General features: G+C 38.2%; 66 protein-coding genes (1 of these 66 running past the window's edge). 60 read left to right on the top strand and 6 right to left on the bottom strand.

Annotated elements, in window-relative coordinates:
- The 30 genes from AC00Y6_RS11895 to AC00Y6_RS11750 form a co-directional block, all read left to right on the top strand.
- Positions 1–513, top strand: partial view of a S49 family peptidase gene (locus AC00Y6_RS11895; RefSeq protein ID WP_474490834.1) — the 3' portion only. Its footprint begins 360 nt before the window's first position; the window shows 513 of its 873 coding nt (coding positions 361–873); the start codon falls outside the window, past its left edge; its stop codon occupies positions 511–513.
- 18 nt (positions 514–531) lie between these two features.
- Positions 532–2,697 carry a hypothetical protein gene (locus tag AC00Y6_RS11890; protein WP_474490833.1) on the top strand — a complete coding sequence of 722 codons (2,166 nt, stop codon included), beginning with the start codon at positions 532–534 and terminating at the stop codon, positions 2,695–2,697.
- A gap of 62 nt (positions 2,698–2,759) precedes the next feature.
- The gene (locus tag AC00Y6_RS11885; protein WP_474490832.1) at positions 2,760–3,590 is read left to right on the top strand and encodes a thioredoxin domain-containing protein; all 831 of its coding nucleotides are present in this window, start codon (positions 2,760–2,762) and stop codon (positions 3,588–3,590) included.
- A gap of 76 nt (positions 3,591–3,666) precedes the next feature.
- Entirely contained in the window at positions 3,667–3,906 is a 240-nt protein-coding gene (locus AC00Y6_RS11880) for a hypothetical protein (protein WP_474490831.1), read from the top strand.
- Positions 3,907–3,952: 46 nt separating this feature from the next.
- The gene (locus AC00Y6_RS11875; RefSeq protein WP_474490830.1) at positions 3,953–4,390 is read left to right on the top strand and encodes a hypothetical protein; all 438 of its coding nucleotides are present in this window, start codon (positions 3,953–3,955) and stop codon (positions 4,388–4,390) included.
- A gap of 71 nt (positions 4,391–4,461) precedes the next feature.
- Positions 4,462–4,743, top strand: coding sequence for a hypothetical protein (locus AC00Y6_RS11870; RefSeq protein WP_474490829.1), 282 nt, complete (start codon positions 4,462–4,464; stop codon positions 4,741–4,743).
- Entirely contained in the window at positions 4,740–6,122 is a 1,383-nt protein-coding gene (locus AC00Y6_RS11865; RefSeq protein ID WP_474490828.1) for a hypothetical protein, read from the top strand. Before AC00Y6_RS11870 ends, AC00Y6_RS11865 begins: the two co-directional genes overlap by 4 nt.
- Before the next feature lie 5 nt (positions 6,123–6,127).
- Positions 6,128–7,033: a DNA-methyltransferase gene (locus AC00Y6_RS11860; RefSeq protein ID WP_474490827.1), complete on the top strand. Its 906-nt coding sequence runs from the start codon at positions 6,128–6,130 to the stop codon at positions 7,031–7,033.
- Positions 7,030–8,040, top strand: a complete 1,011-nt coding sequence (locus AC00Y6_RS11855; RefSeq protein WP_474490826.1) for a DUF6712 family protein — start codon at positions 7,030–7,032, stop codon at positions 8,038–8,040. The genes AC00Y6_RS11860 and AC00Y6_RS11855 overlap by 4 nt, the downstream gene beginning before the upstream one ends.
- A gap of 46 nt (positions 8,041–8,086) precedes the next feature.
- Entirely contained in the window at positions 8,087–8,989 is a 903-nt protein-coding gene (locus AC00Y6_RS11850; protein ID WP_474490825.1) for a phosphoadenosine phosphosulfate reductase domain-containing protein, read from the top strand.
- A 4-nt stretch (positions 8,990–8,993) separates the two neighbouring features.
- Positions 8,994–9,896, top strand: coding sequence for a hypothetical protein (locus tag AC00Y6_RS11845; protein WP_474490824.1), 903 nt, complete (start codon positions 8,994–8,996; stop codon positions 9,894–9,896).
- A complete protein-coding gene (locus AC00Y6_RS11840; RefSeq protein ID WP_474490823.1) occupies positions 9,889–10,344 on the top strand; it encodes a hypothetical protein in 456 nt (151 codons plus the stop codon). Before AC00Y6_RS11845 ends, AC00Y6_RS11840 begins: the two co-directional genes overlap by 8 nt.
- A gap of 10 nt (positions 10,345–10,354) precedes the next feature.
- Entirely contained in the window at positions 10,355–10,483 is a 129-nt protein-coding gene (locus tag AC00Y6_RS11835) for a hypothetical protein (protein WP_476589245.1), read from the top strand.
- The gene (locus AC00Y6_RS11830; RefSeq protein ID WP_474490822.1) at positions 10,483–10,872 is read left to right on the top strand and encodes a hypothetical protein; all 390 of its coding nucleotides are present in this window, start codon (positions 10,483–10,485) and stop codon (positions 10,870–10,872) included. Before AC00Y6_RS11835 ends, AC00Y6_RS11830 begins: the two co-directional genes overlap by 1 nt.
- A gap of 74 nt (positions 10,873–10,946) precedes the next feature.
- Positions 10,947–11,159, top strand: a complete 213-nt coding sequence (locus AC00Y6_RS11825) for a hypothetical protein (RefSeq protein WP_474490821.1) — start codon at positions 10,947–10,949, stop codon at positions 11,157–11,159.
- Positions 11,160–11,265: 106 nt separating this feature from the next.
- Positions 11,266–12,126: a hypothetical protein gene (locus AC00Y6_RS11820; protein ID WP_474490820.1), complete on the top strand. Its 861-nt coding sequence runs from the start codon at positions 11,266–11,268 to the stop codon at positions 12,124–12,126.
- A gap of 228 nt (positions 12,127–12,354) precedes the next feature.
- Positions 12,355–12,627, top strand: a complete 273-nt coding sequence (locus AC00Y6_RS11815; RefSeq protein WP_474490819.1) for a hypothetical protein — start codon at positions 12,355–12,357, stop codon at positions 12,625–12,627.
- Positions 12,628–12,631: 4 nt separating this feature from the next.
- Positions 12,632–13,045 (top strand): hypothetical protein, encoded by a 414-nt coding sequence (locus AC00Y6_RS11810; RefSeq protein WP_474490818.1) that lies wholly within the window; start codon positions 12,632–12,634, stop codon positions 13,043–13,045.
- Positions 13,000–13,164, top strand: a complete 165-nt coding sequence (locus tag AC00Y6_RS11805) for a hypothetical protein (RefSeq protein ID WP_474490817.1) — start codon at positions 13,000–13,002, stop codon at positions 13,162–13,164. Before AC00Y6_RS11810 ends, AC00Y6_RS11805 begins: the two co-directional genes overlap by 46 nt.
- Positions 13,165–13,173: 9 nt before the next feature.
- On the top strand, positions 13,174–13,401 hold the full coding sequence (locus AC00Y6_RS11800; RefSeq protein WP_474490816.1) for a hypothetical protein: 228 nt from the start codon (positions 13,174–13,176) through the stop codon (positions 13,399–13,401).
- A gap of 133 nt (positions 13,402–13,534) precedes the next feature.
- Positions 13,535–13,891 (top strand): hypothetical protein, encoded by a 357-nt coding sequence (locus AC00Y6_RS11795; protein ID WP_474490815.1) that lies wholly within the window; start codon positions 13,535–13,537, stop codon positions 13,889–13,891.
- Positions 13,892–13,903: 12 nt separating this feature from the next.
- On the top strand, positions 13,904–14,749 hold the full coding sequence (locus AC00Y6_RS11790; RefSeq protein ID WP_474490814.1) for a hypothetical protein: 846 nt from the start codon (positions 13,904–13,906) through the stop codon (positions 14,747–14,749).
- Complete coding sequence (locus AC00Y6_RS11785; RefSeq protein ID WP_474490813.1) at positions 14,750–15,349, top strand: hypothetical protein; 600 nt, start codon at positions 14,750–14,752, stop codon at positions 15,347–15,349.
- 1 nt (position 15,350) lies between these two features.
- The gene (locus AC00Y6_RS11780) at positions 15,351–15,590 is read left to right on the top strand and encodes a hypothetical protein (protein ID WP_474490812.1); all 240 of its coding nucleotides are present in this window, start codon (positions 15,351–15,353) and stop codon (positions 15,588–15,590) included.
- Positions 15,587–15,928, top strand: coding sequence for a hypothetical protein (locus AC00Y6_RS11775; protein ID WP_474490811.1), 342 nt, complete (start codon positions 15,587–15,589; stop codon positions 15,926–15,928). Before AC00Y6_RS11780 ends, AC00Y6_RS11775 begins: the two co-directional genes overlap by 4 nt.
- On the top strand, positions 15,928–16,545 hold the full coding sequence (locus AC00Y6_RS11770) for a hypothetical protein (protein ID WP_474490810.1): 618 nt from the start codon (positions 15,928–15,930) through the stop codon (positions 16,543–16,545). The genes AC00Y6_RS11775 and AC00Y6_RS11770 overlap by 1 nt, the downstream gene beginning before the upstream one ends.
- Positions 16,545–18,269, top strand: a complete 1,725-nt coding sequence (locus AC00Y6_RS11765; protein WP_474490809.1) for a hypothetical protein — start codon at positions 16,545–16,547, stop codon at positions 18,267–18,269. The genes AC00Y6_RS11770 and AC00Y6_RS11765 overlap by 1 nt, the downstream gene beginning before the upstream one ends.
- Positions 18,270–18,281: 12 nt before the next feature.
- Positions 18,282–18,572: a hypothetical protein gene (locus AC00Y6_RS11760; RefSeq protein ID WP_474490808.1), complete on the top strand. Its 291-nt coding sequence runs from the start codon at positions 18,282–18,284 to the stop codon at positions 18,570–18,572.
- A 45-nt stretch (positions 18,573–18,617) separates the two neighbouring features.
- Complete coding sequence (locus AC00Y6_RS11755; RefSeq protein ID WP_474490807.1) at positions 18,618–18,902, top strand: hypothetical protein; 285 nt, start codon at positions 18,618–18,620, stop codon at positions 18,900–18,902.
- A gap of 5 nt (positions 18,903–18,907) precedes the next feature.
- Entirely contained in the window at positions 18,908–19,132 is a 225-nt protein-coding gene (locus AC00Y6_RS11750) for a hypothetical protein (RefSeq protein ID WP_474490806.1), read from the top strand.
- A gap of 204 nt (positions 19,133–19,336) precedes the next feature.
- On the opposite strand, the gene AC00Y6_RS11745 is transcribed toward AC00Y6_RS11750, so the two are convergent.
- From AC00Y6_RS11745 to AC00Y6_RS11725, 5 genes are all read right to left on the bottom strand, one after another.
- Positions 19,337–19,465 (bottom strand): hypothetical protein, encoded by a 129-nt coding sequence (locus tag AC00Y6_RS11745; RefSeq protein ID WP_474490805.1) that lies wholly within the window; start codon positions 19,463–19,465, stop codon positions 19,337–19,339.
- Between the two features lie 303 nt (positions 19,466–19,768).
- Positions 19,769–20,188 carry a DUF6943 family protein gene (locus AC00Y6_RS11740; protein WP_474490804.1) on the bottom strand — a complete coding sequence of 140 codons (420 nt, stop codon included), beginning with the start codon at positions 20,186–20,188 and terminating at the stop codon, positions 19,769–19,771.
- Positions 20,178–20,342, bottom strand: coding sequence for a SymE family type I addiction module toxin (locus AC00Y6_RS11735; protein WP_474490803.1), 165 nt, complete (start codon positions 20,340–20,342; stop codon positions 20,178–20,180). The genes AC00Y6_RS11740 and AC00Y6_RS11735 overlap by 11 nt, the downstream gene beginning before the upstream one ends.
- Complete coding sequence (locus tag AC00Y6_RS11730; protein WP_474490802.1) at positions 20,332–20,544, bottom strand: hypothetical protein; 213 nt, start codon at positions 20,542–20,544, stop codon at positions 20,332–20,334. Before AC00Y6_RS11730 ends, AC00Y6_RS11735 begins: the two co-directional genes overlap by 11 nt.
- A 57-nt stretch (positions 20,545–20,601) precedes the next feature.
- Complete coding sequence (locus tag AC00Y6_RS11725) at positions 20,602–20,988, bottom strand: hypothetical protein (RefSeq protein WP_474490801.1); 387 nt, start codon at positions 20,986–20,988, stop codon at positions 20,602–20,604.
- 350 nt (positions 20,989–21,338) lie between these two features.
- Here AC00Y6_RS11725 and AC00Y6_RS11720 point away from each other — a divergent pair, with 350 nt between their 5' ends.
- From AC00Y6_RS11720 to AC00Y6_RS11710, 3 genes are read left to right on the top strand one after another with little or no spacing between them, the layout of a single operon-like run.
- Positions 21,339–25,748: a phage tail tape measure protein gene (locus AC00Y6_RS11720; protein WP_474490800.1), complete on the top strand. Its 4,410-nt coding sequence runs from the start codon at positions 21,339–21,341 to the stop codon at positions 25,746–25,748.
- Between the two features lie 3 nt (positions 25,749–25,751).
- The gene (locus AC00Y6_RS11715) at positions 25,752–27,602 is read left to right on the top strand and encodes a hypothetical protein (protein ID WP_474490799.1); all 1,851 of its coding nucleotides are present in this window, start codon (positions 25,752–25,754) and stop codon (positions 27,600–27,602) included.
- The gene (locus AC00Y6_RS11710) at positions 27,602–29,428 is read left to right on the top strand and encodes a hypothetical protein (RefSeq protein WP_474490798.1); all 1,827 of its coding nucleotides are present in this window, start codon (positions 27,602–27,604) and stop codon (positions 29,426–29,428) included. The genes AC00Y6_RS11715 and AC00Y6_RS11710 overlap by 1 nt, the downstream gene beginning before the upstream one ends.
- Here the strand turns inward: AC00Y6_RS11710 and AC00Y6_RS11705 are convergent.
- Positions 29,421–30,599 carry a tyrosine-type recombinase/integrase gene (locus tag AC00Y6_RS11705; protein ID WP_474490797.1) on the bottom strand — a complete coding sequence of 393 codons (1,179 nt, stop codon included), beginning with the start codon at positions 30,597–30,599 and terminating at the stop codon, positions 29,421–29,423. The genes AC00Y6_RS11710 and AC00Y6_RS11705 overlap by 8 nt on opposite strands.
- Positions 30,600–30,911: 312 nt before the next feature.
- Here AC00Y6_RS11705 and AC00Y6_RS11700 point away from each other — a divergent pair, with 312 nt between their 5' ends.
- From AC00Y6_RS11700 to AC00Y6_RS11570, 27 genes are all read left to right on the top strand, one after another.
- Complete coding sequence (locus tag AC00Y6_RS11700; protein WP_474490796.1) at positions 30,912–32,135, top strand: site-specific integrase; 1,224 nt, start codon at positions 30,912–30,914, stop codon at positions 32,133–32,135.
- Between the two features lie 83 nt (positions 32,136–32,218).
- Positions 32,219–32,740, top strand: coding sequence for a hypothetical protein (locus tag AC00Y6_RS11695; RefSeq protein WP_474490795.1), 522 nt, complete (start codon positions 32,219–32,221; stop codon positions 32,738–32,740).
- Positions 32,733–33,419 carry a nucleotidyl transferase AbiEii/AbiGii toxin family protein gene (locus AC00Y6_RS11690; RefSeq protein ID WP_474490794.1) on the top strand — a complete coding sequence of 229 codons (687 nt, stop codon included), beginning with the start codon at positions 32,733–32,735 and terminating at the stop codon, positions 33,417–33,419. Before AC00Y6_RS11695 ends, AC00Y6_RS11690 begins: the two co-directional genes overlap by 8 nt.
- A 292-nt stretch (positions 33,420–33,711) precedes the next feature.
- The gene (locus AC00Y6_RS11685) at positions 33,712–34,752 is read left to right on the top strand and encodes a hypothetical protein (protein ID WP_474490793.1); all 1,041 of its coding nucleotides are present in this window, start codon (positions 33,712–33,714) and stop codon (positions 34,750–34,752) included.
- A 150-nt stretch (positions 34,753–34,902) separates the two neighbouring features.
- A complete protein-coding gene (locus tag AC00Y6_RS11680; RefSeq protein ID WP_474490792.1) occupies positions 34,903–35,181 on the top strand; it encodes a helix-turn-helix domain-containing protein in 279 nt (92 codons plus the stop codon).
- 77 nt (positions 35,182–35,258) lie between these two features.
- Positions 35,259–36,497, top strand: coding sequence for a DUF5906 domain-containing protein (locus AC00Y6_RS11675; protein ID WP_474490791.1), 1,239 nt, complete (start codon positions 35,259–35,261; stop codon positions 36,495–36,497).
- 276 nt (positions 36,498–36,773) lie between these two features.
- Positions 36,774–37,718, top strand: a complete 945-nt coding sequence (locus AC00Y6_RS11670; RefSeq protein WP_474490790.1) for a toprim domain-containing protein — start codon at positions 36,774–36,776, stop codon at positions 37,716–37,718.
- 406 nt (positions 37,719–38,124) lie between these two features.
- Positions 38,125–39,324 (top strand): hypothetical protein, encoded by a 1,200-nt coding sequence (locus AC00Y6_RS11665; protein WP_474490789.1) that lies wholly within the window; start codon positions 38,125–38,127, stop codon positions 39,322–39,324.
- Positions 39,325–39,451: 127 nt separating this feature from the next.
- Positions 39,452–39,580, top strand: a complete 129-nt coding sequence (locus AC00Y6_RS11660; RefSeq protein ID WP_474490788.1) for a DUF5712 family protein — start codon at positions 39,452–39,454, stop codon at positions 39,578–39,580.
- The gene (locus tag AC00Y6_RS11655) at positions 39,581–39,889 is read left to right on the top strand and encodes a hypothetical protein (protein ID WP_474490787.1); all 309 of its coding nucleotides are present in this window, start codon (positions 39,581–39,583) and stop codon (positions 39,887–39,889) included.
- 256 nt (positions 39,890–40,145) lie between these two features.
- Positions 40,146–40,286, top strand: coding sequence for a hypothetical protein (locus AC00Y6_RS11650; protein ID WP_474490786.1), 141 nt, complete (start codon positions 40,146–40,148; stop codon positions 40,284–40,286).
- Between the two features lie 39 nt (positions 40,287–40,325).
- A complete protein-coding gene (locus AC00Y6_RS11645) occupies positions 40,326–40,655 on the top strand; it encodes an ArsR/SmtB family transcription factor (protein WP_474490785.1) in 330 nt (109 codons plus the stop codon).
- A gap of 73 nt (positions 40,656–40,728) precedes the next feature.
- A complete protein-coding gene (locus AC00Y6_RS11640; RefSeq protein WP_312400213.1) occupies positions 40,729–41,193 on the top strand; it encodes a DUF6428 family protein in 465 nt (154 codons plus the stop codon).
- A gap of 19 nt (positions 41,194–41,212) precedes the next feature.
- Complete coding sequence (locus AC00Y6_RS11635; RefSeq protein WP_474490784.1) at positions 41,213–41,827, top strand: protein-tyrosine-phosphatase; 615 nt, start codon at positions 41,213–41,215, stop codon at positions 41,825–41,827.
- Between the two features lie 3 nt (positions 41,828–41,830).
- Positions 41,831–42,862 carry an ACR3 family arsenite efflux transporter gene (gene arsB / locus AC00Y6_RS11630; protein WP_474490783.1) on the top strand — a complete coding sequence of 344 codons (1,032 nt, stop codon included), beginning with the start codon at positions 41,831–41,833 and terminating at the stop codon, positions 42,860–42,862.
- 312 nt (positions 42,863–43,174) lie between these two features.
- On the top strand, positions 43,175–43,573 hold the full coding sequence (locus tag AC00Y6_RS11625) for a hypothetical protein (protein WP_474490782.1): 399 nt from the start codon (positions 43,175–43,177) through the stop codon (positions 43,571–43,573).
- A gap of 152 nt (positions 43,574–43,725) precedes the next feature.
- Positions 43,726–48,066, top strand: a complete 4,341-nt coding sequence (locus tag AC00Y6_RS11620; RefSeq protein WP_474490781.1) for a CusA/CzcA family heavy metal efflux RND transporter — start codon at positions 43,726–43,728, stop codon at positions 48,064–48,066.
- A gap of 66 nt (positions 48,067–48,132) precedes the next feature.
- The gene (locus AC00Y6_RS11615) at positions 48,133–49,290 is read left to right on the top strand and encodes an efflux RND transporter periplasmic adaptor subunit (protein WP_474490780.1); all 1,158 of its coding nucleotides are present in this window, start codon (positions 48,133–48,135) and stop codon (positions 49,288–49,290) included.
- A gap of 85 nt (positions 49,291–49,375) precedes the next feature.
- Positions 49,376–49,759, top strand: a complete 384-nt coding sequence (locus tag AC00Y6_RS11610) for a thioredoxin family protein (RefSeq protein ID WP_474490779.1) — start codon at positions 49,376–49,378, stop codon at positions 49,757–49,759.
- Entirely contained in the window at positions 49,759–50,685 is a 927-nt protein-coding gene (locus tag AC00Y6_RS11605) for an FAD:protein FMN transferase (RefSeq protein WP_474490873.1), read from the top strand. Before AC00Y6_RS11610 ends, AC00Y6_RS11605 begins: the two co-directional genes overlap by 1 nt.
- A complete protein-coding gene (locus AC00Y6_RS11600; protein WP_474490778.1) occupies positions 50,682–50,912 on the top strand; it encodes a DUF4266 domain-containing protein in 231 nt (76 codons plus the stop codon). The genes AC00Y6_RS11605 and AC00Y6_RS11600 overlap by 4 nt, the downstream gene beginning before the upstream one ends.
- Before the next feature lie 27 nt (positions 50,913–50,939).
- Entirely contained in the window at positions 50,940–52,136 is a 1,197-nt protein-coding gene (locus tag AC00Y6_RS11595; RefSeq protein WP_474490777.1) for a DUF3570 domain-containing protein, read from the top strand.
- A 19-nt stretch (positions 52,137–52,155) separates the two neighbouring features.
- On the top strand, positions 52,156–52,632 hold the full coding sequence (locus AC00Y6_RS11590; protein WP_474490776.1) for a heme-binding domain-containing protein: 477 nt from the start codon (positions 52,156–52,158) through the stop codon (positions 52,630–52,632).
- Entirely contained in the window at positions 52,629–53,387 is a 759-nt protein-coding gene (locus AC00Y6_RS11585) for a phosphatase PAP2 family protein (protein WP_474490775.1), read from the top strand. The genes AC00Y6_RS11590 and AC00Y6_RS11585 overlap by 4 nt, the downstream gene beginning before the upstream one ends.
- A 10-nt stretch (positions 53,388–53,397) precedes the next feature.
- Positions 53,398–55,191 carry a heavy metal translocating P-type ATPase gene (locus tag AC00Y6_RS11580; RefSeq protein ID WP_474490774.1) on the top strand — a complete coding sequence of 598 codons (1,794 nt, stop codon included), beginning with the start codon at positions 53,398–53,400 and terminating at the stop codon, positions 55,189–55,191.
- Between the two features lie 759 nt (positions 55,192–55,950).
- Positions 55,951–57,087, top strand: coding sequence for a tyrosine-type recombinase/integrase (locus AC00Y6_RS11575; protein ID WP_474490773.1), 1,137 nt, complete (start codon positions 55,951–55,953; stop codon positions 57,085–57,087).
- 11 nt (positions 57,088–57,098) lie between these two features.
- On the top strand, positions 57,099–57,671 hold a 573-nt coding region (locus AC00Y6_RS11570; protein ID WP_474490772.1), incomplete at its 3' end, for a hypothetical protein.

Raw genomic sequence — 57,671 nt, 5'->3', positions numbered from 1 at the left:
CCGGCAATTAATGCTTTTAAAGAATTCCAGTCCGAGAAACAAAAACCTATTGTAGTTCTCTGCAATGATCTTTGTTCTCTCCACTACTGGACTGCTTGCCTGCTCGCAGACCACATTATGGCAAAAGGCGCAATATCTCCTTGCATTGGTTCTATTGGAGCTACCTGCATCTTGGTAGATCCTCGCGAAGCGATGGCAAAAGAAGGCTACAAGATTATGGTCATCAACGCGCCGGGTTCCGAGCTCAAGAATAAAGCCATGCAGGATTTCTATGCCGGCAAAGATGAAGAATTTGTAAAAAGGCTGGAGTCTGAACTTAAACCTATCCGAGACGCTTTTGCGGCGGATGTCAAAGAGCTACGCCCTAATTTAAAACCTGATGCCAGGATTTTAAGTGCCGATACTTTTTCTGCTCCCGAAGCTTTGGAATTAGGTCTCATAGACAGTATCGGAAACGAGAAAAAAGCCTTCGAAATGGCGCAGGCACTGGCAGAACTAAACGACAATCAATAACTATAAATTCTAATTACCATGTTGAAACAAAAATTTCAGGCAGTAATCGCAGTGGCTCTTTCCGCTCTGGGATTGAAAGATCTTCCGAAAGGGGAAGATGGAAAGTTGGTATTGGATGCAAAACAGACAGAGGATCTGAAAGCAGCCTTTACCGGAAAAAATTATGAGGCATTTGTAAAGGTGGCCAATCAGATTCTTGCGGAAGAAGCGGGGATTATGGCTGCTGAAGATGCGGAAAAACAAGCCGCTAATGAACTTTTGGCATCTGTACTCAAAGGCAATACCGGTGACGAAGAAGGCGAGAAGCCGGACGCTCCTCAGGCGAGTGTTGCTCAGCAAGTTGTAAACAAAGTAAATGAGCAGGCGGCCACTATCCAAACACTCATGGCTGAGCCGGAAGCAAAACCACAGACGGTGGGTGCTGTAAAAGCGGCTTTGTTCGGTGTAGCTTTGGCAGCGTCTATCTCTACGCCTACGCATCTCTTTGGTGCAAACCCGGAAGCTAATAGCAAAATTTTTGCTTTCGAAGGCCGTAACTGGAACGCCAGGGCAGCGGGTAAATCAGCTGCAAAAACCGACTTTACAGATGTCTCCACCATCACCAGGCTAAATAATGACCTTAAAGAATATCAGATTCAGAACCCGACATTCTTGCGAGATCTTTATGTAGACAAATATGATTTGCCTGTCTTCTGGCCAAAAAGATCCGGGATCTTAGATCAGGTTTCTGATGCCGTGATGGATATCAGCAACGTAACCCAAGCCAGAAAACCGGACTGGACGCCCGGCTTCGAGATGTTCCTGGAGGCTGAGAAAAGAAGAATCTATAGAATCCAAATTGATCTGGAGTTTACAGGGTACCAACTTCAGGAATTAGAAAATTCTTGGTTGAATACCATTTTCAACTTTGACGGTTCCAGCCCATACAAGCATTCTTTCATTGCATTTTTGATCGGTAAAATTTCCGATAAAGCAAGACAGGAAGACCGCGAAGGTGCTATCAATGGTATTTATGCAGCAAACATTGCCGGCATCAAAGCTAAAGGGCATTATCTGAACGCTCAGTCTGGTATCAGGCATCAGCTCTTCATGTTCCGCGATGTGTTGAAAACCATCACGCCTTTTGTGTCAAAAATTGGAAAATTCAATGCAGCCAATGCTTACGAGTATGTGAAAGCTTTTATCGAGTCTCTGCCTTTGCAGGTAAGAACAAGGCCTGATTTAGTGCTTTATCTTTCGCCTTCCAATATTGTAAAAATCAAAGATTCTTACAAGGAGATCAACAAGCTGAACAACGATTACAGCGGTAATGATCTGACCTATATCGATGGATATCCTAATATCGTTTTTGAGGGATTAAAGGATTTTGAAGGCTCTAACCTGATGTTCATCACAGATAAGGATAACATTGAGATCATGGAATACCTGGCGGAAGAAAAAACCAAATACAGAATGGAGGAACTGAAAAGAAACTCTTTCATTCATGCGGATTACCGTTTTGGTGCTGGTTTCGTTTTCTCAGGCTTCACGTTGCCATCCAACGACTTCAAAGGTATTGCCCAGTTTATCTGGATCAATGATGAGCCAATCTTCCCGGCTACAACTACAGTTCCGTTGTTTGGTGCGCCAATGAGTGCTACGGTTAAGATTAACTTCAACAGGCTGCACGTGCATCCGGAGTTGGTGGCTGACGTTACCAAGTTGGAAGGGCTGCCTGCCGGAACTATCGTTGAGATTACAGGCGACAAGCTGATGGTGACATCCAATGTCATTAAAAAGAAAACAGCCGGCAACGGTGGTAATCTTGATCTCACAACAGATTTCAACCCAAAAACAACTTATAAGTTGATTTTGGTAATCCTGGCAGATGGCACTTATAAGGAAGTAGCGCGTGTAACTGATTTCCCTAATAATGTAGCTGCCACAGTTAATTTTGATACGCTTGTATTAGATGCTACAGATGGCGCAGTTCAAAAATATGAGGGCGCAACCGGTACACTAACGGGTATTGTAGGCGGTAACGAAAATACCGAAGTGAAAATCTACGGTTCAGAAAACGCCTTAACGGTAGCTTCTGTAAGCGGTAAGATTGTGATGTCTTCATCTGCAGTTCTTGATTCAGATGTCAAGTTTGTAACCTTGAAAAACTTCGGTGGCGTTTGGTACGACATCGCAAGAGGATAAATAATACAGGGCTTCGATTTTTCCCGGAGCCCTATTTTTTAATCAATCAAAAAAACTAAATAATGTCTTATATTTTCAAAAAAGTAGATAGACCTGCAGCTGGAGCCGGTGCTCCTAATACAGGCAGCCGATTTGCTTACTTAGCATGGACGCAGGATTTGGTATCCTTCCCGGATACTGATGATAAAAATGTTCTTTTGCAAGGTCAGCCGGTTTTCAAAGATGGCAAGGGTTTAATCCCTGTATATATCACGACATCTTCCAGAGAGTTTTCTTATGAGACTCAGGGCGATCAGGATGCCAGATCTTTCAAAGTAAAATTTGTTGGTTCTCATCCGGGAACTGAGCTGGAGGCTTTAGAATTTGCTCAGAATATGCTGGACGAAGAATTTATCATCTTCATTCCAGGATGTCAATCTTCCGATGCTGTCAAAGTATTGGGAAGACCTTGTTCTCCGCTGATTTTCAAATCTTCTCACAAAGGCGGAAAAGATGGTAATAAGTTTGAATTTACCTTTGAGCAGGAAGTGGGCGGCAAAAATACCTACATGATCTACGACGGTCCTTTGGTATTGGCAGAGACCAACTATGCAACGGTAGATTTTACAGCGCCACTTACGGATTTGTCTCCGGTGCAGAAAGTTGCTACTACAGCAACGTCTAAACCTTTGAGTGTAACTTCGGTGGTAAACAGTACCTTAAAACAAGCGACATTCATCGGGCAGGAGACAGATCCTGCCAAAGCCGGCACCATCAGTAATGTGGCTACCGGTGCCGTTCAAATCCTGTTAAAAGACGGTCTGCAATGGAAAGCTGTTCAAGGTTCAACCATTACCTTTGAAGTCTTCCAGGCTGGTAGCACGATTATTTTGATCGAACGTTGGAGAACGTAGGTTTTTTTTATAATTTATTTTTCAAAATCCTGATGCATTAAGTATCAGGATTTTTTATCTTTGGGTAAAAAAGATAATGGAATTAGGAAAATTATATAGTTTCAGAGAATTGGAAATTTTCTTGCAAAATTGGGATAATAGGGATAAATGTTTGAAAGTATCTGGTGATAATTATACTGCGTTGATGCACACTTTCCAAGGTAATTTTTGTGGTGACTGGAAAGATGGTGATGGAATTCTTTTTTACTCAGATGGAGAACAACATTCAGCCGAACCTGATACTGAATTTTTTCTTTTGGAAATCATAGAATTTTAAATATAATCCTGATGTTTTTGCATCGGAATTTTTTTATATTTGGTATATGGAAGCAAATGAACTACGAATAGGGAATTTAATTTATAGGATACAAAGAGTAACTGAAATACATACACCTATAGAACTTCCTATGATGATACAGGGGATTTCTCAGCAGGAAGTTGATTTTGTTTTTTATAAAACTAATCCAACAGACCAATTCCATGCTCAGGCAGCGTTACGTGATATTTGTGGCATTCCTCTTACAAAGGGATTACTGGAAAATATAGAATTTCCGTTTTTAAAAGGTAGAAACATTTTTTTGGATTATATCGATAAGGATTGGGTTTGGTTTGACGAAAATCCCGAAATTGAGCAGGGGTATTATTTTGTAGATGATGACAGCCTTATTTTAAGTAAAAGAATTACATACCTGCACGAATTACAAAATTTCTATTTCGGATTGTCTGGGAAAGAACTAAAAATAGAACGTTATAAAGTTTGAAATAATACACATATCTAAATTGGTCTTTTTGCGTCACAACATACCGTTGTGACGCTTTTTATTTTCGCTCTATGGAAAAGACGGTAACACCTCTTAGAGCAATGGAAATTATGCGGGATCTCTCCCGGCAAAACATTCCTTTTTCTATCAAATACATTTCGCTCAACGATTCAGAGAAAAATTCCAAAGGCATTGTAGAAGAAAAAAACATAGTGCTCATGCAAGGTTACCGCCGGAACCAAAGCAAAAAAGCAGATATCCTCGCCAGCTTTATGAGAATGGATACCGAGGAGCGCCGCCAGTTCTACTGGCCACTGCTCTGCGAACTAAACGGACGAAAAATAAAACCATGAGTATAGGCTTCAACACAAGTTCTACAGAAGAATTAACGATAGAGAAAAAGGGCACTGCCGGCATCGTATCCAGGGGCGCGAGTTGCTTTACGTTTTCGGTAGAAGATCCGGGATTTAATCCTCGCGAAGATGGTCCCGTTGAGCACTTCGGCTGGGGACAAGGCATGCAGATTATCAACGGTGTAGAACTGCTGCCGTATGGGGACAGGAATGATCTTCCGCAGCTGCTCCGGGATACTGTCTATAACAATCCCAATATCCCTGGGATTATGGAGAAAAAACAGCAGCTGCTTTGGGGACAAGGTCCGCAATTGTACAGAGATACACTGATAGACGGCAAACCTGGACGAGAATGGGTTTATGATGCCGATGTGCAAGACTGGTTGGATTCTTTTGGTTACAAAAATTACCTTCTTAATATTATCGTGGATCATTGTTTTATGCAGGGCGGTTTCCACGAGATTGTTAATGCCAAATCGGGCAGGGTGGGCAAAAACAGAGTGCATAGCCTTAACCATCTCAATCCTCTTTGGACACGCCTCGGCCGTGTCCAGGATTCTCCGGTGGCTACACACGCTTTTGTTTCCAATTCTCATTTAGCTTACACGCCAACCGGCTATGAGCTTTATCCGTTATATGATCCGCAGGAACCTTTCAGGCATGGGCGTTCCGTATGTTATAGCCGGCAATATTCTTTTGCTACAGATTTCTACGCCATACCGACCATTATGGGCGCCTTGGAGTGGATCCGCAGGTCTACGGCAATCCCAATGATTCTGAAAGCTTTGTCCAAATTCTCCATGAATGCCAAATATCACGTGACCTCTCCGGCTGCGTTTTGGGATAAAAAACGGGAAGAATTACAGGCGGACTGTATAGCTAGGAATGAAGATTATACAGAATCGATGTTGGATGATTATGAGCGTTTGCTTTTCAAAAGCATTATCGAGACGCTTTCCGGCGAAGGCAATGCCGGGAAGATTTGGCATACCAAAGATATTTTTGCTCCCGATGGTCAGAACCTCACAACACTGGGTTGGAAGATTACGCCGATTGAGCAAAATATCAAGGAATTTGTGGACACTCAAATCAGCATTGCTAACAAGTCAGATTCGGCAGTGTCGTCTGCTGTTGGTTTGCATAAGGCTTTGGCGGGCATATCTGCCCAGGGTTCTGCTGACAGTGGCTCAGAACAATTATATGCTTATCTCATGTATAAGTTAACCGGTGTCCGCATTCCGGAGATGCTGGTTACAGATCCTGTTAATTATGGTATCCGGGAGAATTTTCCCGAAAAGAAACTTAAGCTTGGTTTCTTCCACGAGGAGGCGCAAAAGCAGGAAGATCAAACGAGCAAAGACCGAATCAAAAACAACTAATCTTTATGAACATTCAATTATACAACGAAGACAACCTGGAAGTTATGAAAAGACTTCCTGATGAAAGTATAGACGTGATCTGTATCGATCCACCATATTTATATCTCAAAAATCAGAAGCTTGAAAGACCATTTGACGAAAGGTTATTCTTTTCAGAATGCAAACGCTTGTTAACAAAAAACGGCTTTATAGTGATGTTCGGTCGTGGTACTTCATTCTATCGATGGAATACCATTTTGGCAGATATGGGCTTTAAATTCAAAGAAGAAATAATTTGGAACAAGAGAAGAATATCATCGCCAGCATTACCATTAGGACGATGCCATGAAACTGTTTCGATCTTTACTAAAGATAAAGGCATTATTAATAAAGTTATAATTAACTATGGAGAATTAAAAGGATTTGATATAGATAAAGTTTATGCTGATATTAAAAGACTAGGTGGATTATTTAACAAAGGAAAGGCATTCGACAAGGTAGTTGACAATTTGATAAAAGTACAAAACGGAATTGATTATAGAGATGGAAATAAAAAGCAAAAACACAGAATAACTTTTAACTCTGATTTACCTAATAAATGTATCGCTACTTATACTTTGTTAGCTATAGAAAATGGAGTAATAGAGCAAAGTATAATATCTGACAATAGCGCTCATTATGGAAATATTCATCCGACACAAAAGCCCGTCCGCCTTTTAGATCGCTTATTAAAATTGGTTATTCCAATGAAAAGTGAAAAGATCGTTATTGCTGATTTTTTCAGCGGTTCTGCATCGTGCGCCGAGGCCGTTATCAACCTACAATCAGAATTTCCAAATAAAAACTTCGAGTTTATCGGAACCGAAATCGACAGAGAATATTTTGACGCTGGCAAAGCCAGGATTGATAATCTTAAAACAACTAAGCCATGAAAATTTTATTCACTAAAGAAAATATAGGGACCGGTGAGCTGCAAGAAGTTTTAGGTTTTACGGATGCAGATATCAAGGTCGCAAAGCTTTGGCCGTACCTCCGTACCGCAAGCCGGGAAATCTATGAGGTTATCGGTAAAAAAAATTACACTTTTTGTGAAAATGTTTTCAGTGAGATAGACAATCCTGCTACTGATATCCCTGAGGATGAAAGCCTGGAAGATGATAATCCCGCAGATCAGTTACCGGATGAAGGAACCGAAGTTCTGGAGGCAATACCTACAACTGAAGAAAAGCAGGAACTTTATGAACTCGTCCGTTATGCAATTGCGTTGAATGCCTTTAGGAAATATCAGCCACTCAATGATGTATCATATACGGATGACGGCCGGCTGTTCCGCAGGGATGAACATCAGGTCGCGGCATTTGAATGGCAAATTGATAAGTCGGATGATGCTATGGAGCGGTCTTATTATGAAGCGGTTGACGAACTCATCACCTTTATTTTAGATTCCGAAGCTCTGGAGCCTTCCGATTACATGACGGCGTTTTCAGGGCTTTATGTTCCTAATCTTAGGACCTTTCAGAAGTTTGTGAATATCAACAATTCTCATCTGCTTTATTTCAAATTGGCGCCTTCTATCCGGCTTTGTGAGCAAAGGGAGATTATCAACCGCCTGGGCGATAAGTTCGCAGAATACAAACTTCCGGGACAAAAAGACAGTTACATAACCAACCTGATCCAGAACTGCTGCGTTTATTTTGCCATGGCCGATGGGATTCAAAAATTTTCGACACAGCTATTCCCGGAAGGATTAATGAAATCCGAAAAAACAAATAAAAAAACCGGTTCCGGCTACGATAAAGAAAGCACAACTTTATTTTACCGGAAAGAACTGGAAAGCCTTCTTAAAAATCTTGAGATCGAGATCAAAAAACTGAACCCGGTTTATAGTACAAAACCTCAGATTAATTTTTCTGATAAAGATGGTTTTGTAACTTTATAAACTAATTAGTTTAATAAATTTAAACTATTTGGTTTATTTTTGTTGAATGGTTAAAAATCCAAAACAAAATATTTTAGTTTCATTTTCAGGCGGCGAAACATCAGCTTATATGATAAATTGGCTTTTGTTAAATAAACCACAGCACAATTTTAAGTTTGTTTTTGCAAATACTGGTGAAGAAAACGAGGAAACATTATTATTCATTAAAAATTGCTCTTTGTTTTTTGGGATTGAGGTTATTTGGTTAGAATATGAAAGATTATCATATAAAATAGTAAACTATGAATCTGCTTACCGCTCTCACGATGTAAAAGAAATTGAGAATGGTTGGCAAAACCATCCTTTTAGAAAATATGTATCAGAGTTCGGTATTCCAAATATGCAGAATATGAATTGTACACGGGAATTGAAAGAAAGGGTGATAAACAGATATCTTTCAAATATTGGATGGAAACCTTCCAATTATGATAAGGCTATTGGTATTAGGGCTGACGAATTAGGAAGAGTTGGAAATTTATATTATCCACTACTAAAAATTAATTGTACAAAACAAATGGTAAATGCTTTTTGGGCAAAGATGCCATTTAGATTGAATCTAAAAGGATGGGAAGGTAACTGTAAAGTTTGTTGGAAAAAATCATTTCGTAAATTAATTACAATTGCAAGGCATTATCCTGAGCGTTTTGCGTTTTTTAAAATTATCGAAGATGAATATGGAAATTATCTAAAAAAAGGTAGAGAAAAATCAATAGAATCTATTGTTTTTCCTATAAGATTCTTCCGACAAAATAAAAGTGTTGCCGACATTTTTGAAATGGCAAAAGATAAAAAAATTGAAGATGCTATTGATGATAGTATAGATAATAATTATCAGTTATCAGTTTGGAGCGACGGAACCGAACTAGATATAGTTAACGGATGTGTAGAAAGTTGTAACGCCTTTAATTAAAATTATGCACTCACTAGAAATTTTAGAACTAGGCGAACGCCTTTGGATGCCGGAGAACCTGGGAGAATGTGACCGCCGGCAATACCTGGATGCTTCTAAGCTGATCCTGATGCATCAGATGGGAGAGCTTAACCCTTCACAGTTCCGGGTGATGCTGTTGTACAGTTTGCTGAATATGGATTTTGATAAAGCAGAACTGGAGCATGAGGACGAAACCAAATGGGAAAACATCTACATCGCTTCGGAGGTTCTCAAATCCTTCTTCCACGAAGATGATAAAGGGCAGCTGCACCTGGTGCAGGACTACATCCATAATCCCGTTCAAACGGTGAAGTATAAATTCCACACGTTTTATGGTCCTAAAGATGCTTTCCAGGGGATTACTTACGGTCAGCTAGAGGACGGCATTGGGGAGATAGGCAATTTTATGAAGTACGGAGAGATCCAAAGCCTGGTGAAACTATTTGCTATATTCTATCTCCAAAAAAACGAAAAGTATTCGGTTATCAATCTCGATAAGAGGATTGCGTTTTTTGATCTCCTGGATATCCGCTATGTGTATGGTTTTTACCTGTTGTTTGTCTCGTTTTTCAATTATCTCACGAAGGAATGCGTGTTGGTCATCGACGGCAAAGAGTTGGATCTGCGGATTCTTTTTGCTTCTCCGGAGAATTCAGAAGGTAATACAACGCCGGATCCTAACGATCCGGAAGGTTTGGGCATGCGTGCCACATCGTTCCAGTTGGCAGAAAGTGGCGTTTTCGGGACCTTGGATGAGCTCCGCAACTCCGATGCCATGATGGTGCTGATCAGGATGTATGATCTTATTATCCGCGCTAGGAAAGAAGAAAAAGAACGCAAAGACCAGGAAGAAGAAGAAAAATCAAAACGTAATAATCATGATTAGCCCGCAGATCCTTAAAGAACATATTATAGAAACGACCGCCGAAATAGCAGCGGTAAAAAGGCGTGAAGTCCTCGTAACGGATGATGAACTTACCGAGCTGCTCACCGATCACAAAGGCACAGATAATGTTCTCCTGGTTGCGGTGTTGCCGTCTTATGGCGGTTTTGGGCAGGAAGATAATGCCGGAATGATCTCTTACCTACAGTTTTTTGTTTTGGAAAAAACAGATTATAGTTTTCTCAAAAACCGGAATGAATACCTGGCTATCTATGACCGGACTCTGGAAGTGGTCAAACAGTTTTTGGAAGCGATGTTTGGCATTAATGTTCTCAATTGTTCCCAGGAACAGTTACAATATGATTTCCAGATCCGCCCGATTTCCCGGAAAGCCAAATGCAATGGCTATGAGATACAAATAGATTCTAAAGCTTATACAGATAACTACTAAATTTTCAGATATGGAACTAATAATCTTTTTCATCAGCTTCATAATGGTTTATTTGCTTTTAACGTTGGTTTACACCTTTATACAATATAAAAAGGAACAAGCTGAGAAACGTGAACATTTTAGAAAATATTACGATTAATGGATCTACTCGCAGAACGTGCAACCGGCACAGATCACCCAATTTTCAAAGCCAATATGGAGCGTTTGCTCAAGGAGCATGCGCGGCAGATGGATGAAACGCAATCCGAAGGTTATTCTGTTTTCTCAGATCCTGCCTTTCATGGGCGTAGCTTCTCTACCGATGGCGATTCTTTGACTTATACGCAATCTGCTTTGTACCGCTTTGTAGATATGAAAAAACTGCGTTATCCGGGAACGCAGACACAATATAAGCGAAGTAAGGTTTATGCCTTCCATAACCGAATTATCATGGGCCATTACAATGGTCTGATGAAAGACCTTACCTACGGTGCCGCGGAAGAAGTAAAAGCGGATCTCATAGAAAAATTGGATAACAAAATCATCTAACATTTGTCTAACGGTTGTCTAAACTTGTCTAAATAAAAGTAGGGAAAAACAAACTATTTGCGTATCTTTACGCTATGGAAAAAACGCTTGAACTCCTTAACCGATATTTTGAACTCAATAATCTAAAATCTTTTTGTGAGTTTTACGACCTTAATTATGAGTTTACCCGGCAGGTTCTCCAGCAGAAAAACGGAAGGGTTTTGACCGAGAAATTTAAAACGACACTCCTTGAAAAAATTGAGCATTACCAGCTGCGCCAGGAGCGGATCTTTGGAGAATTACAATAAACTGTCCACATTAATCAATGTGGACAGTTTGTTTTTTATCAATGTGGATAGTTTGTTTTTATTAAAGTCTTACGCTGAATTGTTATATTTGAGAAAATTATATACTATGAAAAAATCATTACTTTTTTTATTATTTCCAGTTTTCTCATTTTCTCAGGATTTGAGTGTTGATTCAATTTCTGTTGTTACATATTTTGAGCAAGATGATCCGGTTTATCGTACAATTAGCACAATAGTCTGTGATGGTAGTACAAAAAATAACTTGATAAAGAAGGATGAAAATATGTTTTTTGTTACTGACGTTTTTGATTGCAATAACAAAACATTTTTAGAAGGTTATTATTTAGGAGAGAAAAATTATCTTGAATATCTTCCCAAAAATACATTCAGAATAATAGGATCGTCTGACGAAAAAACATACACATTATCTGAAATTCGATCTTCGTTAAATAGTATTAACGAAAATGAAAAAAAGAGATTTGACTATTCTTCAAACTTATATTCCAAAGCGATGTTACTAAGTTTGAGAGATGAAGCTTTTGAAAAAATTAACTCATATCAAAAATATCCTATTGCTATTATCAAAAGTCGACCTACAGAAGATTATTCTATGACTGGGGCAGAGTTTGAAATTATGAATTTTTCTTCAAAAACTATTAAATATATTACCTTCAACTTTTATGGGAAGAATGCAGTTAAGGATAAGGTTCTATATAGAGCAGGTGCTTATAATGTTTCCAGAAAGGGTATTGGTCCTATTAAACGTTATGGTAGGGGAGCTTGGTCTTTTGATTCTGTATGGCTTACAGATGTCGTACAAACTTTAGAGTTAACTTCAGCAAATATTATATATATGGATGGATCTTCTAGATTGGTTAAAATTACTGATTTAATGTGGATTGGTGAAGATCCGATAAATCTATACGAGGAGCTTTCTGATCAGCTGAGCAAGGTTGAAAAAGACTAAAATATTTATTTTCTCACTTTTCTCTTGCATAATCCAAAAGTCTTACGCATATTTGCAATGTCAAACAAATCTATCGGATAATAATTCCGACAATCTTTAACGATTAATATTCTCCTTTGTGAGTAGTGGTTACCTTTCTTCCGATGGGTTTGTTTGACGACATCCACGAAAGCAAAGGTTTTTTGTTTAGTGGATGTTTTTAAAGATTAACCTTTAAATTATTATAAAATGTCAAACAAACCCACAACAGCTCCAGCAGCTAAAACACCAGTTCAATTCACTAAAGCACTAGCTGCAGTTGCTAAAGCACCAGCTAAAACCAGAAACAGAAAAGGGATATTAACAATTTCCTTTCAGAAGTTCGGCGAAGTATTCCTCGCCAAGATCTCAGACCAAAAAGGGCAGCACACCTTTGCTTACGGTACACGCAAATGCCAGGCGCAGCTGCATGCGCTCAGGAATTACAGAAAAAAGTACCTTACTCCGTACTTTAATATGTAAACCAATGAAAACTAAATTTCACCTGAGCAAAGCCTCAGATTCAGATGCGCTATTTTGTAACATTTCAGAACTCCTTTTCGACCTGGAGAACCTCATAGGCTCTCCGGAACTGATGGAGGAGAAAATAAAAGAAATGTTCCTGGCTGCATCACAGATTAAACCCGCAGAGGCGGAAAAATACAGGCTTTTCCTGGATTTTTTCACAGATGTAAAACAACTGCTGCGGGAAGATGAACAAACTTTTTACGATTACAAATATGAGCTGCGTTCCTACGAGGACGGCCGTTTTTTAATCGATGAAACCGAGGGTGTAAAATACTTTGACCACCCATACCATCAAGAATATTTTAAACGCAAAAACAACGGCACAGAATGTATTACCGTAACAAAATCAACATCGTTTCCTACGAAGGAATAGAAGTGGAAGTGGAAAGCCTCTGGAAACGTAAGGGTGAACTAATGGTTTTGGTAGATGATGACCAATACGTTACCTTTCCCTTCTCGGAAACAAAATTTTATAAAGTGGAAATTAATTAAATTTGAATTATGGAACAAACTGAAACAAATCATCAATATCATTTGGAGCTGTTTTTTTTGGGTGATATTGAACAAATGGAAAAAGACCTTGGTTCTGAATTTAAAAGTTGGCAGATTAATTATAAGAAAGAAGATGATGCTATGATCTTTTATTTTCGAAGTTCTTTAAGTTTTGATGAAGTGTATGATTGTTTGAAACACTACAGTTATATCTCAACATTAGTACAAGATTTTTAAAAATCTCTATAGGTGGCAGGTTGTGCCGGCTCAAACACGGCACACAGCCAAAACCGCTCTCAAAAGGAGCGGTTTTTTTGCGTCACAACTTTTGCGTTCGCAGTGCGCCATCTTCGTAAAAAGTTTACAGATTATGTACAAATGGCACAGGCGGTTTATGTATTTGCAGATCCTCATCCTGCTGGTACTCTCCATTATTGAATGGCGTTTCCCAGGTCTTCGGATCTATTCCTGGATAGGCATAGGTATTTTTGTTTTTCTCCAGGTCGCCATCCAGGGCGCGAAGGCCTACGAAAATCCATTGGCGGTTTATTACCGCAGATCCTGCGTGGTGGCGTTGCTAGATTTTTTCAGCATGTTTGTTTTTGTCGCGCTGCTTTCTTACCGCGCTTTTGGTGCCTTTGTAGAAGGCTGGGTTTTCATTCTTCTGTTCCTATACATCGCATTCAGGAAGTTTTACATCATCAGGAATTATAGTTACATCAAATAAAAATTATCGACCATGAGAAATAAATTATTAAAAATCCTGGCCAACCCGGCCAACAAAAAAGATTCAAAAGTTTACGTAGATCTTGTAAAAGCTTACAGCGACGTTGCCAGCGCACGCCAGGTCTATCATTACCAACTGGGCTACACACCTAACAAGCTGGAGGGCTTGATCTATGAGATCAAAAAATCCCAGGGCATCACAGATAAAGATATTGCGCTTTATGATCCTGCTAATGATGAAGAGGATATTACCAATTTAACGGCCGATCCGATTCCGACACCGGAAGAAATAGCAGCTGCTGAGCAAGCTAAAAAAGAAGCGGACGAACTGGCAAAACAAAACGAAAACCCAATCCTTAAAGGTTTGGACGAGCCTGTTTTGCAGGGACTTAAAATCCGTGACGAATATCCGTTTTTGAGCGATGAGAATTGCCCGGATGTTTTCAAAGTTTTGGTTTCAGACAAAATCACAGCTTACAAAATGTATGCAGCACTTCACGCAGATGCTCTGGAAGCGGCCGACGAAAAAGATGCAGAAGAAAAATTGTTTGAATTGGCTTCCGAAGCTGTGAAGGCTTACCAACTGAATATCGATATCAAAGATGAGTTGGATTATTACCGCGATACCGAAGGCAAAGTTTTAGGCAAACATCCAAAACTAAAAAATCTGAGAATTGCCCAGGAGATCGATGAGATGTCCGAAGCTGATCTTATCAAACACAGGACTAACGCTATGAAATCCCTTCCAAAATATAAGGACGGACAGAATCCTGAGAAGTTTGAAGAATGGACGTTGAGATTAGAGCTCACAGAAAAGAATCTGGCAGAAAAGTACAACAGGACTTTTGAGAAAAAATAAATGCTGTTCAGTAAAAACGACATAGGGGTAAATTCTAATAACCAGGAAGAGGCGGACAAAAGTTCCGCCTTTACCTCTAGGTTCCTGAATGTGCAGAATTATATGGTGAGCAATCTCCCTGAAGATCTTAAGCGGTTGCCTGCTCCCGATGAAATCTTTTTTATGCAGACAATGGCGAGTTTCAACGCTTTTACGTTTGTGGAACTGATAAGCCAATTGCAATATATTGAAGAATTGTATGCATCAACCTATTCGGTCTCGCTGTCGGTTCTGGAGGCATTGCAGGAGATGCAGAGGCTGGGTAAAATCGGGCGGATAAAGCTGCTGATATCAGATTCGATGCGGCAAAGAAATCCTCGCGTGTGCGATGCGATAAACGGCTGGGCGCAATCTGACGAGAACGTAACAATCATCTACACCTGGAATCACAGCAAAATAACATTGTGCAAAACCGAAACGGGTCATTTCTGCATAGAAGGTTCCGGGAACTGGAGCAAAAACGCCCAATATGAGCAATACATTTTCACGAATAATGAAGATGTTATGAACCTTAGGAAAGAACTTTTTTATAACTGTAAAGTAGTACACAAAATCAATTAATATGATAAAGCTTTTTTTAACCGGATATATCCAAGTGCTTCTTGTAGTGCTAAATACGTATTGTATCTCAAAGGATTTTTTAGTAGGTATTATTGTCTGCTCTTTTGGTATTAGCTATTTCTGGAGCCACAATGTGAAAAAGGTTGCCTTTGGGAACGAAAAGCATAGATTAATTTATGCTTCCGGAGCTTTAGCTGGCGGATTGTGTGGGTATTACCTTGGTAAATTTCTCGCAAAATGAATCTCACGACAAATACCGAAATAATTACGGAATGGTGTCCGCTCAATGATGCGGAAAAAGATATGGTTTCAGAATTGGCAGCTGTTGGTTTTTCTGCAGATAAAATATGTGCGGTGCTGAAGCGTCAGAAACGTTTGTTTTTGCGTGATTTCCGGATAGACGGCACAGACGTTTGCGATGCCTATAAACGCGGTTTATATCTCGCCCAGAGCGATACAGACAAAGCAACTTTGGAAAATGCTAAGAAAGGAAACCTGACCGCCAAACAACAGATGGAAAAAAAGTGGGAAGAACAAAGAATTGAAAACATCAAAAACGAAATTTTTAATACAGAATAATGAATTTTGATGATATAGAACTGGATGATCTTTTGGAGTTTCTGGAGACAGGAAGTCCGGGAAATGTACCGCCAAAATTATTGGCGTATATGCAGATGCTCGAAAAGATCTGGAGCATGTACTGCCGCATGTTCGAATATCCCAATAAAGAAGCTATCGTAAAGCATTTGGTGATTGTTGATAAATTGCAACGCTACCAGGCTGTAAAGCTTATTAACGATGCTCTTAATTATTTTTCCGCCGAAAACCATCTGCCAAAAACAACCTGGAAAAACCTGATTGCCGACAAAATGCTAAAGGCATTTACAGCAGCTATTCGCCTGGCAAAAACTTCCAGAGATTTCCTCGATGCCGTTAAGATCCTTAAAGAAATGGCAGTGGTCCTGCAGCTTGACAAAGAAGAAATTTTGGAAATGGAAGATGATCTCATGAAACAGATCCAGGTTCTTACCACAGACATCAGGATGTTTGGCGAGGAGCCAGAAGACCGCCGGGCGATTGCTCAGTTCATCGATGCGATCCCGGATGTTCCTGAGAAGGTCAAAGAAGCCGCCAAAGCCGAAGTGGATGGGCTACCATTCCGATTCCTGAAATTTGACGAAAACCCACGTAAATAATGCCGTCCAACAGAATTTTTGAAGAGCCGAACGGAACGTTTAAAGGGCAGGCAGAATACCATTATGTCAATCCTGTTGGGATGGCCATAGAGGTTTACGATCCTACCAACCTTTATCTCATTGCCGGTCGTGCAATGGGTAAAACAACCAGTATCCAGGCGCGGCGTTCTATCAAAATAGCCAAGGCAATGCCTGGGGCTTACTTCGCATTCGTCGGTGATTATTACTCTAATTTACTTTCCAACACGGTGCCTTCCATGATCAAAGGCTGGAACGATATCGGGCTGAAAGAAGGCGTGCATTATGTCCTGAATGAGCGGCCACCTGATTCTTTTGGAAAACCGTACAAAAAGCCAATGTCGTACAAGCATACCATTAGTTTCTATAACGGTTGTTTTTTCAAATTAGCATCGATGGATGTAGTTTCTTCGATGGCTGGGGATTCTTACCAGCATATCTTTGGGGACGAAGTCAAGTATTTTGTCAAAGAAAAAATTGATAAACTTTTGCCTGCTGCCCGTGGTGAGGGGCTGCGTTTTGGGCATTCTCATTATTACCTTGGGAAAACGTTCACAACCGATATGCCCAATATCCTTAATCCTAATGAGTTTGACTGGATTCTGGACCAGGAAAAAAATATGGATCCGGAGAAGCTCCGTTTGGTTCTACATGCCTCTGTCACAGTTAATGAGATAAAGGTAAAGATGATGAAGGCTTACGTGAATAAAGACCAGTTCGAGTTTGACCGGCAGAAGCGTTCTTTTTACAGATGGAATCAGCGTTTAGCAAAAGCACGCCTTAATTCTACGCTTTTTTTGATGGTATCTACCTTTGCGAATGCCGACATTCTGCGGTTGGATTACTATCAAAAAGCGTTACAGTCTTTGGGTCCCGAAGGCTTCCGTCCGGCAATTCTCACGATGAAGCATGAGATCAAGCAGGGAGAGAAATTCTATCCTTACCTTACGGATAAAAATTTTTTTGACGATGGGCTTTTGTTGGAATTTTTTGACGGCTATGGTTTTGATGAAAGCAAAATTGCATTGACTTCTGATGGCTTGCGCTACATCCGGAACCGGCAGAAGTTAGAAGCCGGGATGGATTTTGGCGATATGAATAGCATGGTGATTGGTCAGGAACAGGGATGGGTGCAAAGGCTTTTAAAAAACTTCTTCACGCTGGAGCAAAACGAATCCGAAATGGCGGAGATCTTCCGGGACTTTTTCGGGCCACACAAAATGAAGGTTTTGGATTTGTACTATGACCGTTCCGGGAATCAGAATTCCAAGACCGGAAACGATAGAGCTTCAGCCATAAAAAATTACATCGAGAAAGGTAAAAACGATATCGCCACTGGATGGAAAGTCAACCTGATGAATATAGGGCAAAGAACTATTTACCAGGAAGAAGAATTTTACCTGATGAAAGATGTTTTGTCAGAGACCAATACAAAACTTCCGAAACTTTTGATTGACCGTTGGCAGTGTAAAGAATTGAAATCTTCTATGGAGGTAGCAAAGCAAATTATCAAACCAGAAAAGAAGACCGGGATTAAAAGAATTCACAAAGACAAATCCTCAGAAAGTATCCCAATGGCTCGGCGGCCAATGTGGTCCACAAACTTATCAGACAGTTTGAAATATTATATGTGCCGACCAAAATATATGAATATTGTAAAAGCAAGATATTCATCTGAAAGAAGTTACGCTCCACAAACATTTTAATTATATTTGATCATGTCTACAATAAAAAACACTTTTCAAAATTTGCAGATCCTGGAAGAAGCCAGGAGTGCTGCGCGCCTTAACCTGAAAGATCAATACCAGTCTGTGGTAACGCCCTTTGTGGCGATTATCCACACTGTGATGAAAGCTAACAATGAAAATCATTTCGAGGCCGTCAAACGTATCCAGGATAAAACCGAAATGATGGCAGAACCGGAAAAGAAAATCATCTTTGCGGCGGCATTGATGGAAATTGTAGAAGAAGTGAATCTGAGTGATTTTAGCAAAAATGGGAAATGGTAGTTGTGGTTGTAATATTGTCGGTATAATTAAAATAATAATAATAGTATGGCAATTACAACCACATTAGTGCAAAAAACAGCCTTTGATTTCACTGTCCTGGTTCAGGATGAAACCGGGTTTGGAGTTTTAAGAAATTATCAATTTGTGAAAAATGTTCCCGGTAAGAGATATAAGGGTGGGACGTTCGATTTTATCAATAATCCATTGTTTTTAGAATTTGGAAGGTATGAAAATCTTTGTATTAAGCTTGTAAACTTTGTGATTGAGAATTACGATTTAATAAGATCTCAAGAGTCCAGAAAACAATTCATTTTTAAATTATTAAGTTAAGACATATGAGCAATAAGAAAAGAATTTCACTAAGAATTGGCATTTTAGAGAAGAAACATTTCTTAGAAAAACATCAAGTTAGAATTTTTAAAAGGCATTTTACTGGATTATATTTTCAACTTCCGGAACCTATAAAGCAATTGGAGGGCATGTTAGCGTTAGAAAGGACAAAGTCTGGAGAAATTAAAACTGTTTTTGCTGGTAGCAGGGATTTTGTTGGGAGAGAATAAATTTTTTTTTAAAAAAGTTTAAATTTTTTTTGTTCCTATTAAACGATTATAAAGTTTTGTATGTACTTTTGTGCAAACATTTATACCAACATTTATACAAACATTAGTACAAGGAGTAGTATAAGAACATGTATAGAAAGCATATCAATAAGCTTATAAACAAAAAAGCGCCCTTCAAATTATTGAAGAGCGCATAAGTGAAAGTTAAATCACTTTTACCCAGAAACAGAAAGGCTTGCCGTTGGCGCGGCGTATAATCCTTCCGTTTCGTTTGACCGTCATTGAAAAGACGAGCTTTTCAGTGAAGCCATTTTTAATACGATATTGGTCCATCGTTAAAAATTTAAGGTTAAACAAATTAAATTCCTGAGTTCGCAGCTCGGGAATTTTACGTTATACAATCGAAGTCAAAGACCTTAGGTATTCGTTCAACCTTAACATTCTTGTACAAAAGTAAATATTGTTTTTATACAATGCAACGTAATTTTCTTGAGTTATTAACAATTTTTAAAATAAAGGTTTAATAACCGTATTATATTAATAAAAAATTAATTCCATAGCCGGCTTCGCTCGTGGTAACGGCGAAGCCGAAATTTTTTTTTGACATAAAAAAACCGCCTTACTGGCGGTTTTGCTTTAAATCTGTATTTTTTTATAAAGTTCTGCAGAAAGTGTTTTCTTTAGTTCCTGCATTAGCTTTTTTATTTTGTCCTGCTGTTGCATTTGGCTTTCAATCTTGCGGATCTGCAAATAATGTTCATTGATAATCCTGTTTTCATGGATGGCATTTTGCAAAATCGGCATAATAATATTTTTATAATCCTTCAATCTGATAAACGGAATCACAGAACCACAAAAAAAAGGTTCTAAAATCTTGCTTGTAAAAATGATATAAAGTATCTCAAAATCTGCGCTTCGCTCCGTTCTTACTTCCCAACAGTTGGGAATTGGTTTTTTTAGCGGTCTGCCTGCGTTATATCCTCGGGACTGGATATAAAAAACAGTTTCATTTTCCTTGATTTCCATTGATTCTCCGCTATATGTTTTAATTGTCATTGCTGATAATGATTTGATTTTTAGAAATTTCGATTTTCACGTTCTGACCTATTTCAAAACCTGCATTTTTTAGCCAAATGCCTGAAATGTTAATTTTTGGCACTTGCTTTTTTCCTTGCCACAAATAGCCTGTTTTTAAAAATCTAAAATTCATAATCTGCAAAATCTGATAATTCGTGAGAGTTCCAACTGATAAACTGATCTGCAATCCATTGGGCTGGGTTGGCTTGGTTTGCGCTTTCTTTTTTAAAAAACTGATAATCTGTCCAGTTGAACAATTTTGTAAAACCTTTGTCTTTTAGGATTTGGTAAACCTTATCGGATAATTTTTGTATTTTTGTGCTTTCGGTTGTCATAGGTCGAAAAATTTTAATTAACGGAGGAAAGGGCAAGTTTCCCCCGTTTTTTTGTTGTTAGATTTGAAAATTTAAAACATCTGCTTCGGAACTGTCCAAAAGTTTATAAAGTTCCTCCTGGGCAATCATTAAGATTTTGTCAATTATTCGGGAGTTCGAGATCTCAAACGTTTTCCCGTCCGTATTTTCCAGAATTAAAGTTTCCTTTAATCCATCACGCCCGACTAAGTAAGCGTTAAGATCGTCAGATTTGTGTTTCAAAAAATTGAATTTTCCGCACAACGCTTGGAAGTTTTCAAGGTTTTTAATCCTTTTCTCGGCGGTCGTTTCAAGTTTGGGCAAAATTGTTTCATTTTTCATGTTTACGGTTTTTGCGTTCTCTTTTGGCTCTGTGCTGGCAGATACTTTCTTCTCTGCGTTCGCTTTAGTTGTTAATTCGTTCATTATTAATTATTTACTGTAGTAAATTTACTAAAAAAGTATGAAAAAACCTACTAAATATATCAGTATTTAGCTGTTAATCAATTATTTATATCAATTCCAAATAGTTTAAAACTACTCCTGCGCCCTTACAAAAAATCAGCCTTTTTAAAAATCGAAATCGGGCAAAATGCACATAATCAGATTTTTAACCTTTTTCATTCTTTTTGAAAAAAGAAATAACAACGTTTGAGGCCGCCCCGCTCCAAAGGCCTAAATGCGGTCGCAAATCCCGAAAATCGGGGGATATATGGCTAAACCACCACCAATAGGGCGTTTGTTGAAAATTGACATTGCGAAGCGGTTAATTTTTAATGAACACCAATGTTCTTGCGTCACAACGCACGCCGATTGCCTTCGGCATCTTTGCTCAAACTATTACCACCATGGCAAGCGCAAGGCAAATACGTGACGAGATAATGAAGATGACTATTGTGGTCAATTCTGATCCGGCGCAGAAGGCTATATATGATCTGGGGCAGAAGACTAATGACCTCGTAGCTAATAAGCGTAAACTCTCCAAGGAGCTAAAGGAGACCGAAACTTTATTAGGTAAAGAGAGCGAAGAGTATAAAGCTTTAGCTAAAGAGATCTTGGCTACTTCTAAGGAGATTACAGGTAACCGCAAGGAGATGGAGCGATTGCGAAGCGATATGGATGTTACCCAGATGACTATGACTCAGCTTAAGCAGGAAGCTAAGTTGTTACGTGCTAGTCTTGATAATATGGTTCCAGGGTCAGATACTTCAAAGGCAATGCAGGCGCAACTGGATAAGGTTAACGCCCGCATGGCAGAGGTGCGTGCCGGTGCTGGTAGCACATCGCTATCCTTTAAAAATCTTGCTGAACGTTTTAATCATTACAGTGGTATAGTGACGGCATGTGCCGGGGTTCTGGTAGGGTTTGGGCTTACTGTGCAAAACATTATAGACCGAAATAATAAACTGGTGGATGCTCAGACCGCTGTATCTAAGACGGTGGGTATGACTAAGCAGGAGGTAGAAGATCTCACCAAATCATTCAGTGACCTGGATACCCGAACTTCTAAGATAGATTTACTTAAGATCGCTGAGACCGGTGGTAGGCTGGGTGTAGGTAAAGCGGAAATCAAAGATTTTGTTCAGGAGGTTGATAAGGCTAATGTAGCACTGGGCGATGGCTTTGCCGGTGGTGTAGAAGCGGTTACCGATACGCTGGGTAAGTTGAAGGGATTATATTCCCAAACTAAGGATCTGAACATTGCAACTGCCATCAATCAGATAGGTTCTGCGATGAATGAACTTGGGGCAGCTGGTGCAGCCAGTGAGCAGAATATAGGGGAGTTCGCAATGCGCCTGGGTTCTCTCCCGGAGAAACTGAAACCTACAATTGCTGAAGCCCTGGCATTAGGTGCAGCCTTTGAGGAATCAGGTATTGATGCAGAGCGCGCCTCTACCGCATATTCATCAGTTATCCGTACGGCTGCAAAAGATGCTGATAAGTTTGCGAAGGTGATGAATATCTCTAAGAAAGAGGTGGAGGACCTGATGAACAAAGATCCTTTAGAATTCTTTCTGAAATTCTCTGAGGGTGCAAAAGGTCTTGATACCACCGAACTGGCTAAAATGCTGGATTACCTTAAACTGAATGATCAATATGTTATCTCCACCATGGGGGCCGCTTCGGAGAATACAGACCGTTTCCGTAAATCTATCGAACTATCCAATAAATCATTAACAGAGGCCACGTCTCTACAACAGGAGTTTGATAAAGTCAATAACAATTCCGCTGCTATTTTTGAAAAAGTTCAAAAACACTTGGTAGGAATTTTTGCAAATGATTCTGTTGCAAAAGGATTGAACTGGCTCATTGAGGGGTTTGGGAAAATGATTGGTGCTGTAGAAGATACAGATGGGACTTTAAAAACGACAGGGCAAACAATCGTTTTTCTTACGAAGTTATTTGTTATCGGAGCAGTGGCGATTTTCAGTTACAATACTGCTGTAGCATTAACAAATATAACTTTACAAGGGACGAAGGATAAATTAATAGGATATACTGTTATTCAGAAAGCACACAATCTTTATACTCAAACATCTACATTTCTTCAAAACCTTGTAACTGCTGCCTATTTGCGCGGGCAAGTTGCTATTTTGGGCTTAACTGGGAATACTGTTCGTCAGGCAGCGGCTCAAAGAATGCTAAATACTATAACCCTGGCGAACCCTTTTGCATTGGTTGTAACTGCTATAATGGCTTTGGGTGCAGCTTACCTTCTTCTTTCCAAAAGAATTGATGAGACGGCTCAAAAGCAAAAAGTTCTTAATGATTTCAGAACCAGTGCTGCAATGGCGGTACAGGATGAGAAATCAAAATTAGAAAGCCTTTTGATTGTAGCGAGAAATGAAAGCGCTTCTAAGGCCGATCGGTTGGCAGCCATCAAAAAATTAAACGACATATCACCGGAGTACCTTGGCAATTTAACATTGGAGAACCTAAAGACTGCTGAAGGGACAAGGTTAATCAATGAGTATATCAAATCTCTCGACAGAAAGGCGATGAGCGAAGCTTTGAGTTCAAAAAGAACCGAATTGTTCAAAAAACAAATTGAATTACAAAGCAAAGATGTTGAGCCAGGATGGCAAAACCTTGGTGGTGTAGGGACATATGTTGAGCAAAAATTAAATTCCGGCAATAAGCTTAGGAATATGTCCGTAGAAGATGCTAAGAATATTGATGCAATGACCAAAGTTGCGGATATTGAAAAAGAGTTGTCTAAATATGTTCCTTTGGTTCAACAAGCTTATCGTAAAAGAAGGGAAGAATTAAAGGCGAATTTTCAGCAGATGAGCTCTTTGAACTCTGAACAAAAGAAATTCCTTCAGCAGAATCCGGGTGCAGTTCTAGATACTAAATCCCCCTACACCATTCCCGGAGACGATACTGGTAAAGGCAAAAATTCTTCAGATGCTTCCGCTCGCAAAAAAGAGCGTGAAAACAGGTTAAAAGAAGAACATGACCGGGAAATGTCCCAAATAGCTAAAAATGGAGAGGAGGCAGCACGTTTGGCGAATCAAATTGCTTTGGATATTACAGATGCTAAAATTGACGCCATGCAGGAAGGATTGGAAAAAGAATTGGCTCAGATCAATATTGATGAGATGCGTAAATCTGAGGCTATCGAAAAACAAAAAATTGGCGCTACTGACATTAATAATCTTCAGAAGAAAATAGATAAAGCTACCGGCCAGGATAAAAAGTTATACCAGGCATTAATGGATGCCTGGATTAAGAATAATGAGCAGCTTGAGCAGGAGAAACTAGCTCAAAGCGAAATCTTTGACCAAAAACGAAGGACGGCAGAATACAAAGCTGAAACCAAGCATCTCTCTGACATTGATAAAGCCCACCAAACTGAATTAGGGCACCTCAAAAGACAACAGGATGAAGAATTGGCTTCATACACAACGCTTGCTCAGTTAAAGGAAGGGCTCAAGGGCAGAATTGATGAAAAAGAGCGTCAAAAAATTACGACTTGGGCAGAAGGTAAAGAAGCATTAACAAAAGTTTACCAAAAACGTGAACTTGAACTTCAGGTCACGCACCTGGAAGCCATGGTTAAACTTTACGAAGGTTTGGATCTTGGAGTTCTGACACCTGAGCAGAGAGAGCAAGTAATGAAGTTTATTGATGAAGCCGGGAATAAAATAGCAGAATTTAAAGCCAAAATTGCCGGAGCAGATCAGAATGATGACAAGAAAAAGAAAAAAGACACCAATGACAGTTCTGATATTTTTGGTATGACCGCCTCAGGTTGGAAGTCTTTGATAGATGATATTAAAGACGGTTCTGCAACAGCTGCCGATGTTGTAAAAGCCGGAATTGGTGCCATGCAAAGTGCTTTCTCTACTTATTTTGCCTATGTAGAAGCTAACGAAAAAAGGCAGTTACAACGTTTTGAGCAAAGAACTGCACAGAAGAAATTAACCTATAAAAAGCAATTGCTTGAAGGCTACATCAACCAGGAAACTTATAAAAAATTATCACTCAAAGCTGATCAGGATCTTGATAAGAAAAAAGCTGAACTGGAAATCAAAGCAGCCAAGCGAGAGAGAGCTCAGCAGGTAATGAGTATAATTGGGAACACGGCTAATGCTATAATGGGGATCTGGGCGCAGTTCCCGAAATTTGACTTTGGAGCAACTGCAGCAATTATGTCGGGAGTAGTTGGAGCGTTAGGTGCCGTTCAGTTAGCTACGGTTCTGGCGACGCCACTACCAACTGCAGACGGTTATGAGGACGGTTTTGGGATGGAGTATCCTATAGAGAGGGCGCAGGATGGTAAACGCTTTAATGTAAGACGCAAACGCCTTTCAAGTGGTTTGGTAGATCGTCCAACACACTTTATCGCAGGAGAGAATAACAAAGTAGAAATGGTGATTGACAGCCCTACATGGACCAAATACCCGGATGAACTTAAGCAGGCGATCTATTCGGCTAATGCCCGGGCCAAAGGATTTGAAAACGGTTACAATACCATCAGCGCCACCGGTAAACAAACAGAATCTAACGATGATGTAATGATAATGCTTATCAGTACAGTTAACCGTATGAATACCACACTTGATAATATCGAGAAGAATGGTATCCAGGCAAAAATTGCAAAAACCGCCAGAAACGGGAAAGAAGTGGAGGACATGCGCAGCATGTACAATGATCTTAATAACAAAAATAAACACGGATAAATTATGCCAGTAATAGGTAGTACTAATGGATGGGTACGTCCCGCAAAACAATCGCTAAACTGGGCGCGTGGAACGGATTACCCAGAGGTAGCTTCACTTTCTGTTTCATCAACCAATGCAACTTTTGTAGAAGTAAGTATACAAAAAATAGGAACTTCTGTTGATTGGATTGAAATTGACGGATACAACGGTGATGGTTTTTATATTGATGATTTCATAGCTTCTAAGACGCTGCCAATAGTTTTAAAGAATCTTGAATCGCTGACGGGTAATGCGTATAAGGCTGTAATTAGGTTCAGATTCGGTAATTATGAAGGTGCAGATAAGATGGTGGATGTAGAGATTAATTTAGCTATATCTGGGAGTTTTGGGCCTCAAACTGACAAGTCTAATTATAATGTTGTTTTCAATCGCGCCAATAATGCTTTGACGGGTGATACAACTGTTAATATTCTCAATAATGGTAGTAATAGCCCATTAACCTTTTGGCAGCCTTCTAATATTTTTGAACCAAAATCAGGGTTTACGTCTGGGTTTACGATTCAGGATAATACAACGATAAGCATTGCGAATAATCCCAATATTCCGGCTACCGGGAACGTAAGTCAGCAATGCAGGTTGTTGGATGTCGCCGGTAATTATATTAGTGCGTTTGCTATTAACCTTACTGTCCTAGATGATAACGGCATCGGCGTCAGCCCTTCTTCAGTAAGCTTTGATGTTATAAAAGGCACGGAGAAATCTGTGGTGTTGGATCTTATTAATCCGATTGGTTTTGCCTTCACTGTGGAAAAGTCACCATGGCTGCAAACTTCTGTCAATGCAGGTAATACTTCAATGCAAATCACCATTACTACATCTACGGATGACTTGGTGGACGGATCTTATAACGGCTTTGTGAATATCAAATTCGCTAATGGAACTTTGGTTGTCCCGGTGTCGCTGCTTTTGAGGCAATTTTTTACAATAGGCGAAACCAAGTTCTGCCTGGATCTGAAACCTATTTCCTTCCAGTTAATCAACCCAAACGCTGTTCACGTAAAAGTGTCGATCTCTGCGGTGTATAATGTGATGGGTAAAGAAACTGTCGTGGCGCATTCTTATAGTATTCCTTATGTCAATGAGAAAGCGTCTTTTGATCTTGGCCGGAAGCTTCATAATTTTTTTCCCCGGTTCCGGGATCACTTGTTTGGTATCGCTTCCGAGACTGAATTTTGTAAAGCTATTGTTTGCGACCTGGTCTTAGAAGAACTAGATGTGGATTACAAAACTATAATGACACAAAACGTAACTGGGTTGCACTTTTTGCCTGGAAAAAAACCGGTTAAATTTCCAATTTTGACCAATTACGGCCATAGGAAATATAATAAGAATAGTGATGTATTCCTCAGCCGTGTAGATAATAACCGTGTTTTGGTCCAGAAAATAAAACCTGATTCAGATCATGAGGAAATCACTGTTGCAGATCAGACAATAGATCTTTATAAATATCCTGATACCTATAAACCTATCCAAATGCACTGGGAAAACCAAAACTTAGCACCTGACTGGTTTACATTTGCCGGCGACTATACCGTTACCGCTAATTTCACGCATATCACTTCCAAAAATGTGCTGAACTCTATGACTGAAAAGTTTGACACAACCAAAACAAAAAAGCTAACCATTAATAGTGGTTTTATCTTGAGGCATGAACTGCCGATGCTGGAGGAAATGGTTATGCAGCGTTTAGTTTTTATGAATATAGAAGGTAAGGTTTACCAGGCTTTCAACACAACAGAAAAGTTGGTTTTACAGGCATCCGGGCAAACGGTAATTGATAGGGATTTAGAATTTTTAATCGTTGAGCAGTAATGGAAATAAAATTTATATCCGAAGGCAGAAGTTTGGATTTATCCGGGAAAGAATTATCCGTAAGCGAAAGTAATTCCAAGATCAGTGATAAGATGTTTACCAAATATCTTTTCCCTTTTGATTTTTATATGGATGACCAGTTTAAAAGAGAATTTGGAGATTACTCCAGTTTTGATGCTTTCAAGTTACCGAAGTCGATCAGTGGCCAGATCCTTTATGAAAACTCTTACCGTCTAGCGAAGTTAAATATCCTGGGATGCGAAGGCAATTATTTGACTTGCCAAATCGATTTTGGATTTGAAGAGATCCCGAACTTTGATAAGCAACTGAAAGAACTTCCCCTGGAGAAATATCCTGTTGATAATATTCACACTTTTGCGGCCAATATTGCGGGGCAACTATACCCGCAAACTAACTTTAATTTCCCCAGGTTATATACTGCTCAATTTTCCCCGGACGATACAACCTGGGATGCATTCAACGGCTACATCAATGATATGAATAATGATGGTACAGCGTTGAAAAATAACTATACCACAGATGACGGGGAGATCTATAATGTTAATATTGTGCATCCGATGCCTCATATTTTATATCTCCTCAAAACTGGTTTCCAGGACGGCGGCTATCAATTAGGAGGCGAGATTTTGACCGATCCTTTACTTCAAAATATTTGGGTCTATTCTGCGACGGAATACTTTAGTCGATTAACATTGCGAAAAGTCGGATTACTTATTAAAGTGATGGATTACCAGGAGAGATTTAAAAAACAGTCTCGTCCATATCCATATGGTTATTATAATAAGACTGTAGAAATTCCAAAGCCTGGTAATTATAAACTGATTGCTAACGTGATGTTGGCTAATCACAAATCTGGTCTAAGTCCAACAGATATACGGATTGCATTGGACGGGAAACAAATACTTTATCGTTCAGCAGATGGTGAATTATATTTTACATTTGAAACGGATATAACTACGGTAAAGGAAAATGAAGTTCTGCGTGTTTCGGGATATCGTTCATTTGGTGATGGTGATACGGAAACATATTGTGAGCTTACCGTTGTATCGAAAAATACCTTTGAAAATGAAGAAAACACAGGTGAAGATAATGGTGTTATAACAAATCCTAATCAAATAGATTTAACCAGGGCGGTACCGGATATCACATTTGGCGAATTGGTGAACCGTATCCGTAATTTTCTAAATTACGATGTAGAGCTAGTTGATAATACCATTGTCATGAATCGGATTCGAGGGGCTAAAAAAAATAACATTAAGGTTGTGCCTGAGAAGTTTTTAGCTCTGGAACCACAGGTCGAATTCAGTAATAAAAATTCATTCCTAATCAAAATGCCAGATTGGGAGAATGAGGAAAAACCGGATTCTGTCTATTATGACGAGACAGGTATCATTGTAAACAAAGAAGCCGGAGAGCTTACCACTACGATTGAGACAAATACTTATGCTTTGCCGGTCTATGTAGCTTTACCAAGAGGCCAGGAGACAGCCGTAGTTAAAAGCTATAGCACCAATCTTCTACAACTTGTAAAATATAACGGGAAAACTGGTATACAAAATAATGCAAAGCCCGCTCCGGAACTAACCTTTCCTACGTTGTTTTATACCAATTGGGTAGAGTTTCTGCGCGAAAGGCTCAACAGTGGAAAGTTTACCTGGACCTTTATTGCAGAAGATGATGAGCTTAACTTCACCATCAAAGATGAGTTAAGCTGCTATCAAAACATACATAGGATCAAGGAGTGGATCAAGGACTATTACGAAAACTCGATGCAGGTGCAGATCGTGACAGAAACAATCAGTTGAATCGGATGATATCCATATCATCCAATACTTCTTCGCGTACCAGGTGAACATATTTTTGCGTGTGCTCAATTTTGGCGTGGCCGAGGAGTATTTTTAGTCTGTATACATCACCACCGTTTCGCATAAAGGTCGTTGCAAAAGTGTGCCTGCCAACATGCATGCTAATAACTTTATCGATTTGGCACACTGCAGCAATTTTCTTCAGATGTTCATTGATTTTCTGGCTTGCAATCCATTTTTCAAAAAGTTCAGGTCTGTGCTCTACCATTTTTCTTGCTTGTGAGTTGATCTTCATAAATTGCCTTTTATCTGTTTTTACGGACGAAAACTGAAACTTTTCAGCCAGGACATCTCTTCTTTTTAATTCATAAATATCAGATACTCTCAATCCTGTATAACATGCAAAAAGAAAATAACCTAACGGCAAGATGTGTACTGGATTAATTTCTTCGCTATAATAATATTCAATCATTAATCTCATTTCAGACGGTTCAAGGTAAACCGTTTTCGCAGAATTAACATTAACTTTTAGGTCGTCTGGTCGAATGTTAAGTTTGATATCCTTTTTGTACGCAATATTGATGTAAGTCTTAATTACTTTTAAATCGGTATTGTAGGTAATATCACTGTTATTTTTATAAAACTTGCGATATTTCTGCAAAAATTCCTTGGTAAGTTTATGAAAAGGAATCTCTTTTGAAAATGCTTCAAGTTTTTTAAGCACTGTCTGATGATTTTTGATTGTTTGTTTCTTGTAGTTCTGTAAAGCTAGATGATGCCTAAAAAATGAAATGAAATCAAAATCAGGACTTGCGCTCTGAAATTCTTCAATGAGGGTTCTGGCAGAAAGTAACCGGTCTTGCAACATATAATTAGTTTTAATGATGGTTAATTTAGCTTCGATATTTTCCAGGATCAGATTGTATTGTTCAGCATTCTGACTATTTTTTATTCGTTGCTTTTTCTGATCCCAAAGATTTGCCGGGATATAGATGTCTGTATTTAACCGGATTCTGTTTCCGGTATCTGAAACATCCAGATAGAGTAAAGATTCTCCGGATTTGTTTTTGTAGCCTCTAAGGCTGAATCGATGGCGTGTAGTCACAAAAATACGTGTTGTGTCGAATTTTGTGTCAAAAATTGATTTCGGTGTGGATAAAAGTAAGCTCATAAAATCTGTTTGTTTTTATAAGCAGAATCGCTGTAAACCCTTTATTGATGCGGTATTGTAGTCGCAAAAAAAAAGATACACGTAAAGCTGTTTAATTAGCTGTTGTGTATCTTTCTTTAAATATAGTACCCAGGACCGGAATACCATGATTCTTTTCTAAATTTTAATTTGTTTTAACTCGCTATATATCAGTATATTTGGGATATATAATATTTTTCAAAACTGGTGTTTAGGTGTTTTTAGTTAGTTTAATTTCAAAATTAGCCACCCTTTTGACCACCCTTTTTTCTATTTAACTATAATTTATTTGTTATGAAAGTCAGCTTTGAATTAAGGAAAGAGAAGATGAATGCAAATGGACTAATCCCCATTCAGATTTTAGTACGTGCAGATGGGAAAAGACTTCGCAAAAATATTGGTGAATCTGTTTTACCGAAATATTGGAACGGTAGTCGAGTTATTCCAAACTCAAGGAAAGAGGCATATAACCGTCATCAGGAAATTAATGATAAACTCGTTGAAATTGAAGAAAAAGCCCGACAAATTTCTTTGTTTTTCGCCATCAATAAATTGCAGTTTTCTAACGAAATTTTTCGAGAAAAATTTGAGAGTGAGAAGGAGATTAAAGTTGAGCTTTATGATTTTTTTGAAAGTTTTGAGGAATTCATAGAATCAGGAAAACTATCTAAAGCATATAATACAATTAGGGCACAGACTACAGTTAAAAATTTCTTACAGGAGTTCCAGAAAGAAAAAAGATTCAAAATAGAATTTGATACTGTTACAGACTCCTTTTTTGATAAACTTTCAAAATTTTGTTTTTTAGAAAAAGAGATTAAAAACAATTATTTTGCAAAGATTATTGCTGTTCTTAAAACGTTCCTGCGATGGGCAACAGAAAAAGGTTATAACACCAACAGAGAATTTGAAAAGTTTAAAGCAACCGAGCACGATATAGATATTGTGTATTTAAGCTTTGAAGAATTAATGAAACTGTATGAAAAAGAATTTGAATCTGACAGACTTTCTCACGTTCGGGATTTCTATTGCATGGGATGTTTTACCGGACTGAGATTTTCTGATTTGTCGAAATTGCATTTAGCAAATATTTCAGAAGATCATATTGTTCTTTCTATACAAAAAACCAAAACGCAGAATCACGCTATCAAGTTAAATAAATATGCAAAAGCAATTTTAGAAAAATATAGGGGAACCATTTATGAGCCTTTGCCAGTTATATCTTCTCAGAAATTCAATGATTACATTAAAGACTGCTGTGAGTTGGCTGAAATAACTCAACCCTTTACTATCCATTGGTTTGTAGGAAATCAAAAGAAAACTTTAACTCAACCTAAATGTAAATTTATCACCAGCCACACTGCGAGAAAAACATTCATAACCAATTCTCTTCTTTTGGGAATGGAGCCGAAAGCAATAAAAAAGATTGCCAATATTAAGAAAGATGCAGTTTTGGATAAATATATGAAAGTAACTGAAGCATTTACAGATGAGCAGATGGATAAAGCGTGGGGATAGATTATTGCATATCGCGGTTTGCGATAATAAAGATTACACTTTCATAATTTTTCAGTAATATTGCATATCGCAATACGCAATATATGAAAAATTCTAAACAAAATATGAAACCGCAGGACATCGTTTTGTTACTGAAAATTGTGAGTTTGAATACTGATTCATGGAACCAGTCTACGGTTGCAAAAGAATTGGGAATCAGCCAGGCAGAAATAAGCGAATCGGTTGCAAGATCAAAAAATTCCGGTTTACTTGATACAAAAGGGAAAGTGGTTTTGAAATATGCATTGGCTGAATTTTTACAATATGGAATCCGTTACACTTTTCCTCAAAAGCCAGGTGCAATTGTTAGAGGTATCCCTACTGCACATAGTGCTCCGCCGCTTAATAACGAAATTCACAGTAATGAAATGTATGTTTGGGCTTATGCAAAAGGGAATGCGAGAGGACAAAGCATAGAACCCCTTTATTCTTCAGTTCCGGAAGCTACATTGAAAGATGAAAAACTGTACGAATTACTTGCTATTACGGATGCCATCCGTGTAGGACGAACAAGAGAAAAAGAAATAGCTATAGAATACCTAAAAAAATATTTAGAAATTGCATAACAAGACCATCAATATAGGTGTTGTAGCTGAAGTTGCGGAAGGTTTAAAACAATACAGAGAGCAAGTAGTATTTGTTGGAGGAGCGGTAATCAGCCTTTATACCGATGATCCTGCAGCCGATGAAATACGTCCTACAAAAGACATAGACTTCACTGTTAATATTGTTGATGTAGGTGAGTTTCATAAAACAATTGAAGAATTGGGAAAACTGGGATTTCATCCAGACCCTTTCGGAACATCTATTTGCAGTTACACATACAAAAAATATCCAGTTGATATAATTCCAGCTGAAGACAGTGCTTTTGGTTCAACGAATCGATGGTATAAAATAGGTTTTGAAGATTTGTGGAAAGTAAAAGCAAAAAATCAGGAAATTAATATTTTATCTGCACCATGTTTTCTCGCAACAAAGTTTGAAGCGTTCAATAGTCGTGGGAAAGATTACAGAACCAGCCATGATATTGAAGACATCATCTATATTATTGACAACCGTACGACTATTGTAGATGAAATTGTCAAATGTGATTCGAGAATTTTAGAATTTCTCAAGTCAGAATTTCAAAAAATCATTGATAAAGGTCTTTTGGATGAGCTCCTGCAAACTCATATACATCCATTCATTATTGAGGAAAGAATGGAGATTGTAAAAGAGAAAATAGGCGGTATTATGAATGCTTGATTTATAAAATGCCAATCAAATAAGGAAAAGAGTGGAAATGATTTCAGATAACTTACGTTTATTTTTATTAATTGCAGTTTTCAGCGTGATAGGATTTGTCATTTTGTTTAGGGCATATCTGTACATCACGGAGAAATATTTCCTGAACGAATTTACCTGGCTGCTGCAAAATACAATTTTCAGATCCTACCTGGTTTTTAAGTCTTTTGCAATTTTCATTTTACTTGTCTATTTTTTCATTGCTGTTTACAGCATTGTCCTGACTCTTTACTGGTGGTATGGCTTGTTTATTTTGGGATGCCTTTTCTATCTGGTTTTTAAAATTAGAAAATCAAAAAAAGAAGGAAAATTAAATTTTCAGGAAGATTTCATCTTTCAAAAATATAGTACAAAAGTAAGTTTCTATAATAACCAAACAGAAGAATACCGGCGGAAAAGTTTTGAATCCATCATTGACAAAATTAAAAGAATGGAATTGAACGGAATCGGCAACGCTGATTATAAAAAGTATTTATCAAAAAACTTTTTACTTAAAATAGACCAGTTTTTAACATTTGAATATTTCGATAACAGATTATACAATTCAATTTCTGATCATTACACCACAACTCTATTCTATCGAAAATATCTTAAAAATGTACTGGAGATAATCAGCAGAATAGATAAACAAACTGAAAATCTTAGACTTTTAAATAATAATTATCAGACTATTTCAGAAATTTTGTTAAACATTAAATTGATAAGATTTGATGATAATCAAGGTTTGTATTATGACATTTCACTTGTTGATTTGGAGATTGATAAACATCTAAATTCGGATAATGAAAATTTAAGCCTTGAAAAAAGTCTGACGGTCATCAACCAATCTTTGGAGAATCTCAAATTAGCATTTGAAAACAATAATTTAAACCATGCTCTTTCAGAACAAACTGGAATACTTAATGCAATTAAAGAAAAGATAAACACCATAACAATAGAAAGTAAATTTTCAGTTTATAGATTACCAGACAATTGTAATGTAAGGAATATCTACGACGCTCTAATTGATTATTTTGCACGAAAATCGAATATTGAACTGTTGCCAAAAAACAGTTCTGATATTGAAAAGCTTGTAAAGAAAAGATTCAGAAACAATTCAAATAAGCAAATATCAAAAGTAAATAAAGATTACAGTGACCGTCAATTCTTTATTGAGCACAGAGAAGAATTGTACAATGCCGTTTCCTTTGCCATATCAAAATATGCACTGGAAAAAAAGAAACTTGCAGAAATCATTTTGGAAGAGTTTCCGGATATAGGTCATTTATTAAAAACAATTGAAAATCGTCTGTAAAATAGAGATTTGGTTTTTAATTAATCAAAAATAAAACACACATTATCAGGTATTTATATTTATAATAAAGATTCCAAAATAGTTAAACGATTATTCCCAAACCTTTGTACTGACAATAAAGTCAACATCGTTTAACTAAAATTCATTAAAATGTCAGTACAACTTTATTCACACTCCAAAGCAGATTTGGAAAAAGCGGTTGAAATCATTCTAAAAAAAGCAACCGATTTCACATTACCAGTTAAGAAAGCAGAAGACCAGCCAGAAGATTTGATTTCTCAGATTGAAGCTGCAAAATTCCTGCATATTTCCATTCCAACCATTATTGATTGGCGGAAAAATAAGGATTTGCCATTTTACAATTTCAGCGGAAGGTATTATTATTCCAAAAAGGAACTTTTGGACTATGGAAGAAACCGAAGATATTAAGCAATTTATCAAGTTTAATTTTCTCTTTGTTTAATCATCCGTACCTCCTCCTCTTACGGAATAATACCCCTTCAAAAATGACCGACGAAATACCTTATCTACGAGTAGGCACGACTTACTATAAAATCATTGAAAAACCGCAAATCTCTGGTGACAAAATTTCGATATTGGTTCGCTGGAATCGTGAAACGATTATAAGTGACCACGGGAAAACTTATGTCTCCTCCATTCCCAAGTACGATGGATTTTGCTGTATTCCTTCTCATTTGGAATATCGGAAAATTATTGAGACATTTTACAATATGTACAACGAAATTCCCCACCAGCCGGCAGAGGTAAATCTAAGTACTGATGCCTTGAAAGAAAAAATTCCGTTTTCCCTTCAGTTTATGCAACATATTTTTGGGGAACAGTTGGAGTTAGGCTTAGATTATATCAAAATATTGCTTGAGAAACCAACCCAAATGCTTCCGATTTTATGTTTGGTAAGCAAAGAGCGTTCTACAGGAAAATCCACATTTATCAAATGGCTGAAATCCATTTTCGGACTCAATATGACTTACATCAAAGGTGATTCCTTCAGCAGCCAGTTCAATTCGGATTGGACTTCGATGCTCATTGTTGCGATTGATGAAGTATTCTTTGACAAGAAAGAAATTACAGAACGACTAAAATACCTTTCCACCACGGATAAGGATAAGAAAGAAGCTAAAGGAAAAGACCGTGAGGAAGTTGAGTTTTTCGGGAAATTCATTCTCTGTTCCAATAATGAAGACAACTTTATCCAAATTGATGAAAACGAAATACGCTTTTGGATTATCAAAGTCAAATCCATTAAAACCGAGAATACCGATTTTTTAAAAAATCTGATTCGTGAAATCCCTTACTTCCTGAGATTCCTGATGCAGAGACCCTTTTTCAGTCAGAAGCAAACGAGAATGTGGTTCACGAATTCTGAAATCAGAACTAAAGCACTTCAAAAGCTCGTGTGGAAGAACAATAACAAATTGGAATCCCGGATCATTGAACTTTTGTATGAATTTTTTGAAAGTACGGAAGATCAGGAAATACAGTTCGTTCCGCAAGACCTGTTCAATATGCTCGGCAAAATGTTCCGAAATCATTACTGGACGGTGAACGACATACGAAAACTTCTGAAAGAAATCTGGAAACTTGAACCCCAGAAAAATTCTCTGGCTTACATCAGATATGATATTGACTACAGTGGAACTTTTTATCAGCAAAATAAAATTGGACGATTTTTTACCCTAAAAAGGGATTTTATCCTACAGAAATTTGATGAAATGATGAATTAATTGATAATGAAAAGAAAATCAAATACTTGTATCTCATCAAAAGCCTCATCAAAATTTTCAATGCTGTTTTTTGATGAGAGACTGATGAGAAGATAATTCGAATTTTGATGAGATGATGAGCATTTGATGAGGATTTAAATGAAACAATATCAATATAATACATCGTTATCTCATCAATTCATCAAAAATTTCACAATAACAAATCCGACCGTGTGAATGCAAAATAAAACCTTGCATTTACTGATAAAACGATTAAAAGTATTAAAAAATAACACAATGAACTGCAACCAATTTAACCGCATCTCGTTGGAAGAAGTCCTCCTTTCTCTCGGACACCTTCCCACGAAACAAAATGAAAAAGAAGCCTGGTATCTCAATCCTTTTACCAGCGAATCCCAAGCATCTTTTAAAATTGATAAAAGACTTAACGTCTGGTATCTCCATTCAGAAGGAATTGGCGGAAACAACACCGATTTTATGCAAAAATATCAGAATGCTTCCGTAAAAGAAGTTCTGGAATGGGCAGAAAATCAGAATTTTTCTTCTTTTCAACCGCAGAACGATATTCATCTGAAAAATTCAACACCCAATTACACCATCACTGAAATTAAGGAAATCCAAAATGAAAACCTGAAAAATTATCTGCATCAAAGGGGACTTTCGCAAATCATTTATCCGTTGGTTAAGCAAGTGCATTTCAGACTGGGAGAAAAAATGCTTTATGCCGTTGGATTTAAAAACCGTTCCGGAGGTTGGGAACTGCGAAATTCGTTTTATAAAGGTTCTCTTCTGAAAAAGGATATTTCAGTTATCAATCTTAGCAATGACAATCCCTTATTGAACAAGAGAAATGTTGTGGTTTTTGAAGGATTCATGGATGCTCTGTCTTTTGTTGAAATGAAGCGGTTCTATACCGGAGATATTTTAGTAATGAATTCCATTTCCTTATTAAATACAACAAAAGAACAGTTGAAAAATTACTCAGAAATCAATTTGTTTTTGGATAATGATAAAGCTGGTGAAAAATGCCGGGATGAAATTCTTAAAAGTTTTCCGGCTGCGAGAGATCTTTCCGGGATTTACGCGAAACACAAAGATTTGAACGAGTATCTGCAACACGGAATTCAAACTGAGAAAGAGGAACAAAACCATCAACGGGAACAAAAAATTATTCACGAAGAAGAGCAAAAAACCAATCCGATTTACCAAAGGAAACGCTGATGGTGCGTGCGCATATTTTTACAAACTACCTGCAGAAGTTAGGAACTCATTCGCAACTTTGAAGGTCGATGCTCTCCCAACAAAGTTACTTCTTCGCTCTGCGAGGCTTTAAACTAAGTAAAATTGATACAGATGGAAATAAAATCCGATTGAAATTACATAAATATTTCTAAAACCTATTTCTAAACTCAGTTAATTCTTTGACATGTATTGGAATACTACAACTAAATCAAAAACATGTATGTCTTTAATACAGGTTCTTCCAAAACCTGTATCAATGTACTACAGGTTGCTCACAGAGGTGAGTAAATAAACTACAGGTTTCAATAAATATTGCATTATATAATTCTACAAAAATACATTGATGTAAAATCATAAAAATTCAAAAACACAAATCCATATTGATATGAAGACTTCTATTAATTTCAAGGCAGCAAAATCCGATTCTGAAATCCATAACTTCAGGAAGAAATCTTTTGATTATATCCGTAAGGATTTAACACCTAACAATGAATATTGGCAAGAACAGAAAATAGCAGACCGCCTTCAAAAGATTGAAGCCTACTGCAAGGAAAAATCCGGGCGTAAACTTCAAAAGAATGCAATGCCAATAAGAGAAGCCGTTGTGGTGATTAAAGAAAATACAACCATGCAGGATTTGCATAATTTATCAAAGCGGTTGGAAGAAGAATTGAAAATACGAATTTTCCAGATTGCCATTCATAAAGATGAAGGACATTATGACAAAGATACCAAAGAATGGAAACCGAACCACCACGCCCATTTGGTTGCAGACTGGCAGGATTTGAAAACAGGAAAAACCTTAAAACATCAATCTTTTCATTATTCCAAAATGCAGGACATTGCAGCTGAATCTTTGAAAATGGAAAGAGGGAGATCAGGATCTCAGGCGAGGCTAGAAGCTATTGACTATAAAATTAAAATGAAAGAAGAAGATCTAAGAATTCTGGAAAAAAGAGAAACTGAAATAATAGCAGCCATTGAGTCTAAAGAATCCGAAAAATTCCTTGTGAAAGAGTCTGATTTCTTAGGCTTTCAAAGAATCAAAACGGATAAAACTATTGAAAATTTTAAAAAAGCACTCAAAGCCAACCATCTGAAACTTCTTAAAAACAAAACAGAGTTGGAATCTCAGGCAAAACAAATTTCAGAACTTATACTGAAGAATGAAGGTCTGAGAAAGGAAATCCAAATAGCCGGAATCAAAAACGCCACACTACTTACCAATCCGAACGTTTTTGCTGTTGAAAAGAAAAAATATCTGGATTCTGTAATCAATGTCATTGAGAAAACCATCAGGAATGAACGTTTGAAAGTTTCTTTTTATGACCGTTCAAAATCTAAAGATTTTAAAATTTCTGATGAAATCGGAAATATTTGTGAAAGAATATCAAAAGAAAATAATATTCCTTTCTCTGCTTTTGAGGAAGTTTTTAAGGATCCTAATATTACGGCTCGCTTTTTTACATTATTACATTTTGGTAGTGAGCAAAACAGGGAGAAATCAATGAAAGATATTTCGTTCAAAATAAATAGTCAAACAAAAGAGGGTGAACAGAAAAAAAGAAAGGGATTGAGAAGGTGACTTTATCATAACTACAACTTCATCTGAAAGTTAATTATTATGATTTAAAGCTCAGTTCATTTTGTAATTGTTACTTAAGCTTAGAAATACTAGTCAACACTTATGTAAGCTCGGTCAGTTTGTCCGCGTGGCTTTTAAAGAGTCCGGCGAATTGCTTTCTGATCAAATGTTCAATTACAACCGTCTGTTAAAAGATTCTATAACCTATGCGCTCACAATGAAAAACGGCAATGCCCAGCAAAAAAGAGCTATCTAGTTGCTGGATCAACTTGAAAGTAAATTGACTTATATACACAGGCAAAACGTTCCTGATACTGCAAAGGATATTTATCAAAACTGCAATAAGGATTTAGTTCAACTCATAGATACCATTGAGGATTCTGCGGTAAGTACTTTGGGAACTCTGTTCTCTTGCATCCCGTTGGCTTATGAACATACAGAGGATCAGGTTCCTCATTTTAAGGAAAAAAAAGAAAAAGGCGTCCTCGGGGAATATAAAGTATGTATTTACAATCCCGTCAGAAATAAGTATATTTACCATTCACAGAGGTTATGCCTGTTATAGGCGAGACCATCTACCGTAGCCCGCTTTTGGGCTATTTACTTTCTACAGCGGAACCATTATCATAATTAACAATATAATCCTGTTTGTTTTTGTAAAGCGTAAAGATCAGCACAAGTTATTTACGTTTCAGGGCAGCGATACCTGTTTTACCGGGCTTTTCCTTATCTTTTAACTAGTTAAAATAAGTTCGAAGTTTTTTGTTCTGGATAATGACAAGGTTGCCGCCAAGAATAAAGCTTATAAAAAATACCGAGAATTGTCCTTTGAAGACGAACAGGGACTGAACAATATGAAACAGCAAATCAAGGATAATTACCGTCAAATTAAGCTGGATATTGTTGAAGTAATCGAAAGTGAGTTGGAAAAACCGAATATTAATAAAACCTTTGGAGCTTAAATTTAATATCGTAATATTGCAATGTTAAAGTTGTAAAATATGGGGCTTACAAAATCAGAAATATTCACAGAAGAACAAAATAGGTTTGCTTCTCTGTTTAAGGTTTTGGCACATCCTGCGAGGGTTGCCATACTTCAATACATCATCAATCAGAAAGCCTGTATCGGTAATGATTTGGTAGAGGAATTGGGATTGGCACAAGCAACCATTTCACAGCATTTAAAAGAGTTAAAAAGCATTGGTATTATTCAAGGAACGATTGAGGGAAAATCAGTTTGTTATTGTATTGATGAAAATGTGTGGAAAAAAATCCAAGCAGATTTTAATGCTTTTTTCAATCAGGACGTAAAAGTAACCAAGTGCTGTTAGCGATGTTTTTTTAGCATTTAACACCGTTATATTGCGATATATAATTCAGTAAATCATTTCAAAATCATAAACAATGACACTATCAGACATCAAAGAAATTTTACCAGCATTAGATAATGTTGAATTTCAATTAGAGAATGGTACGTTTGTACCCGAACATTTCCACGTTACAGAAATAGGCATTGTTACAAAACATTTTATAGACTGTGGCGGAACAATCAGGAACGAAAAAGTGGTCAATTTCCAATTATGGAACGCTAACGATTATGAGCACAGGTTAAAGCCGACCAAACTATTGAACATTATCAAATTATCCGAAGATAAATTGGGTATTGAAGATGCCGAAATAGAAGTGGAATACCAAAGCGAAACGATTGGCAAATACAATTTGGATTTTAACGGAAACCATTTTGTACTGAAAAACAAACAGACCACTTGCTTGGCAAGTGATGCCTGCGGTATTCCTGCCGAAAAACAAAAAGTAAAATTATCAGAGCTGAACAGTACTTGCTGTACGCCCAATTCGGGTTGTTGCTAAAATCATAAAACAAATCATTATGAATAAAGATTTAATCGGAACGATTGACAGAATTGTTTCTAACCAGCATATCATCCAAGAACGTAAAGCCGTATTGCAACCATTGGTAGATTTCATACAACAAAAAGTAAACAACGGACAGGAAATAAACCTAAATTTCATCTGTACACACAATTCACGCCGGAGCCATTTAGCACAGGTTTGGGCACAGGTGGCAAGTGCATATTATCATATTCCGAACGTGCATTGCTTTTCGGGTGGTACGGAAGAGACGGCATTGTTCCCGAAAGTAGCGGAAACATTGGCTAAACAGGGTTTTTCTGTTTTCAAAATTTCGGAAACGGACAACCCTGTTTATGCCATTAAGTACAGCGAAAATGCCCTGCCGATAATCGGTTTTTCAAAAAAGTACGATAGTGCTTTCAATCCTGTATCGGCATTCACAGCTATTATGACCTGTTCACAGGCGGACGGTGGCTGTCCTTTTATTGCAGGTGCGGAAAAGAGAATACCTATTACATTTGAAGACGCTAAAATTTCAGACGGCACAGCAGAGCAGACACAGGTTTATACCGAAAGAAGTTTGCAGATAGCTACCGAAATGTTCTATGTTTTTTCATTGATTAAAAAATAACCGATGCAACCAAAACTAAAATTCCTTGACCGATACCTTACCCTATGGATATTCCTTGCAATGGCGGTAGGTGTAGGATTGGGCTATTTCTTTCCCAATATCTCCACTATTACAGACAGCTTGTCCGTAGGTACGACCAATATTCCGTTGGCAATCGGTTTGATACTGATGATGTATCCACCATTGGCAAAAGTTGATTATACATTACTACCAAAAGCGTTTAAGGATAAAAAAGCAATCGGCATATCCCTGTTGCTGAATTGGGTAGTCGGCACGGTGCTAATGTTCGGTTTAGCTGTTTTGTTTTTACGCAACGAACCCGATTATATGGCAGGGCTGATTTTGATAGGTTTGGCAAGGTGTATCGCAATGGTCATCGTATGGAGCGATTTGGCAAAAGCCAACAGGGAATACACGGCATTATTGGTAGCATTGAACAGCATCTTTCAGATATTGAGTTACAGTTTTTTGGTTTGGTTGTTCATCAACGTATTGCCCAATAAATTGGGGTTAGCCAATTTCAATGTAAGCGTGTCAATGAAAGATGTAACCGAAAGCGTTTTGATATACTTAGGTATTCCTTTTTTGGCAGGTTTTGTTAGCCGATATGCACTTGTTAAATCAAAGGGTATCGAATGGTATAACAGGAAATTTGTACCCAAAATATCGCCAATTACATTATACGCATTGTTGTTTACCATTGTATTGATGTTCAGTCTGAAAGGCGATAAGATATTAGAATTGCCAATGGATGTAATAAAAATAGCCATACCGTTAATCATCTATTTTGTACTGATGTTTTTTGTGAGCTTCTTTATAAGTAAATCTTTAAACGTTCCGTACGAAAAGAATGCTTCCATAGCGTTTACCGCCACAGGAAACAATTTTGAATTGGCAATAGCCGTAGCCATTGCCGTTTTTGGTGTTCATTCGCCACAGGCATTCGTGGGCGTAATCGGCCCACTCGTGGAAGTACCTGTGTTGATACTCTTGGTAAGAGCAAGTTTGTGGTTAAAGAAAAGATATTACGATTAGATCTAATACCCTACGATTTTAGTATTTAAAACAACGGCTTGTGTTTTTTGCTGTAGATTTCGCTAATCAAATCCCCGAACTCCTGAAAATGGTAATCGATAATATTATCCAGATACACATAAGTTGTAAACTTGTCGATGCTCATAATATTGGTAAGCCTGTTAAACCTTGGTGTTCCTGCCGAACAAAAAACGATTTGCCCTTGCTTGCCGCCCAGTTCGGGATTTAAAAAAATTATCCGTAGTATTTTAAAAAGTTTTAAATTACAGTATCTTATAAAATAGAGTAGATTTTTTTATTAACTTTGTATGTATGAAAAAAATACTCGCAATATTTTTTCTAACCACATATCTTATTTCAACAACAGAGTTAGGTCAGTTGTTGAAGTTTCCTATGTTGGTAGAACACTATTTCGAGCATAAAGAAAAAAATCCTCAAATGTCCGTAATGGATTTTTTGGTACTTCATTATGAAGGTAATCACCTTGAAAACCATCCTCACGATGAGGATTATAAAGAAGATCAAAAATTACCTTTCATTACTCACAATGATTTGCTGACGGTTTCCTTTATTCTTTCCAAACCATTATTTTTAGAACCTGATGCTCTAAAGACGTATAATTCTTCAAGGAAGAAAATAGCAGTCCGTGATGAAGATTTTATACCGGCTACTTATCTGTCGGGCATCTGGCAGCCTCCAAAATTCTGTTAATCACTTTTTTGATTTTTCCGGTGAATTATTTCATCGTGTATTACTGTTTGCTGACGTTTCCAGTCTATAGTGCTATTGTGTATTTATAGCCGTGTCAGCGTAGGTAATACTTAAATTTCATTACTCCATTTTTACGATTAACAGAATAAATTATGCTTACAAAAATCATTGGGTTTTCTGTAAAGAACAAACTCATTATAGCATTACTGATTCTTGGTTTAATAGGCATTGGCTCTTATCAGGTAAGCAATTTACCGATTGATGCCGTACCCGATATTACCAATAATCAGGTGCAAGTTATTACTATAGCTCCTTCATTTGGAGCAACAGATATCGAACGTCTGGTTACTTTCCCGATTGAGCAGGCGAACTCCAATATTTCCGGACTCAAAGAAATCCGCAGTTTCTCCCGTTTCGGATTGTCTTTGGTTACCATTGTTTTTGATGATGGTATTGATGTGTATTGGGCAAGACAACAGGTGGCAGAGCGGCTGCAGCAGGTTCAGAACGAAATTCCGCAAGGTATAGGAACACCGCAATTGGGACCGATTTCAACCGGATTGGGCGAAATCTACCAATATGTAGTCCGTCCTAAAGAAGGTTTTGAACAAAAATACGACGTTACCGAACTCCGCACCATTCAGGATTGGATTGTGCGTCGGCAGTTACTTCAGGTTAAAGGCGTGGCAGAAGTCAGCAGTTTTGGCGGTAAATTGAAGCAATACGAGATTGCCGTGAATCCCGACCGACTCAATGCTTACGGCATTACCATCAATGATGTTTTTGATGCACTGAATGCCAATAATCAGAACACCGGTGGTGCTTATATCGAAAAAGGACCAACTGTTCTCTACATCCGGAGCGAAGGTTTGGTGGGCAATATTGAGGATATTCAAAATATTTCCATTACCAATAAAAACAACGATGTGCCGTTGTTTATCCGCGATGTAGCCGATGTAAAAATTGGCTTTGCCACCCGTTACGGAGCGATGACTTACAACGATCAGGGCGAAGTTTCCGGTGCAGTGGTAATGATGCTGAAAGGTGCCAACAGCAGTCAGGTCATCAAAGATGTAAAAGCCAAAGTGGCACAAATCCAGAAAACCCTGCCAGAAGGCGTGGTGATAGAACCCTTTCTTGACCGTACCAAAATGGTGAATAATGCCATCAGTACTGTTGAGAGAAACCTTCTGGAAGGTGCATTAATCGTGGTATTTGTCCTCGTTTTATTTCTCGGAAATTTCAGAGCTGGCTTACTCGTGGCTTCGGTGATTCCGTTGGCAATGCTTTTTGCCATTTGTATGATGAACCTTTTTGGGGTGAGCGGCAATCTGATGAGTTTGGGTGCTCTGGATTTTGGGTTGATTATCGACGGAGCGGTCATTATCGTGGAAGCCGTCCTGCATCAACTGGCACTTAATCCCAAGTTCAGGAACCTGCTGAAAATTCCGTCCAATGATATGGACAGTGTAGTCACAGAATCTGCCGGAAGAATGATGAACAGTGCAGTTTTCGGACAAATTATCATCTTCATTGTATATATTCCGATCCTAACATTGCAGGGTATTGAAGGAAAAATGTTCCGCCCGATGGCAGAAACTGTGGCGTTTGCATTATTGGGAGCATTTCTGCTTTCCTTAACCTACATTCCTATGATGAGTTCGGTTTTGTTGAAAAAAAGAAGTTTAAAACCTTCGTGGTCAGACAGGGTAATGAAAAAAGTGGAAGTGCTTTATTTGAAAACTTTGCTGAAAGTTTTACGCATTCCGAAAACCATTTTTGCAATCATCACCATATTGTTCATCACGGCAATAATTCTGCTCAGCAGGATGGGGGGCGAATTTATCCCGTCATTGGAAGAAGGTGATTTTGCGGTGGATACCCGCGTTTTACCCGGCAGTAACCTTACCACCACGATTGAAAGTACGCAAAAAGCAGCCCATATCTTAAAAACGCGCTTCCCCGAAGTGGAAAAAGTGGTCACAAAAATCGGAAGTGGAGAAGTGCCAACCGATCCGATGCCAATGGATGCTTCGGATATGATGGTCATTCTGAAAGACAAAAAAGAATGGACTTCTGCCAAAACGTTTCCCGAATTATCGGACAAAATGAGCAAAGCGCTGGAAGATGTCCCCGGCATAACGGTCGGTTTTCAGTATCCGGTGGCGATGCGTTTTAATGAACTGATGACCGGTGCAAGGCAGGATGTGGTCATCAAAATATTTGGCGACAATCTTGATTCTCTGGTACAAAATGCTAACAAACTCGGTAAAATCATTGAAACGGTAAAAGGTACACAAAACCTTTATATAGAGCCAGTTTCCGGGCTTCCGCAGGTGGTGGTAAAATACAATCGTCCCGTGATTGCTCAGTATCATCTTTCTGTTGCAGATGTCAATCGGGTGATTAATACGGCTTTTGCCGGGCAAAGTACAGGTTGGGTTTTTGAAGGCGAAAAGCGTTTTGATATGGTAGTCCGCCTAAATGCCAGCGACCGAAAAAACATCAATGATATTCAAAACCTATTGGTTCCAACACCGGCGGGCAATCAAATCCCGCTCAATCAGTTGGCAACCGTAGATGTGGTGGAAGGTCCCAATCAAATTCAGCGGGAAAATGCACAACGCCGGATTGTCGTCGGCTTCAACATTAAAGACCGTGATGTGCAAAGCATTGTGGAAGAATTGCAGCAAAAAGTGGACAAGGAAATTAAACTTCCGGCCGGCTATTCCATTACGTATGGTGGTTCTTTTGAAAATCTGAACAATGCCAAACAACGGTTGATGATTGCCGTTCCGCTGGCATTGGCATTGATATTTGTATTGTTGTTTATGGCATTCAAATCCATTAAAGAAAGTCTTCTGATTTACACCGCCATTCCGTTGTCGGTCATCGGAGGTGTATTTATGTTGAATTTACGCGGAATGCCTTTCAGCATCAGTGCTGCCGTTGGTTTTATCGCTCTTTTTGGCGTAGCGGTTTTGAACGGAATTGTATTGATTTCAGAATTTAACCGCCTGCATAAAAACGGCATTAGAAATATCGTCAGAATTGTGATTGATGGTGGCGAAAGCCGATTGCGTCCGGTGTTGATGACCGCCGCCGTTGCCTCTCTCGGTTTTATCCCGATGGCTGTCAGCAACGGAGCCGGAGCAGAAGTGCAGCGGCCTTTGGCAACCGTGGTAATTGGCGGATTGATGTTGGCAACGCTACTCACACTTTTTGTCCTTCCGCTTTTATATGTCAACATCGAAAATGGATTTAAAATGAAAAAACCAAAAAACAAACATATCGCCTCCGTTCTATTGATTTTGCTGCTGTTTTCAGGAATGAAAATGAAGGCACAAACCGTAATTTCTTTAGATGAAGCTATGCAAAAAGCGTTGCAAAACAACCGCAACCTGAAAAACGAAAAACTGCGTTCGGATTATGCCAAAGCATTGATTAAAACTTTCAATGCCGATATTCCACAAACCGCAGTTACGGCAGATTACGGACAAATCAACAGTGCATACAACGATATAAAATTCGGGATTTCGCAGAGCATCGCCTTCCCAACCGTGTATCAGAAACAGAAAAATTTGCATACCGAAGAATGGAAAAAAAGCCAGTTAAATGTTTCGCTTAAAGAATTTGAACTGAAAAAAGCCGTCAGCCAAAGTTATTTCCAGATGATTTATTGGAAAGACAAGGAAAAACTGCTGAATGAAACATTGCAACTGTACACCCAATTTTTAGACAAAGCCAATTTGCGTTTGAAAGCCGGAGAAAGCAATATTCTGGAAAAAACAACGGCTTCCAACCAAAAATCGGCGATTGAGATTCAGTTGAAACAGGTGCAACAGGAAATCAAAACCTTGCAGTTGCAGTTCAGTTGGTTGCTTAATTCCGAAACAGAATATCTTCCTTTGGAAAATTCCAAACCGATTCTTTTGCTCAGTGAAAATGCTTCGCATCCGTTGTTAAATGTATTGGAACAGCAAAAAATGGTTGCCGGCAAACAAACCGAAGTGGAAAAATCCAAACTTCTTCCGGGTTTGCAAATCGGTTATAATCTCAATTCGTTTAAAGGTATTGGTCCTGATGATAAACTGTATTCTGCTACACCACAGTTTCATTCGGTGATGGTAGGTGTGGGCATTCCCATATTTTCCGGAGGGCAAAAGGCAAGAATTAACGCTTCTAAAGTGGCAGAAACTATTGCAGAAAACGATTGGCACAATACGGAATTTGCGTTAGAGAAAAAACAGCAACAGCTGAAGCAAATGTATCAAACGAACCTCGAAATCGTCAACCGTTACGAAACTGCTGAACTGGAAAATGCGGACATCATTACCAAAACTGCACAGCAACAATTCGTTAACGGAGAAATCAATTATCTGGAATTTGTAATGCTCGTCAATCAGGCGGTTTTGCTCAAAAGTAATTATGCCGATGCCCTGTTAAAACTGAACGAAAGCGTGGTTGAACTGAATTACATCACACTTCAATAGTTGATGAACAGACGATTTTAAACCGCAAACAAAATTTTTCAAATCAATATATAATTAGACAAGAAAATGAAAATATTAAAATTATACGGTTCTTATTTTTTGGTCTTGATGGTGCTGCTTTCCGCAGTTCAATGCCAACAAAAACAAGAAACCACCACCACCAAAATGGCCAATCCGAAAGATGAAAACACGGTAACTTTTACCGATGCACAGTTACGTAATGCCCCTATTGAAACCACAGAACTGTCGATGCAGCATATTTCCACCGTATTAAAACTGAACGGAAAAATTGATGTACCGCCACAAAATCTGGTTTCCGTAAGTACACCGTTGGGCGGCTATCTGAAAAGTACCCGCCTTTTGCCTGGGATGAAAGTGGCTAAAGGTCAGGTAATTGCCGTTATCGAAAATCCACAGTTTGTACAGTTGCAGCAGGATTATCTGATGGCAAAATCCAAATATCACTTTGCTCAACTGGATTATAACAGACAGAAAATGCTCAACCAGAGCCAGGCAAGTAGTGATAAAGTGATGCAACAGGCACAATCCGAGATGAACAGTCAGCAGATTCTGATGAATTCCATCGCCCAGCAACTGAAGTTGGTTAATATAAACCCGGCTAAAATATCTGCCGGAAATATTCTGCGGAGCGTGCCAGTTTACAGCACCATCAACGGTTTTGTGAGCAAAGTGAACGTGAATATCGGCAAATATGTAACGCCTTCGGATGTGCTGTTTGAACTTATCAATCCATCGGATATTCACCTCAATTTAAAAGTGTATGAAAAGGATTTGGAAATGCTGAAAACCGGGCAACGGATTGTGGCTTATACCAATGTAGATCCTTCAAAAAAATATGCCGGCGAAATTTTACTTACTGGCAAAGACTTAGATGGCAACGGCATTGCCGATGTGCATTGTCATTTTGAAAAATACGATCCGGCTCTTATTCCCGGAATGTATATGAATGCCGAGGCAGAAACCGAAAATTCTTTTGCCAACGCTATTCCCGAAGAAAGTGTGGTGGATTTTGAAGGGAAAAATTTTGTTTTTGTAGAAGCCGGAAAACAGACCTGGAAGATGGTGTCGGTCACTTTGGGAATTTCCGAAAATGGGTATGTCGAAATCCTCAACTTTGCTGATTTTAAAGGCAAGAAAATCGTAACCAAAAACGCCTATACTTTATTGATGAAACTTAAAAATACCAGTGAAGATGATGAATAGTACATTAAAATCAAACAACTTAAAAATCTCATTGTTAATTGTTCTCTTTGTATTATTTCCAATGAGTTTCAGTGCACAAACACGTATGGAAACAGCACAGAAACAAGCCAAGGAAAACCAGGAATTGATTTTGCTTAATTTTTCAGGTTCTGATTGGTGCATACCGTGCATCAAACTGCACAAAACTATCATCGAGAGTGATTCTTTTCAACAATTAATTACTGATCATATCATCGTTTATGTGAATGCCGATTTCCCCCGAAACAAAAAGAACCAGCCTACAGAAGCAGTTAAAAAGGAAAATTCGGTTTTGGCAGAAAAATACAATTCTGACGGTATATTTCCAAGTACTCTTTTATTAGATGAATCCGGGAAAATATTGAAAAGATGGGACGGGTTTCCTAAAGAAGACGCTTTAGCATTCAGTAATCAAATCAAAGTAATTTTTCAACATTTACATCAAAAATGATGCTTAAAGAGTTCCGAAAATCACAGAAACTGATGGGCAATCAGTTTGAAATTACGGTTGTGGAAAGCAATGAAGAAAAAGCAATGCATCATATTGAAGCCGCTATTTCGGAAATACAGCGCATCGAAAAACTGCTCAGTACTTTTTTGCAGGATAGCCAGACGAACCAGATCAACGAAAATGCAGGAATTAAGCCGGTGAAGGTAGATTTGGAGGTTTTTAACCTCATCGAACGCAGTTTGCGAATCAGCAAAATTACGGATGGGTATTTTGATATTTCGTATGGCGGCATTGACAAGAGGTTTTGGAATTTTGATCGCAATATGCAGGAACTTCCCGATCAGAATAAGATAAAACAGCATTTGCAACTGGTGAATTATCAAAATATATTGCTGAACAGAGAAGATGTTTCCGTCTTTTTAAAAGAGGAAGGAATGCGCATTGGCTTTGGCGGAATTGGGAAAGGTTATGCCGCAGAAATGGGGAAACAAATTTTGCAACAGCGTGGTGTGCAATCCGGTGTTGTGAATGCTTCCGGAGATTTAACCACTTGGGGGAAACAAGCAAACGGAAAATCCTGGACCATCGGTATTGCCGATCCTAATAATGCCCAATTACCATTTTCTTATATGAACATCAGCGATATTTCTGTGGCTACTTCAGGAAACTATGAAAAATTTGTATCGATAAACGGGAAAAAATATTCGCACACGATTAATCCGAAGACGGGAATGCCTATTTCGGGTATTAAAAGTACGACGATTATTTGTCCCAATGCTGAAATAGCCGATGCCTTAGCAACTCCTGTAACTATTATGGGTATTAAAAATGGTATCAGACTGATCGATCAGATTCAGCAGGTAGAATGCATCATTATTGATGATAATAATCATATTTATTCATCCAAAAACATTCATTTCAAATGAACAAACAATATCCAATAACAGGTCGTGCTCTAAGTGCACTTTTGATATTATTCTTGTTTTTTTCTTGTATAGCCGTTAAGGAATATGAAAAAAACAAACTGAACGACTCCGAAATGGTTTTAGGAAACCGTCCGATTGAAAAAACAGAGCTTAACTTCCAGTCATACCGCGAAGGATCATCTGGCGCAAATGCCGGAAAAGTAGGCGGAGGCTGTGGTTGCAATTAATCATGTTCAATTTTGTTACTCAATAAAATGAAAAAAATATTGATAAGTATTGCTGCACTTTTTGGTTTTTTCCATCTAAAAGCGCAGGAAAATAAGAATACAGAAAAAAGTAGGGAGCTTAGTTTTGAAGAAGCCAATTTAGTTTCCAGTTACTATAACCAAAACGGCAACAATTCTGCAGTAACAGGAGGTATCGGAACAGAAAAACTTTCAGACATATCCAATTCTATAGATGTCGTATTGGTAAAATATGACAAAAGGGAACGAAAAAACAAATTTAGTTTTGATGTGGGGATTGATCATTATACCTCGGCATCGTCTGATATGATAGACCTGAAGGCCAATTCTTCTGCTTCACATGCCGATACCAGAATCTATCCTTCCATAGGCTGGTCTATGGAAAATGAGGAAAAGGGAAGTACTTTGCTGGGAGGCGTGTCTTTTTCGTCTGAATTTGACTACCAATCTATTGGTGCCAATATTGGTTTTGCACAAAAAACCCGTAACAAAATGGGTGAGTTTACTGCAAAATTTCAAACTTTTCTGGATCAGGTAAAACTGATTGCACCAATTGAACTCAGGACAGATAATATTGGAACAAACGGAAGAGAACACGATCATTATAGTAGCAGCGGGAGAAATACATTTGCCATGTCTCTGGCCTATTCACAGATTATTAGCCAAAATTTTCAAATGGAACTTCTTGTGGATGCAGTGCAGCAAACGGGCTATTTGAGTTTGCCTTTTCACAGGGTTTATTTTACTGACAATAGTGTGCATCAGGAAAATCTGCCTAACAAAAGGTTTAAACTTCCTTTAGGAGTCCGAGCCAATTATTTTTTGGGAGATAAAGTAATTCTCCGTACCTATTATCGCTATTATATGGATGATTGGGGACTAAAATCTCATACAGTAAATATAGAAACCCCTGTTAAGATTTCACCTTTTGTATCCGTAAGTCCATTTTACCGCTATTATACGCAGACAGCTACAAAATATTTTGCGCCTTACCAGATGCATACGGCATTTGACGATTATTATACCAGCAATTACGATTTGTCAACATTCAATAGCCAGTTTTATGGTGCCGGTGTAAGATTCAATTTGCCAAACGGACTTTTTGGAATTGAATATTTTAATATGCTGGAATTGAGATACGGTCATTATACCAAGTCCGTTAACATGGTATCTGATATAATTTCTCTCAACATCCGTTTCAAATAACCTTAATAACATCCAAACAATGAAACTTTTAAAAAAAATAATCTTACCGCTGTTGCTTATTCTGTTTATCAGCATCCAATTCTTTGGGGTAACGCCCAATACTTCATCAACAGTACCCGAAAGTGCCATAGAAAATCACTACACTACTCCCGCAAATGTGCAGCAAATCCTGAAAACCAGTTGTTACGACTGTCATTCTAATAACACGGTTTATCCGTCTTACAACAAGGTACAACCCATCAAATGGTGGCTGGCAGAACATATTGCAGATGGAAAAAAACGTCTGAATTTTGATGAATTTAATGCTTACACTACTGATCAGAAATTACGGAAGCTGGAAGAAATTGTGGAAACCGTCAATTCGGGCGAAATGCCCATGACAAGTTACACCCTTATCCATGGCAATGCAAAATTATCGGATGAGCAGAAGCAGCAACTCCGGGATTGGGTTATTACCACCAAAAAGGAAATCAGTCGTAAAGCTATTACCAGATGAAGAGGATTATTTTATTAATCCTGTTGTGCTTATCCTCATGGAGTGTGGCTCAAAATGGGTTGCAGAACTTTGCCCAAAAGCCGTCAGATTCTGCATCGGTATATCAATTCAAATATAAAAAACTGATTGTACCCTCTGTCTTCATCGGGTATGGAATCCTGAGCCTAACTTCTGATGACCTGAAACAGCTCAACCGCTCCACCAGATACGAAATCGGTGAGCATCAGCCGGATAAAATAAAACTGGATAATTATACGCAGTTTGCACCGGCAGTATTGGTTTACGGATTAAATGCTATCGGACTTGAAGGAAAGCATAATTTTAAGGACCGAAGTATTATTTTAGGTACATCACTGTTGATTTCAAGTGCCATTGTATTGCCCGCCAAACATTTGGTAAAGGAAGAACGTCCCGATGGATCCAATGCACTGTCATTTCCGTCCGGGCATACGGCGTTTGCCTTTGCAACTGCACAGTTTATGTTTCGAGAATATCAGGATAGGAATTTTCTGCTGAGTTTGGCAGGTTATCCGCTGGCTCTGTTCACAGCTGTTTACAGGGTTCTGAATGATAAACACTGGGTAGGCGATGTGGTTGCAGGTGCCGGCATTGGCATTCTCTCCACAGAAGTTGCCTATTGGTTGTTCCCGAAAGTAAGTCAACTATTTTCAAAAAAAAATACCAGAAATACTACCCTAGTATATCCATTTTATCAGAGTAAAACAATGGGATTAGGTTTCTCTTTAAACTTTTAAAATTATAAAAATGAAAAATATATTTAAATTCATTATCGTTCTCAGCATTGCCGTAGTGGCACTTGTGCTGGAATTTATTCTGAAAGAACCGTATTATGCTAAAATCTTAATTACCGCAACAGGCATTTTGATGTCCATTGTTCTTCTGAAAGGAATGATCGACGTGCTTCGTTCCGGGAATTTTGGAGTGGATATTTTGGCGATTTCTGCCATTGCAGCAACCTTAGCCGTTGGTAATTACTGGGCGGCACTCATTATCCTGATTATGATTACCGGCGGCGATTCGTTGGAAGATTATGCTCAGAAAAAAGCCCGGAAAGATTTAAAATCACTACTCGATAACACCCCTCGAATTGCCCATAAAAAAACAGGTGACGATTTGGAAGATGTTCCTGTGGATGACATTAAAATCGGCGACATCATCATCGTAAAACCCAAAGAAATTATTCCCGTGGACGGAATTTTACGGAGTGAAGAGGTGCTGCTGGATGAATCTTCGCTTACGGGTGAATCCAAACCAGTCAACAAAACAAAAGGAAACAGCCTATGGTCGGGTTCGGTGAATGGTTCGGGAGCCATTACTATTCAGGTTTCCAAACTCGCCAAAGACAGCCAGTACCAGCAACTCGTACAGTTGGTACATAATTCCGAAAAAGAGCCGGCACATTTTGTGCGAATGGCAGATCGGTACGCTTTGCCTTTTACCATCGTTGCCTTTTTGATTGCCGGAATTGCTTATTTGATTACCAAAGATCCTAATCGAATTGCCGAAGTTTTGGTGGTAGCTTCGCCCTGCCCATTAATTCTTGCGGCTCCCATTGCCTTGATTGCAGGGATGAGCCGTTCAAGCAGAAATGGCGTGGTGATAAAATCTGGAACCGTCATCGAAAAGCTGGACAGAATGAAAGCTATCGCCTTCGATAAAACCGGAACATTAACAAAAGGTGATCTTACCGTGGACGACATAATCCCGGAAAATTCTTATTCGCAGGATGAACTGGTTGATTTTGTAGCTAGCGTGGAACAGCAATCTTCCCACGTTTTGGCGGTTTCGGTGATGAAATATATCGGCGATAAAACGATTCCTCTGGCAACAGATTTAAAGGAAATAGAAGGAAATGGCATTGAAGGAAAAGTTGATGGCAAACTGGTGAAAGTGGGTAAACTGAGCTTTGTAACGACTGAACCCATTCAAATTAAAACGGAAAAAACCTCGTTGTTTGTTTCGGTGAATGACAAATATGCTGGGGAAATCACCTTTACCGATGAAGTGCGTCCCGAAGCCCGGCAAACCATTGCCCAATTAATAAAAATGGGTATCCAAAAAATTATGATGATTTCCGGCGACAAGCAAAATATTTCTGAAAACATTGCCAAAGAAATTGGCATTACGGAAGTACACGGTGGCTGTTTGCCCGAAGACAAACTGAAAATCCTGAAAAGCATGCCCGGCGAATTTCGTCCGGTTGTAATGGTGGGTGATGGGGTGAACGATGCACCGTCGTTAACCGTTGCCGATGTAGGCATTGCGATGGGCGCTAAAGGGTCGAGTGCCGCCAGCGATTCGGCAGATGTGGTGATTTTAAGAGACAATCTGCAAAAAGTGAGTGATACCATTCTCATTTCCAAAGAAACAATGAAGATTGCCCGTCAATCCGTTTTCATTGGCATTGCTGTTTGTACTGTGCTGATGCTGATTGCCGCTTTTGGCATTTTACCTGCATTAATTGGAGCCGGATTGCAGGAAGTGGTGGATGTGATTTCCATTACCTCTGCATTAAGGGCTTTGAAAGATAGGGTGTAACCATAAGTTAATTGTCGATAATGTTAAGTAAGGAAGTTCTTAAAAGGTTGCTCTCCAAGCAAAAGAAAACCGTCCATAAAAATCGAAGGACAAAACCTCTATTATCCTGTTTACATCACTGTAAATAATGACCTGTTGAAAGGCATCAAAAAGTTGTTAAAATAGAACCGCTTCACGTTAAGTAATTTTAAAAGAGAGTTGTCTCACAAGTGTAGTGCCCCCAAAAGTTAGATATCTATTGGGGGAATTTTTATGAGAAAAACAAGAAACATGCAATTACTTTAAGTTGCAAATTGTATCACGAATCCTTAGTGGAGAGGTTTCATTATCTAGTCTTGCCAAAGAACATTCGTTATCAGTAGGCATGGTGGACATTGGAAGGAACAATACGAAAACTTTGGTATTGAGTGATTACTTCCCATTATATGATATAAAAGTCATTTTTCATGTAAGAAATGGGAAAATAATTTAACATTAATTAAGCCACCCTTTTAGCCACCCTTTAAAATAAAAATCCTCTGATAACCGTAGTTTCAGAGGATTTCTTGTACCCAGGACCGATACAAAACCCTGAAAATATCAGAAAACAAAAACAAACAAACTTCTGATTATCAGATAATTACTATTTCATTCTTTTAGCTTTTATTCGTTTATATTCCTATTTTTCCTTAATTAGTGTCCCTATTTTGTCCCTCGATAAAAATTAATTATTAGCTTTGTGAAAGAAAGGAAAAACAAAAGTAAATATAAATTTTGGTTATGATTGCAAGACGAGGGACAAAGAAAAACAACGTAACATTGAGGGAAAAACCATTGGCAAATGGCAATATTTCGCTTTTTCTTGATATTTACAGAGACGGTATAAGGGTAAAAGAATATCTTAAACTTTATGTTGTTGCAAAACCCAAAAACAAAGACGAAAGGGCGGCGAATAAAGAGACTTTACAACTTGCTGAAGAAATTCGGACAGCAAGGCAAAGTGAACTCAATCATTCCGCTTTTGGTCTCATAAGTCCGGTTAAACAGCGAGCATATTTATATGATTATTTTCAAAATTATATCGATGCTTACACCAAAAAAGATATTCGGATGATTGTGGGAGCGTTCGAGAGATTCAAGGATTTTATGGCGAAGGATTATCCTCATCGCAAACAAAAAATACGTTTTGATGAACTCACGCCTGATATGATAAAATCGTATGTTGAGTATTTGCAAGATCATTCTATTGGTGAAGGGGCGGCTAGTTATTATCAACGCTTTAAAAAAATAATCAATAGTGCAGTAGATAAAGGAATTATCTTAAAAAGTCCTTGCACAGGCATTCAATGTATTGTTGATGAAAATAGTTTGAAAAAGGACGTGCTTAGCTTAGACGAAATCCAGCAACTTGCGCAAACGCCCTATCAAAACACCGAAGTCCGCAGAGCATTTCTTTTTTGTTTATATGCAGGGTTGCGCTATTGCGATGTGATTGATTTGAAATACAGTAATGTAGATTATTCGGGAAAACGCATCAAATTTGAACAAACTAAAACTAAAGGACACTCCAAAAATTCGGTAGTAATTATTCCATTAAACCAAACATTATTACAGCTCATAGGCGAACCCCCCAAAAAAAATGATTACATTTTTTGCTTACCTAGCCATACAGGATGCCTAAAAGCGTTACGAACTTGGGTGAAACGTGCGGGAATTGATAAACACATTACTTGGCATTGCGCTCGACATTCTTTTGCTGTTAATCTTTTGGGCGAATGCCAAACGGACATTAAAACAGTTGCAAGCCTTTTGGGGCATTCAAGATTGAAACATACCGAAAAATACACACGAGCCGTAGATTCGCTAAAAGAAAAAGCGATCAATGCACTACCAGAAATTAAAATGGATTTGGTGTAAATTATCTAAAGATGAGTAAATTAGAACGCAACATAAAAAACATACAATATTTTGCAAATCAATGTATTGATAAGGTTTACACTTCATTTTCGCATTCCTATTCCATTAAACAAGACTTGCTGAATGAAGAACAGTTTAATAATGCAACTAAAAAAGAATTAGAAAAGATTTCTGACGAATTAATGATTTTGCTTCGAGGAAACCCCATTTTGAAATCCTTATCGGATTATATCGAAACAACCGATTTTCTTTGGGAAAGTCCGTTTATAGAGATGTTGTCTCCCGAAGAAAAGAAAAAATATGCAGAATTTAACATTGTGTTACTCGTTGTCAAAAATTATACACAAACTCCAATGCTATATAATGAGGGAATTCCCTACTTATCGGCAATTATCAATTATAAGGCGTTCCATCTTTATTCAAAACATCTGAAAAGTCTAATTAAACCTGAAAAGCCTCTAAACGCTACTAATTTTCAATTTGTAGAACCCCAGAAGAAGAAAGAGCATAAAGTAAAAAAAGAAAATAAAGAGCAAAATTTCAGAACAAATTTTGAAGATTGGCAGATAAACATTTTAACAAAG

The sequence above is a fragment of the Epilithonimonas sp. genome (genome assembly GCF_056329745.1).
Note: the sequence above shows the minus strand (reverse complement) of the source record. Positions and strands in the feature narration are given on the sequence as shown.

Coding starts and splice junctions, on each gene's coding strand:
- AC00Y6_RS11890 (WP_474490833.1), top strand. CDS start 532: ATGTTGAAACAAAAATTTCAGGCAGTAATCGCAGTGGCTCTTTCCGCT.
- AC00Y6_RS11885 (WP_474490832.1), top strand. CDS start 2,760: ATGTCTTATATTTTCAAAAAAGTAGATAGACCTGCAGCTGGAGCCGGT.
- AC00Y6_RS11880 (WP_474490831.1), top strand. CDS start 3,667: ATGGAATTAGGAAAATTATATAGTTTCAGAGAATTGGAAATTTTCTTG.
- AC00Y6_RS11875 (WP_474490830.1), top strand. CDS start 3,953: ATGGAAGCAAATGAACTACGAATAGGGAATTTAATTTATAGGATACAA.
- AC00Y6_RS11870 (WP_474490829.1), top strand. CDS start 4,462: ATGGAAAAGACGGTAACACCTCTTAGAGCAATGGAAATTATGCGGGAT.
- AC00Y6_RS11865 (WP_474490828.1), top strand. CDS start 4,740: ATGAGTATAGGCTTCAACACAAGTTCTACAGAAGAATTAACGATAGAG.
- AC00Y6_RS11860 (WP_474490827.1), top strand. CDS start 6,128: ATGAACATTCAATTATACAACGAAGACAACCTGGAAGTTATGAAAAGA.
- AC00Y6_RS11855 (WP_474490826.1), top strand. CDS start 7,030: ATGAAAATTTTATTCACTAAAGAAAATATAGGGACCGGTGAGCTGCAA.
- AC00Y6_RS11850 (WP_474490825.1), top strand. CDS start 8,087: ATGGTTAAAAATCCAAAACAAAATATTTTAGTTTCATTTTCAGGCGGC.
- AC00Y6_RS11845 (WP_474490824.1), top strand. CDS start 8,994: ATGCACTCACTAGAAATTTTAGAACTAGGCGAACGCCTTTGGATGCCG.
- AC00Y6_RS11840 (WP_474490823.1), top strand. CDS start 9,889: ATGATTAGCCCGCAGATCCTTAAAGAACATATTATAGAAACGACCGCC.
- AC00Y6_RS11835 (WP_476589245.1), top strand. CDS start 10,355: ATGGAACTAATAATCTTTTTCATCAGCTTCATAATGGTTTATTTGCTT.
- AC00Y6_RS11830 (WP_474490822.1), top strand. CDS start 10,483: ATGGATCTACTCGCAGAACGTGCAACCGGCACAGATCACCCAATTTTC.
- AC00Y6_RS11825 (WP_474490821.1), top strand. CDS start 10,947: ATGGAAAAAACGCTTGAACTCCTTAACCGATATTTTGAACTCAATAAT.
- AC00Y6_RS11820 (WP_474490820.1), top strand. CDS start 11,266: ATGAAAAAATCATTACTTTTTTTATTATTTCCAGTTTTCTCATTTTCT.
- AC00Y6_RS11815 (WP_474490819.1), top strand. CDS start 12,355: ATGTCAAACAAACCCACAACAGCTCCAGCAGCTAAAACACCAGTTCAA.
- AC00Y6_RS11810 (WP_474490818.1), top strand. CDS start 12,632: ATGAAAACTAAATTTCACCTGAGCAAAGCCTCAGATTCAGATGCGCTA.
- AC00Y6_RS11805 (WP_474490817.1), top strand. CDS start 13,000: ATGTATTACCGTAACAAAATCAACATCGTTTCCTACGAAGGAATAGAA.
- AC00Y6_RS11800 (WP_474490816.1), top strand. CDS start 13,174: ATGGAACAAACTGAAACAAATCATCAATATCATTTGGAGCTGTTTTTT.
- AC00Y6_RS11795 (WP_474490815.1), top strand. CDS start 13,535: ATGTACAAATGGCACAGGCGGTTTATGTATTTGCAGATCCTCATCCTG.
- AC00Y6_RS11790 (WP_474490814.1), top strand. CDS start 13,904: ATGAGAAATAAATTATTAAAAATCCTGGCCAACCCGGCCAACAAAAAA.
- AC00Y6_RS11785 (WP_474490813.1), top strand. CDS start 14,750: ATGCTGTTCAGTAAAAACGACATAGGGGTAAATTCTAATAACCAGGAA.
- AC00Y6_RS11780 (WP_474490812.1), top strand. CDS start 15,351: ATGATAAAGCTTTTTTTAACCGGATATATCCAAGTGCTTCTTGTAGTG.
- AC00Y6_RS11775 (WP_474490811.1), top strand. CDS start 15,587: ATGAATCTCACGACAAATACCGAAATAATTACGGAATGGTGTCCGCTC.
- AC00Y6_RS11770 (WP_474490810.1), top strand. CDS start 15,928: ATGAATTTTGATGATATAGAACTGGATGATCTTTTGGAGTTTCTGGAG.
- AC00Y6_RS11765 (WP_474490809.1), top strand. CDS start 16,545: ATGCCGTCCAACAGAATTTTTGAAGAGCCGAACGGAACGTTTAAAGGG.
- AC00Y6_RS11760 (WP_474490808.1), top strand. CDS start 18,282: ATGTCTACAATAAAAAACACTTTTCAAAATTTGCAGATCCTGGAAGAA.
- AC00Y6_RS11755 (WP_474490807.1), top strand. CDS start 18,618: ATGGCAATTACAACCACATTAGTGCAAAAAACAGCCTTTGATTTCACT.
- AC00Y6_RS11750 (WP_474490806.1), top strand. CDS start 18,908: ATGAGCAATAAGAAAAGAATTTCACTAAGAATTGGCATTTTAGAGAAG.
- AC00Y6_RS11745 (WP_474490805.1), bottom strand. CDS start 19,465: ATGGACCAATATCGTATTAAAAATGGCTTCACTGAAAAGCTCGTCTTT.
- AC00Y6_RS11740 (WP_474490804.1), bottom strand. CDS start 20,188: ATGACAATTAAAACATATAGCGGAGAATCAATGGAAATCAAGGAAAAT.
- AC00Y6_RS11735 (WP_474490803.1), bottom strand. CDS start 20,342: ATGAATTTTAGATTTTTAAAAACAGGCTATTTGTGGCAAGGAAAAAAG.
- AC00Y6_RS11730 (WP_474490802.1), bottom strand. CDS start 20,544: ATGACAACCGAAAGCACAAAAATACAAAAATTATCCGATAAGGTTTAC.
- AC00Y6_RS11725 (WP_474490801.1), bottom strand. CDS start 20,988: ATGAACGAATTAACAACTAAAGCGAACGCAGAGAAGAAAGTATCTGCC.
- AC00Y6_RS11720 (WP_474490800.1), top strand. CDS start 21,339: ATGAACACCAATGTTCTTGCGTCACAACGCACGCCGATTGCCTTCGGC.
- AC00Y6_RS11715 (WP_474490799.1), top strand. CDS start 25,752: ATGCCAGTAATAGGTAGTACTAATGGATGGGTACGTCCCGCAAAACAA.
- AC00Y6_RS11710 (WP_474490798.1), top strand. CDS start 27,602: ATGGAAATAAAATTTATATCCGAAGGCAGAAGTTTGGATTTATCCGGG.
- AC00Y6_RS11705 (WP_474490797.1), bottom strand. CDS start 30,599: ATGAGCTTACTTTTATCCACACCGAAATCAATTTTTGACACAAAATTC.
- AC00Y6_RS11700 (WP_474490796.1), top strand. CDS start 30,912: ATGAAAGTCAGCTTTGAATTAAGGAAAGAGAAGATGAATGCAAATGGA.
- AC00Y6_RS11695 (WP_474490795.1), top strand. CDS start 32,219: ATGAAAAATTCTAAACAAAATATGAAACCGCAGGACATCGTTTTGTTA.
- AC00Y6_RS11680 (WP_474490792.1), top strand. CDS start 34,903: ATGTCAGTACAACTTTATTCACACTCCAAAGCAGATTTGGAAAAAGCG.
- AC00Y6_RS11675 (WP_474490791.1), top strand. CDS start 35,259: ATGACCGACGAAATACCTTATCTACGAGTAGGCACGACTTACTATAAA.
- AC00Y6_RS11670 (WP_474490790.1), top strand. CDS start 36,774: ATGAACTGCAACCAATTTAACCGCATCTCGTTGGAAGAAGTCCTCCTT.
- AC00Y6_RS11665 (WP_474490789.1), top strand. CDS start 38,125: ATGAAGACTTCTATTAATTTCAAGGCAGCAAAATCCGATTCTGAAATC.
- AC00Y6_RS11645 (WP_474490785.1), top strand. CDS start 40,326: ATGGGGCTTACAAAATCAGAAATATTCACAGAAGAACAAAATAGGTTT.
- AC00Y6_RS11640 (WP_312400213.1), top strand. CDS start 40,729: ATGACACTATCAGACATCAAAGAAATTTTACCAGCATTAGATAATGTT.
- AC00Y6_RS11635 (WP_474490784.1), top strand. CDS start 41,213: ATGAATAAAGATTTAATCGGAACGATTGACAGAATTGTTTCTAACCAG.
- arsB (WP_474490783.1), top strand. CDS start 41,831: ATGCAACCAAAACTAAAATTCCTTGACCGATACCTTACCCTATGGATA.
- AC00Y6_RS11625 (WP_474490782.1), top strand. CDS start 43,175: ATGAAAAAAATACTCGCAATATTTTTTCTAACCACATATCTTATTTCA.
- AC00Y6_RS11620 (WP_474490781.1), top strand. CDS start 43,726: ATGCTTACAAAAATCATTGGGTTTTCTGTAAAGAACAAACTCATTATA.
- AC00Y6_RS11615 (WP_474490780.1), top strand. CDS start 48,133: ATGAAAATATTAAAATTATACGGTTCTTATTTTTTGGTCTTGATGGTG.
- AC00Y6_RS11610 (WP_474490779.1), top strand. CDS start 49,376: ATGGAAACAGCACAGAAACAAGCCAAGGAAAACCAGGAATTGATTTTG.
- AC00Y6_RS11605 (WP_474490873.1), top strand. CDS start 49,759: ATGCTTAAAGAGTTCCGAAAATCACAGAAACTGATGGGCAATCAGTTT.
- AC00Y6_RS11600 (WP_474490778.1), top strand. CDS start 50,682: ATGAACAAACAATATCCAATAACAGGTCGTGCTCTAAGTGCACTTTTG.
- AC00Y6_RS11595 (WP_474490777.1), top strand. CDS start 50,940: ATGAAAAAAATATTGATAAGTATTGCTGCACTTTTTGGTTTTTTCCAT.
- AC00Y6_RS11590 (WP_474490776.1), top strand. CDS start 52,156: ATGAAACTTTTAAAAAAAATAATCTTACCGCTGTTGCTTATTCTGTTT.
- AC00Y6_RS11585 (WP_474490775.1), top strand. CDS start 52,629: ATGAAGAGGATTATTTTATTAATCCTGTTGTGCTTATCCTCATGGAGT.
- AC00Y6_RS11580 (WP_474490774.1), top strand. CDS start 53,398: ATGAAAAATATATTTAAATTCATTATCGTTCTCAGCATTGCCGTAGTG.
- AC00Y6_RS11575 (WP_474490773.1), top strand. CDS start 55,951: ATGATTGCAAGACGAGGGACAAAGAAAAACAACGTAACATTGAGGGAA.